General features: G+C 63.7%; 56 protein-coding genes (1 of these 56 cut by a window edge). 26 read left to right on the forward strand and 30 right to left on the reverse strand.

Annotated features, from left to right (window positions below; genetic code table 11):
- Together Q1V43_RS12750 and Q1V43_RS12755 are read right to left on the reverse strand one after the other, a co-directional pair.
- Positions 1 to 561: response regulator transcription factor (locus Q1V43_RS12750; protein ID WP_300518562.1), on the reverse strand; the 561-nt coding region annotated here is incomplete at its 3' end.
- Between the two features lie 98 nt (positions 562 to 659).
- Positions 660 to 938: a DUF1153 domain-containing protein gene (locus Q1V43_RS12755; RefSeq protein ID WP_300518565.1), complete on the reverse strand. Its 279-nt coding sequence runs from the start codon at positions 936 to 938 to the stop codon at positions 660 to 662.
- Between the two features lie 125 nt (positions 939 to 1063).
- Here Q1V43_RS12755 and mnmA point away from each other — a divergent pair, with 125 nt between their 5' ends.
- Positions 1064 to 2203, forward strand: coding sequence for a tRNA 2-thiouridine(34) synthase MnmA (mnmA, locus tag Q1V43_RS12760; protein ID WP_300518710.1), 1140 nt, complete (start codon positions 1064 to 1066; stop codon positions 2201 to 2203).
- A gap of 45 nt (positions 2204 to 2248) precedes the next feature.
- Here mnmA and lpxB read toward each other — a convergent pair whose 3' ends face one another.
- The 13 genes from lpxB to pyrH all read right to left on the reverse strand — a co-directional run bounded on the left by lpxB (position 2249) and on the right by pyrH (position 14673).
- On the reverse strand, positions 2249 to 3385 hold the full coding sequence (lpxB, locus tag Q1V43_RS12765; protein ID WP_300518568.1) for a lipid-A-disaccharide synthase: 1137 nt from the start codon (positions 3383 to 3385) through the stop codon (positions 2249 to 2251).
- A complete protein-coding gene (gene lpxI, locus Q1V43_RS12770) occupies positions 3385 to 4191 on the reverse strand; it encodes a UDP-2,3-diacylglucosamine diphosphatase LpxI (protein WP_300518571.1) in 807 nt (268 codons plus the stop codon). The genes lpxB and lpxI overlap by 1 nt, the downstream gene beginning before the upstream one ends.
- Complete coding sequence (lpxA, locus tag Q1V43_RS12775; RefSeq protein ID WP_300518574.1) at positions 4191 to 4988, reverse strand: acyl-ACP--UDP-N-acetylglucosamine O-acyltransferase; 798 nt, start codon at positions 4986 to 4988, stop codon at positions 4191 to 4193. The genes lpxI and lpxA overlap by 1 nt, the downstream gene beginning before the upstream one ends.
- A 3-nt stretch (positions 4989 to 4991) precedes the next feature.
- Positions 4992 to 5450, reverse strand: coding sequence for a 3-hydroxyacyl-ACP dehydratase FabZ (gene fabZ, locus Q1V43_RS12780; RefSeq protein ID WP_300518577.1), 459 nt, complete (start codon positions 5448 to 5450; stop codon positions 4992 to 4994).
- Positions 5451 to 5514: 64 nt separating this feature from the next.
- A complete protein-coding gene (locus tag Q1V43_RS12785; protein WP_300518580.1) occupies positions 5515 to 6171 on the reverse strand; it encodes an OmpH family outer membrane protein in 657 nt (218 codons plus the stop codon).
- A gap of 40 nt (positions 6172 to 6211) precedes the next feature.
- The gene (gene bamA / locus Q1V43_RS12790) at positions 6212 to 8581 is read right to left on the reverse strand and encodes an outer membrane protein assembly factor BamA (protein ID WP_300518583.1); all 2370 of its coding nucleotides are present in this window, start codon (positions 8579 to 8581) and stop codon (positions 6212 to 6214) included.
- 274 nt (positions 8582 to 8855) lie between these two features.
- Positions 8856 to 8987: a hypothetical protein gene (locus Q1V43_RS12795; RefSeq protein ID WP_300518586.1), complete on the reverse strand. Its 132-nt coding sequence runs from the start codon at positions 8985 to 8987 to the stop codon at positions 8856 to 8858.
- 142 nt (positions 8988 to 9129) lie between these two features.
- Positions 9130 to 10467, reverse strand: a complete 1338-nt coding sequence (rseP, locus tag Q1V43_RS12800) for an RIP metalloprotease RseP (protein ID WP_300518589.1) — start codon at positions 10465 to 10467, stop codon at positions 9130 to 9132.
- Between the two features lie 37 nt (positions 10468 to 10504).
- Complete coding sequence (dxr, locus tag Q1V43_RS12805) at positions 10505 to 11674, reverse strand: 1-deoxy-D-xylulose-5-phosphate reductoisomerase (protein WP_300518591.1); 1170 nt, start codon at positions 11672 to 11674, stop codon at positions 10505 to 10507.
- A gap of 18 nt (positions 11675 to 11692) precedes the next feature.
- Entirely contained in the window at positions 11693 to 12490 is a 798-nt protein-coding gene (locus tag Q1V43_RS12810) for a phosphatidate cytidylyltransferase (RefSeq protein WP_300518594.1), read from the reverse strand.
- Positions 12487 to 13221, reverse strand: a complete 735-nt coding sequence (locus tag Q1V43_RS12815; protein WP_300518596.1) for an isoprenyl transferase — start codon at positions 13219 to 13221, stop codon at positions 12487 to 12489. Before Q1V43_RS12815 ends, Q1V43_RS12810 begins: the two co-directional genes overlap by 4 nt.
- Positions 13222 to 13265: 44 nt before the next feature.
- Positions 13266 to 13835 (reverse strand): ribosome recycling factor, encoded by a 570-nt coding sequence (gene frr / locus Q1V43_RS12820; RefSeq protein ID WP_300518598.1) that lies wholly within the window; start codon positions 13833 to 13835, stop codon positions 13266 to 13268.
- 97 nt (positions 13836 to 13932) lie between these two features.
- Positions 13933 to 14673: a UMP kinase gene (pyrH, locus tag Q1V43_RS12825; RefSeq protein WP_300518601.1), complete on the reverse strand. Its 741-nt coding sequence runs from the start codon at positions 14671 to 14673 to the stop codon at positions 13933 to 13935.
- A gap of 105 nt (positions 14674 to 14778) precedes the next feature.
- Here pyrH and miaA point away from each other — a divergent pair, with 105 nt between their 5' ends.
- From miaA to Q1V43_RS12855, 6 genes are all read left to right on the forward strand, one after another.
- On the forward strand, positions 14779 to 15669 hold the full coding sequence (gene miaA / locus Q1V43_RS12830) for a tRNA (adenosine(37)-N6)-dimethylallyltransferase MiaA (protein ID WP_300518604.1): 891 nt from the start codon (positions 14779 to 14781) through the stop codon (positions 15667 to 15669).
- Positions 15670 to 15960: 291 nt separating this feature from the next.
- Entirely contained in the window at positions 15961 to 16782 is an 822-nt protein-coding gene (locus Q1V43_RS12835; protein ID WP_300518606.1) for an AraC family transcriptional regulator, read from the forward strand.
- A gap of 276 nt (positions 16783 to 17058) precedes the next feature.
- Positions 17059 to 18723 carry an ABC transporter substrate-binding protein gene (locus Q1V43_RS12840; protein ID WP_300518609.1) on the forward strand — a complete coding sequence of 555 codons (1665 nt, stop codon included), beginning with the start codon at positions 17059 to 17061 and terminating at the stop codon, positions 18721 to 18723.
- Positions 18724 to 18862: 139 nt separating this feature from the next.
- Positions 18863 to 19948 carry an ABC transporter permease gene (locus Q1V43_RS12845; RefSeq protein WP_300518612.1) on the forward strand — a complete coding sequence of 362 codons (1086 nt, stop codon included), beginning with the start codon at positions 18863 to 18865 and terminating at the stop codon, positions 19946 to 19948.
- 13 nt (positions 19949 to 19961) lie between these two features.
- Positions 19962 to 21404: an ABC transporter permease gene (locus Q1V43_RS12850; protein WP_300518615.1), complete on the forward strand. Its 1443-nt coding sequence runs from the start codon at positions 19962 to 19964 to the stop codon at positions 21402 to 21404.
- Between the two features lie 10 nt (positions 21405 to 21414).
- Complete coding sequence (locus Q1V43_RS12855; protein ID WP_300518618.1) at positions 21415 to 23502, forward strand: ABC transporter ATP-binding protein; 2088 nt, start codon at positions 21415 to 21417, stop codon at positions 23500 to 23502.
- A 68-nt stretch (positions 23503 to 23570) separates the two neighbouring features.
- Here Q1V43_RS12855 and Q1V43_RS12860 read toward each other — a convergent pair whose 3' ends face one another.
- Positions 23571 to 23801 (reverse strand): hypothetical protein, encoded by a 231-nt coding sequence (locus tag Q1V43_RS12860; RefSeq protein ID WP_300518621.1) that lies wholly within the window; start codon positions 23799 to 23801, stop codon positions 23571 to 23573.
- A gap of 168 nt (positions 23802 to 23969) precedes the next feature.
- Between Q1V43_RS12860 and Q1V43_RS12865 the strand changes: the two genes are divergently transcribed.
- A complete protein-coding gene (locus Q1V43_RS12865) occupies positions 23970 to 24512 on the forward strand; it encodes a VOC family protein (RefSeq protein ID WP_300518623.1) in 543 nt (180 codons plus the stop codon).
- 202 nt (positions 24513 to 24714) lie between these two features.
- Here the strand turns inward: Q1V43_RS12865 and Q1V43_RS12870 are convergent, their stop codons facing one another.
- Positions 24715 to 25302 carry a lytic transglycosylase domain-containing protein gene (locus Q1V43_RS12870; protein WP_300518626.1) on the reverse strand — a complete coding sequence of 196 codons (588 nt, stop codon included), beginning with the start codon at positions 25300 to 25302 and terminating at the stop codon, positions 24715 to 24717.
- Between the two features lie 151 nt (positions 25303 to 25453).
- On the opposite strand from Q1V43_RS12870, the gene ssb reads away from it, so the two are divergent.
- Together ssb and Q1V43_RS12880 are read left to right on the forward strand one after the other, a co-directional pair.
- Complete coding sequence (gene ssb, locus Q1V43_RS12875) at positions 25454 to 25975, forward strand: single-stranded DNA-binding protein (RefSeq protein WP_300518629.1); 522 nt, start codon at positions 25454 to 25456, stop codon at positions 25973 to 25975.
- Positions 25976 to 26002: 27 nt separating this feature from the next.
- A complete protein-coding gene (locus Q1V43_RS12880; protein WP_300518632.1) occupies positions 26003 to 27073 on the forward strand; it encodes a site-2 protease family protein in 1071 nt (356 codons plus the stop codon).
- On the opposite strand, the gene aroB is transcribed toward Q1V43_RS12880, so the two are convergent.
- Both aroB and Q1V43_RS12890 read right to left on the reverse strand, forming a co-directional pair.
- Complete coding sequence (aroB, locus tag Q1V43_RS12885; protein WP_300518635.1) at positions 27070 to 28179, reverse strand: 3-dehydroquinate synthase; 1110 nt, start codon at positions 28177 to 28179, stop codon at positions 27070 to 27072. The genes Q1V43_RS12880 and aroB overlap by 4 nt on opposite strands.
- 3 nt (positions 28180 to 28182) lie before the next feature.
- Positions 28183 to 28755 (reverse strand): shikimate kinase, encoded by a 573-nt coding sequence (locus tag Q1V43_RS12890; protein WP_300518638.1) that lies wholly within the window; start codon positions 28753 to 28755, stop codon positions 28183 to 28185.
- Between the two features lie 85 nt (positions 28756 to 28840).
- On the opposite strand from Q1V43_RS12890, the gene Q1V43_RS12895 reads away from it, so the two are divergent.
- From Q1V43_RS12895 to Q1V43_RS12905, 3 genes are read left to right on the forward strand one after another with little or no spacing between them, the layout of a single operon-like run.
- Positions 28841 to 28978, forward strand: coding sequence for a hypothetical protein (locus Q1V43_RS12895; RefSeq protein WP_300518641.1), 138 nt, complete (start codon positions 28841 to 28843; stop codon positions 28976 to 28978).
- Positions 28968 to 30533: a hypothetical protein gene (locus Q1V43_RS12900; protein WP_300518644.1), complete on the forward strand. Its 1566-nt coding sequence runs from the start codon at positions 28968 to 28970 to the stop codon at positions 30531 to 30533. The genes Q1V43_RS12895 and Q1V43_RS12900 overlap by 11 nt, the downstream gene beginning before the upstream one ends.
- On the forward strand, positions 30530 to 31483 hold the full coding sequence (locus tag Q1V43_RS12905; protein ID WP_300518648.1) for a site-specific tyrosine recombinase XerD: 954 nt from the start codon (positions 30530 to 30532) through the stop codon (positions 31481 to 31483). Before Q1V43_RS12900 ends, Q1V43_RS12905 begins: the two co-directional genes overlap by 4 nt.
- A 30-nt stretch (positions 31484 to 31513) precedes the next feature.
- Here the strand turns inward: Q1V43_RS12905 and Q1V43_RS12910 are convergent, their stop codons facing one another.
- Positions 31514 to 31957, reverse strand: coding sequence for a type II toxin-antitoxin system RatA family toxin (locus tag Q1V43_RS12910; RefSeq protein ID WP_300518651.1), 444 nt, complete (start codon positions 31955 to 31957; stop codon positions 31514 to 31516).
- Positions 31958 to 32030: 73 nt separating this feature from the next.
- On the opposite strand from Q1V43_RS12910, the gene hpt reads away from it, so the two are divergent.
- Entirely contained in the window at positions 32031 to 32576 is a 546-nt protein-coding gene (gene hpt / locus Q1V43_RS12915; protein ID WP_300518654.1) for a hypoxanthine phosphoribosyltransferase, read from the forward strand.
- Between the two features lie 3 nt (positions 32577 to 32579).
- Positions 32580 to 32762, forward strand: a complete 183-nt coding sequence (locus Q1V43_RS12920) for a hypothetical protein (protein ID WP_300518657.1) — start codon at positions 32580 to 32582, stop codon at positions 32760 to 32762.
- Positions 32763 to 32781: 19 nt separating this feature from the next.
- On the opposite strand, the gene lipA is transcribed toward Q1V43_RS12920, so the two are convergent.
- Positions 32782 to 33732, reverse strand: a complete 951-nt coding sequence (gene lipA, locus Q1V43_RS12925) for a lipoyl synthase (RefSeq protein ID WP_300518661.1) — start codon at positions 33730 to 33732, stop codon at positions 32782 to 32784.
- Positions 33733 to 33980: 248 nt separating this feature from the next.
- On the opposite strand from lipA, the gene Q1V43_RS12930 reads away from it, so the two are divergent.
- A complete protein-coding gene (locus tag Q1V43_RS12930; RefSeq protein WP_300518664.1) occupies positions 33981 to 34526 on the forward strand; it encodes a peroxiredoxin in 546 nt (181 codons plus the stop codon).
- 312 nt (positions 34527 to 34838) lie between these two features.
- On the opposite strand, the gene Q1V43_RS12935 is transcribed toward Q1V43_RS12930, so the two are convergent.
- The 3 genes from Q1V43_RS12935 to Q1V43_RS12945 are packed head-to-tail and all read right to left on the reverse strand — an operon-like array spanning position 34839 to position 36919.
- Positions 34839 to 35360: a gamma carbonic anhydrase family protein gene (locus Q1V43_RS12935; RefSeq protein WP_300518667.1), complete on the reverse strand. Its 522-nt coding sequence runs from the start codon at positions 35358 to 35360 to the stop codon at positions 34839 to 34841.
- Positions 35357 to 36001 carry a guanylate kinase gene (gene gmk / locus Q1V43_RS12940; protein WP_300518713.1) on the reverse strand — a complete coding sequence of 215 codons (645 nt, stop codon included), beginning with the start codon at positions 35999 to 36001 and terminating at the stop codon, positions 35357 to 35359. Before gmk ends, Q1V43_RS12935 begins: the two co-directional genes overlap by 4 nt.
- A 27-nt stretch (positions 36002 to 36028) precedes the next feature.
- Complete coding sequence (locus Q1V43_RS12945; protein ID WP_300518669.1) at positions 36029 to 36919, reverse strand: YicC/YloC family endoribonuclease; 891 nt, start codon at positions 36917 to 36919, stop codon at positions 36029 to 36031.
- A 189-nt stretch (positions 36920 to 37108) separates the two neighbouring features.
- On the opposite strand from Q1V43_RS12945, the gene Q1V43_RS12950 reads away from it, so the two are divergent.
- Positions 37109 to 37807: a PAS domain-containing protein gene (locus Q1V43_RS12950; RefSeq protein WP_300518671.1), complete on the forward strand. Its 699-nt coding sequence runs from the start codon at positions 37109 to 37111 to the stop codon at positions 37805 to 37807.
- Positions 37808 to 37976: 169 nt separating this feature from the next.
- On the opposite strand, the gene Q1V43_RS12955 is transcribed toward Q1V43_RS12950, so the two are convergent.
- Entirely contained in the window at positions 37977 to 39350 is a 1374-nt protein-coding gene (locus Q1V43_RS12955; protein ID WP_300518674.1) for a class II 3-deoxy-7-phosphoheptulonate synthase, read from the reverse strand.
- 179 nt (positions 39351 to 39529) lie between these two features.
- On the opposite strand from Q1V43_RS12955, the gene Q1V43_RS12960 reads away from it, so the two are divergent.
- The gene (locus Q1V43_RS12960) at positions 39530 to 40528 is read left to right on the forward strand and encodes a GlxA family transcriptional regulator (protein ID WP_300518677.1); all 999 of its coding nucleotides are present in this window, start codon (positions 39530 to 39532) and stop codon (positions 40526 to 40528) included.
- Positions 40525 to 40938 carry a hypothetical protein gene (locus tag Q1V43_RS12965; RefSeq protein WP_300518680.1) on the forward strand — a complete coding sequence of 138 codons (414 nt, stop codon included), beginning with the start codon at positions 40525 to 40527 and terminating at the stop codon, positions 40936 to 40938. The genes Q1V43_RS12960 and Q1V43_RS12965 overlap by 4 nt, the downstream gene beginning before the upstream one ends.
- 22 nt (positions 40939 to 40960) lie before the next feature.
- Here the strand turns inward: Q1V43_RS12965 and Q1V43_RS12970 are convergent, their stop codons facing one another.
- Positions 40961 to 42052, reverse strand: coding sequence for a PQQ-dependent sugar dehydrogenase (locus Q1V43_RS12970; protein ID WP_300518682.1), 1092 nt, complete (start codon positions 42050 to 42052; stop codon positions 40961 to 40963).
- Between the two features lie 221 nt (positions 42053 to 42273).
- On the opposite strand from Q1V43_RS12970, the gene Q1V43_RS12975 reads away from it, so the two are divergent.
- From Q1V43_RS12975 to Q1V43_RS13005, 7 genes are all read left to right on the forward strand, one after another.
- Complete coding sequence (locus tag Q1V43_RS12975; RefSeq protein WP_300518685.1) at positions 42274 to 43455, forward strand: ABC transporter substrate-binding protein; 1182 nt, start codon at positions 42274 to 42276, stop codon at positions 43453 to 43455.
- A gap of 145 nt (positions 43456 to 43600) precedes the next feature.
- Positions 43601 to 44386 (forward strand): ABC transporter ATP-binding protein, encoded by a 786-nt coding sequence (locus Q1V43_RS12980; protein WP_300518716.1) that lies wholly within the window; start codon positions 43601 to 43603, stop codon positions 44384 to 44386.
- Positions 44387 to 44438: 52 nt separating this feature from the next.
- Entirely contained in the window at positions 44439 to 45263 is an 825-nt protein-coding gene (locus tag Q1V43_RS12985; protein WP_300518687.1) for an ABC transporter ATP-binding protein, read from the forward strand.
- A 3-nt stretch (positions 45264 to 45266) separates the two neighbouring features.
- Positions 45267 to 45530 (forward strand): hypothetical protein, encoded by a 264-nt coding sequence (locus Q1V43_RS12990; protein ID WP_300518689.1) that lies wholly within the window; start codon positions 45267 to 45269, stop codon positions 45528 to 45530.
- Complete coding sequence (locus Q1V43_RS12995; protein WP_300518719.1) at positions 45530 to 46540, forward strand: branched-chain amino acid ABC transporter permease; 1011 nt, start codon at positions 45530 to 45532, stop codon at positions 46538 to 46540. The genes Q1V43_RS12990 and Q1V43_RS12995 overlap by 1 nt, the downstream gene beginning before the upstream one ends.
- The gene (locus Q1V43_RS13000) at positions 46537 to 47889 is read left to right on the forward strand and encodes a branched-chain amino acid ABC transporter permease (protein ID WP_300518692.1); all 1353 of its coding nucleotides are present in this window, start codon (positions 46537 to 46539) and stop codon (positions 47887 to 47889) included. Before Q1V43_RS12995 ends, Q1V43_RS13000 begins: the two co-directional genes overlap by 4 nt.
- Complete coding sequence (locus Q1V43_RS13005; RefSeq protein WP_300518694.1) at positions 47889 to 48506, forward strand: nucleotidyltransferase family protein; 618 nt, start codon at positions 47889 to 47891, stop codon at positions 48504 to 48506. Before Q1V43_RS13000 ends, Q1V43_RS13005 begins: the two co-directional genes overlap by 1 nt.
- Here the strand turns inward: Q1V43_RS13005 and Q1V43_RS13010 are convergent.
- The 4 genes from Q1V43_RS13010 to Q1V43_RS13025 all read right to left on the reverse strand — a co-directional run.
- Positions 48473 to 49141, reverse strand: coding sequence for a Hint domain-containing protein (locus tag Q1V43_RS13010; protein ID WP_300518696.1), 669 nt, complete (start codon positions 49139 to 49141; stop codon positions 48473 to 48475). The two genes, Q1V43_RS13005 and Q1V43_RS13010, sit on opposite strands and share 34 nt — an antisense overlap.
- Positions 49142 to 49501: 360 nt before the next feature.
- Positions 49502 to 52741, reverse strand: a complete 3240-nt coding sequence (locus tag Q1V43_RS13015) for a Hint domain-containing protein (RefSeq protein ID WP_300518698.1) — start codon at positions 52739 to 52741, stop codon at positions 49502 to 49504.
- Positions 52742 to 53792: 1051 nt separating this feature from the next.
- Positions 53793 to 54947 carry an acetylornithine deacetylase gene (gene argE, locus Q1V43_RS13020; protein ID WP_300518701.1) on the reverse strand — a complete coding sequence of 385 codons (1155 nt, stop codon included), beginning with the start codon at positions 54945 to 54947 and terminating at the stop codon, positions 53793 to 53795.
- A 2-nt stretch (positions 54948 to 54949) separates the two neighbouring features.
- Positions 54950 to 55729, reverse strand: partial view of a M24 family metallopeptidase gene (locus Q1V43_RS13025; protein WP_300518704.1) — the 3' portion only. Its footprint extends 405 nt past the window's final position; the window shows 780 of its 1185 coding nt (coding positions 406–1185); the start codon falls outside the window, past its right edge; the stop codon is at positions 54950 to 54952.

Below are 55729 nucleotides of genomic sequence, written 5' to 3' on the forward strand. Positions count from 1 at the left end.
CAGCTCGGGCTCGTCCATACCGCCATAGAGGTGGTTCAGGAACATTTCCTTGGTCAGCGTGGTGCCCTTGCGCAGGGACAGAAGCTCAAGCATCTGGTATTCCTTGCCGGTCAGATGCACGGTCCGCCCGTCAGTCTCCACGGTTTTCGCGTCAAGGTTGACTGATATCTTACCTGTGCGAATGACCGATTGAGAATGCCCCTTCGAACGCCGAATGATCGCGTGGATACGCGCCACCAGTTCCTCGCGGTGGAAGGGCTTGGTCATGTAGTCGTCGGCGCCGAAGCCAAATCCCTTGATCTTGTTTTCCGTATCATCTGCACCGGTGAGGATCAGGATCGGCGTGTCGATCCGCGACATGCGCAGTTGGCGCAGAACATCGTGCCCATTCATGTCAGGCAGGTTCAAATCCAGCAAAATCAGGTCGTAATCGTAAAGCTTGGCCAGATCGATGCCTTCCTCGCCCAGGTCCGTGGAATAGACGTTGAGATTGGCGTGGGTCAGCATGAGTTCGATGCTGCGGCTTGTCGTGGGATCGTCTTCCACCAGCAGGATGCGCATTTTGTAGTCTCCGCTAAATCTTCCGTTCCTTTTGCAAACAGTTAGGCTGGAAATGGTTAATGCCCCGTTACCCACAGAGAACTTTTAGCGAATACACCCTAGGGTTGTCTATACTTTTGAAGAGCCGTTGCTTTCAACGCCGCCTCCCCATGGTTTTCGACCGCGCCAGCCCATTCGGAATATTCTTCTTCCGACAGGCCATAGAGCGTGAGCGCGTCGGCCAGGGTGATGAGCCCGTGTGTCACCCCCTTCACCACCGCAGCCTTGCGGCTGGCGACCCATCTGCGCGTATCCTGCGGTGGCAGGTCGGCGCGCGTCATGATCGACCCGTCCGGCAAGGTCACGGCACGTGGTCCATCGACTTTCTTGAGATACATCTGTGGCTCCCGATACGTCACTCGGGGCCAATCTGACCGGACAGGTTTAAGAAGCGGTGAAGCCCCCCCTTGTTGTTGTGTCGAATTTTCCTATATTTCGGGTCTCTTTCCCTGGGGGATGCATGATGGACATCGAAACGAAGCTGAACTCGCTGGGCTTTGCCAAGCCGCCGGCCCAGACCCGCGTGGTCGTGGCGATGTCCGGCGGCGTGGACAGTTCCGTCGTGGCCGCGATGCTGGCCGAGGAAGGCTATGACGTGGTCGGCGTGACCCTGCAGCTCTATGACCATGGTGCGGCGCTGGCCAAGAAGGGCGCCTGCTGTGCGGGGATCGACATCCACGATGCGCGCCGGGTGGCCGATACGATGGGTTTCCCCCACTACGTGCTGGACTATGAGAACATCTTCCAGGACGCGGTGATCGACGAGTTCGCCGACAGTTACCTCGCCGGCGCCACGCCCGTGCCCTGCATTCGCTGCAACGAGCGGGTAAAGTTCAAGGACATGATGGAGACCGCACGCGACCTGGGCGCCGATTGCATGGCGACCGGCCACTATATCCAGCGCGACATGGGGGCCAGGGGGGCCGAACTGCATCGCGCCGCCGATCCGGCTCGTGACCAGAGCTATTTCCTGTTCTCGACCACACCGGAGCAGCTGAATTACCTGCGCTTCCCGCTGGGCCATCTCAAGACCAAGGACGAAACCCGGGCGCTGGCGCGCAAATACGGGCTGGAGGTGGCGGACAAGCCCGACAGCCAGGACATCTGTTTCGTGCCAAATGGCGATTATGCCTCGGTGATCGAAAAGCTGCGCCCTGGTGCGGCCGAGCCGGGAGAGATCGTGCATGCGGACGGCCGGGTTCTGGGCACCCACAAGGGGGTGATCCATTACACGATCGGTCAGCGGCGCGGGCTGGGGATCGGCGGGCTGTCGGACCCCCTTTACGTGGTCAAGCTGGACGTGGACAACAAGCAGGTGATCGTCGGCCCGAAGGAGATGCTGTCGACCCGGATCATCCCGGTGCGCGAGATCAACTGGCTGGGGGATGAGCCCTTCACTTCGCGCGACCAGTGGGAGCTGGCTGTCAAGGTGCGTTCGACCCGCCCGCCGCGCGATGCGATCGTGCGGCCGATTTCGGAAACCGAGGCCGAGGTCGAACTGCTTTCGCCCGAGGAAGGGGTGAGCCCGGGACAGGCCTGTGTCTTCTACGCCCCCGAGGGGCCGCGTGTTTTTGGCGGCGGCTGGATCTGGCGCGGGAAGTAAACCCCCGGCTCCCGGCACGCCGCAACCGGCGGTCCGAACGGGGCGTCAGCGCACGACGGACAGGACAGATCGCGCGGCCCTCAGGCCGGGCGCTTCGCCGCCACGGCCGAGACGCTCCATCGTGACCTGCATGGCCGCGCGCTGATCCCCCGGCGCATCGAGCACCGACAAGAGCGCCGGGGCGATCTTTTCGGGCAGGCAATCCGCGCCCAGGAACTCCGGCACCGCGCGGGTTTCCGACACCAGGTTGACCAATGTCGCCGTGTCGATCTTGATCATGCGTTTCACGATCTGGCGGGTCAGCCAGTTCATGTCATAGGCGATCACCATCGGCGTGTCCGCGGCTGCGAGTTCCAGCGACACGGTCCCCGAAGCTGCCAGCGCCACATCGGCCGCGGCAAAGGCCGCGCGTTTCGCCTGCGCATCGGCGGGCGGAATCCGCACCACCTGCCCCGGCCAGCCCGAAGTGACCCGGGCCACGTCCTCCTCGACCCCCTGAGCGACCGGCACCACCACGCGGATGTCGGGACGTTCGGCCACCGCCCGGCGCAGCACCTCGCCAAAGATGTCGCCCAGCCGTCCGACCTCGCCCCTGCGCGAGCCCGGCAGGGCCAGCAGCAGCGGTGCATCGCCGATACCGCGTTCGGTTCGGAAGGCCGCCACGTCGTCGCCCGTCGCGACGGGCTCAGCCACCACCGGGTGGCCCACGAAATCACAGCCCATGCCAGCGGCCTGCATCAGCGGCGGCTCGAACGGCAAAAGCGCCAGCACGTGGTCGATCACCTTCGCCATCTTCGCCGCGCGCCCCTCGCGCCAGGCCCAGACGGAAGGCGCCACGTAATGCACGGTGGGAATGTCGCTGACCGCTTTCACCAGCGTGGCCACGCGCAGGCAGAAATCCGGGCTGTCGATGGTGACGATCACATCCGGTTCGAAGGCCAGCGCGGCCTCGGCCACCTCGCGTATGCGCCGTTTCAGGTGGAAATATTTCGGCGCGACCTCGACAATACCCATGATCGACAGTTCCGACATGTCGAACTGGCTGTTCAGCCCCTGCCCCTGCATCGCCGCGCCGCCGACACCGGCAAATTCGACACCCGGAGTGAGCTGTTTGAGCCCCTCCATCAGCGCCCCGCCCAGCCGGTCGCCCGAGGGTTCACCCGCGATGATGAACACCCGCATCAGCGCGCCAACAGGAAAAGGTCGTGTTCACGCACCAGGCGTTCGACCTCTTCCTGCTCCAACACGATGACGCCGCCGGCGGCAATGAACAGACCGGCCAGCCCGGCCCCGGCCACGCCGCGGATCGTTTCGGGACCGATGGTGGGCATGTCGACGCGCAGATCCTGACCCTCCTTGGCCGCTTTGACCAGCACGCCCTTCTCGCCGCGTTTCAGGTGCTCGGGCGTGGTTGCCACATAGCGCAGAAGCGCGTCGGTGCCCTGGATCGTCTCGATGCCCAGGCATTGCCCGCCGGCAACGACACAGCCCTGCCCGACATCCATGGGAGAAAGCGCGATCAGGATATCGGCGGCGCGCACCGCATCGTCACGTTCCTGTTTCGTCGGCTGCCGGCCAAAAAGCGTATGGGCATGCACCTTCAGCGCGGGGGCGACCTCATGGGCGCCGGAGACGATGAACCCCTCGGCCTCGAAAATCTCGATGATCACGCGCAGAAGCCCGTCGTCGCCACCCGCCATCGCCTTCATGACCCGCGGCATCAGCCGCGCGGTTTTCATGTCGAACCTGAGCGGGTTCAGGTGGGGGCGGGTCATCGAGCCGGCAAAGACCACCTCGTTCACCGAATGCGCGCGCAGATCCTTGAACAGGGCACCCAGCTTTTCGAAACTGGCCCGCAGATGCAGCTGCCCTTCCGGCACGTCGACGTCCACCCCGTCGAAGGTGACGAACAGCGCCGTGTCATCCGCCGCCGCGATCTCGCGCGGCAACTGGCCGTGACCGGCAAGGATGGCCAGGCGCGGTTCCATCAGCTGGGCGTCAGAAAGCCGCGATCGCTGTCGCCCAGGATAAAGGCCACCATCTCGCGCACATAGTCGCTGTCGGCCTCTTCCTCGAGCCGCCGGGCACGTTCCTGAAAGTTGCCCTCGCCCTGTTTGAGCATCAGGAAGGCAGCACGAAGCGCGGTGATGTCGGCGCGGTCCACACCGCGACGCTTCAGCCCGACCAGGTTCAGCCCGTCGAGCTCCCCGCGCGGGCCCTGGACCAGCGCGTGGGGCAACACGTCCGAAGTCACCATGGACAGCGCACCGATGATGGCGCCACGACCGATGCGCACGAACTGATGGATGCCCGAGAGGCCGCCGACGATCACCTGATCGTCGATGTGACAGTGCCCCGCGACGGCGACGTTGTTCACCAGGATGACGTGATTGCCGATCTGGCAGTCATGGGCCACGTGGCAGCCGGCCATGAACAGCCCGTCATCGCCGATCCTGGTCAGCCCGCCTCCGCCGGCGGTGCCCGGATTCATCGTGACATGTTCACGAATCCGGTTGCGTGCGCCGATGTCCAGCCGGGTTTCCTCGCCGCCGAATTTCAGGTCCTGCGGAACTTCACCGATCACGGCGAAGGGAAAGACAACGGTTTCCTCCCCGATCGAGGTATCGCCCGTCACCACAACGTGGCTTTTCAGATGCACCCCCCGGCCCAGCCGGACCTTGGCGCCGACGATGGTGAAGGGGCCGACAATGCAGTCCGGCCCGACCACGGCGCCGTCTTCGACGATGGCGCTGGAATGGACCTCTGCGCTGGGATCAATTCCCATGGCTCACGCCCCCTGAAGGTCCAGCATCGCGGTGAAATCTGCCTCGCAGGCGACCTCGTCACCGACCTTGGCAACCCCGGAGAATTTCCAGATCTTCGAGCCCGAGCGGTTCACGGTCACGAAGAGCTCCAGCATGTCGCCCGGCACCACCTTGCGGCGGAACTTGGCCTTGTCGATGCCCATGAAATAGACCAGCGCATCCTTTTCCACGATGTCCAGGCTGATCGAGGCCATCACGGCGGCAGCCTGGGCCATCGCTTCGATGATGGTCACACCGGGCATGATCGGGGCGCCGGGAAAGTGGCCCTGGAAATGCGGTTCGTTCATCGTGACCATTTTGATGCCGCGACAGGATTGACCGGGTACGATGTCCTCGACCCGGTCCACCAAAAGGAATGGGTAACGGTGCGGAATGCACTTCTGGATCAGGTGGATATCGGCACTGGTCGGCATGTCGGTCATCGGGGTATCCCTTGTTCTTCTGTCGTCCCTGACTAACAAGCCGGGCGCCGTGAAACAATGGCGATCAGTCGTGCCGGCCCGGATCGTCGGCAGGCTCCTCTTTCGGCGCCGCTCCGTCGGACGAGGGCGTTTCCGGCTGTGGGGAAACGCCGGGATCGTCGGCGGGCTGCTCTTCCGGCTGGGTGCCGTCCCCAAGGGTGGCATCGATCCGGGCAATCGCCAGGTCGGTGATGTCGATGTTGCGCGCGGACAGCAGGATGGCGGTGCGATCCAGGATGGCAACCGCCCCCAGATCCGCGACCAGCTCGCGCAGGACACTCACGACACGTTCTTCGAACATCCGCTGCTCGGATGCGCGCAACGCCGTGAACCGCGCGCTTGCAAGCTCTGCCTCGGCGCGCAGGGCCACGACCTTTTCGTCGAAAGCATCGGCCTTGGCGCGAAACTCAGCGGGGGTCAGGGTCTTGCGCGCCTCGGTCAGAGCCAGTTCTTCGGCTTCCAGAGCGGCTTCAAGCTCCTGGGTTTCCTCGGCAAGTTGCAGGCCCTGGTTGGCCAGCTGTTCGATCACCCGTCGACCAAACTGTGTCCCCTGGAACAACCTGTCCCTGTCCAGCGTGACGAATTGCGTCGGCGCAGGGGATCCCTCCTGCGCGCGGAGGCCTTCCGGCACGCCCAGAACACCGGCAACAGTTGTGACGAAGACAAGCGCAAGGGCGCGCATCACGCCAGGTCCGGGCCGTCTCTTCGCAGCTCCGCGTCGATCAGAACTCGGTCTGGATGGTGAACTCGAAGCTGGTTTCCTTGTCATAGTCTTCCTTCGCCAACGCGTGGGTGAAGTTGAAACGCAAGGGCCCGATGGCCGTCGTCCAGAAGACCGACGCGCCGACAACGGCCCGAATATGCGCGGCGTCATCAATCAATCCGCCCAGATTGTCATCCAGCCCCCACAGGGTGCCCGCATCAACAAACAGACCACCGGTTATGCCGTATTCCTCGGGCAGACCCAGCGGGAACTCCGCTTCAAGCCGCGTGACGGCGTAGAAATTACCCCCAAGCGCGTCATCCTTGGGATCGCCCCCGGAATCGAGCGTCAAATCGCGCGGGCCGATTCCGTTTGGCTCGAAACCGCGCATCTTGCTTGTCCCAAGCGAAAAACGGTCAACGATCCGGCTGCCCGTATCCCCAAGCCCGATCAACGCCCCGCCTTCCACGGTCCCGCGCAGGGTTATCTGGTCATTCAGAACCAGCGTACGACCGGTCAGTGAGGCCGTCGCCTCGGCATATTCGTAATCAGCGCCGAACCCGCCGAGGTCCAGAGCCACGTTTGCCCTTACGCCTGCCTCCGGGTTCAGTCCGGTGCGCCGTGTGTCCCAGGTATAGGACACGCCGACCCCCGCCCCGGTCTGTCGCCCAAGGGCAATGTCGTCGATGATCAGCGTGGACACGTCGGCAGGATCCAGACCCGCGCCGGTCATTTCGATGCTTTCAACGAAGGTGCTGAGCTTCAGACGCCCGTTTTCGCTGACCGGGAATTCAAGAGAGGGGCGGAAACGCACGACCGCGGTGTCGTAATCCTCGTCATCCGCATTGTCGGAGTCCGCGTAGGAAGCCCTGATGCCGAAGGCCAGATCCCGACCCAGCGTGTTCGGTTCGACAAAGCCGAAGTTGAACGACCGTGTGTCCGAGCCGCTGTTGAAGCTGAGCGACAGGTATTGGCCCCGCCCCAGGAAATTGCGTTCCGTGAAGGCCAGGTTCAACCCAAGTCCGGATTCCGAGGAATAGGACCCGCCAAAGGACAGGCTGCCGGTGGGCTGTTCTTCCACATCGACATCAATCACAACCGTGCCCGGGCCGGATCCCTCGCGGGCCTGCACGTCGGCGGTGGAGAAGAAGCCAAGCGCCCGGATCCGTTCCGCCGCCTCGCGGATTTCGCGCGGGTTGAACGGGTCGCCCTCGACCACTCGGAACTGGTTGCGCACAACGCGGTCAAGCGTGGTCGCGTTGCCCTCGATGTCGATCCGTTCGACAATGATGCGCGGGCCGCGGGTCACGACCAGTTCGATATCAAGGGTCTGGCTGCGGTCGTTGCGCGTCACGCGCGGCTCGACCCGGATGAAGTTCAGCCCCTTCTGGATTGCCAGCCGCTCCATGCGTGCGATCGTGTTTTCCAGCGCGGCAGGGTTGTAGGTCTGACCGGGGCGAATACGCGACACCGCGTGGAACTCGTCCGGGTCCACCTCGGCCAGGTCTGACGTCGTGGTGATTTCGCCAAACTCGAAGCTCTGCCCCTCGCGGACCTGGAAGGTCACGAAGAAGGCGTCGCGTTCGCGCGCCATTTCGCTGGCCACGGCCGTGACCTGGAAGTCGATATAGCCGCGCGACTGGTAGAAATCGCGCAGCACCTGTTTGTCGAATTCGATCCGGTCCGGCACATAAGTGTCGGCACGGATGAACTGACGCAGGATGCCGGCCTGCTTGGTTTCCAGAACGCGACGCAGTCGACGGTCCGAGAAGTCACGGTTGCCGGTAAAGGTCAGGCGTTCGACCTCGACCGTGCGGCCTTCGGAGACTTCGAACACCAGGTCGACGCGGTTGTTCGAACGACGAATGATCACCGGATCGACCGTGGCGGCAATCCGGCCCTGCGATTGATAGGCTTCGATGATGGTGCGGGCGTCGGCTTCGGCGGCCGACGGGGAATAGACCTGGCGCGGAGCCGATTGCAGCAGACTGTCGAACACTTCATCCTTCAGTCGCCTGTTGCCCTCGATGGAAACCCGGTTGATGGTCGGAAATTCCTGCACCCGGACGACCAGAAGGTTGCCCTGCGGGACAAGCGCGACCCTTTCGAACAGGCCCGAGCCCTGCAACCGTCGGTAGCCGTCGTTCAACTCGGCGGCCGACAGGGTCTCGCCGCGCTCCACGCCCAGATAACTCAGGATGGTGGCGGCCTCGATCCGGCGGTTGCCTTCGATCTCGACCCGGGTGAAGGCATAGGTCTGGGCGGCGGCGGGCTGCGGTGGCAAGGAGGTAACGGCGGTGGTCGCCAGGAACAGCGCCAGGGCGCTGCGCGTTGCAAATCTCAGTGTCCCACCAGCAATCCCGGCATTAATTCCCGAGTTTTTCAGCATCTTGCAATCTTTCGCTCAGACATCCCAATCCCCGGACCCCGCCCCGGTCCGTGGCAGTGGACCGCATTCTGGGACGTTTCCCGGCACTAATCGTGTCAAATTGCGTGCCGAGTCACGGCGCACCAAACACTCCGTTCGGATTAATGGCTTGTGACGGGCTTGTCAAAGCGCGAAACCGCCCCTGTCGCTGGCGGGCGGACAGAGGCGGCTTTGTGGCGGGTATCAGGTTCGATATGTGCGGGTTTGTTGCCGATTTTCCGACAGGCCGTTGATTTCAGCCCAGGAAAGCCCCCAGGGCGGCTCCGGCGCCAAGGGCCGCAGCGATTGTTCCGACGTAGAACAGGCGGTCCCAATTCAGGTCGACCAGAAGCGACAGGCCGCGTGTGCCTTGCTGAATATGTTCCATGACGAGCCTCTTTCGCTTGTATTCCCCTCCCGTGTGACAGGGGAATGTGACCCCGGCAGCCCGGGAATAAGGCGAAATTGTGGCATTTGCAGGTTCGTACCGCGGTTTCGGCGCAAATCCAGGAGATTCCCCCTGCAGTCGGTCAGCAGAATAGATCGTTGCTCAACCCGAATATCATCAGGCTGAGCACAAGGATCAGCCCGCCGGTCATCAGGATGTTCAGCGCACGGTCGCTGGGCGGACGGCCGGTGATCGCCTCGAAGGCGTGAAACACCAGGTGGCCGCCATCGAGAACCGGAATCGGGAAGAGGTTCAGCAGCCCGATGGCCGTGGAGATCACGGCAACCATCCAGATGAAATCCGAAATCCCCCGTTCAGCCGCCCCGCCGGCCACCTTGGCAATGCCGATCGGACCGGAGATGTTGCAGGTCCCGATCTGGCCCGAGATCATGGCCCAGAGACCCGAGAGCGAGGTGCTGATGATCTCGCCGGTCTGGGTTACGCCAAAGGCCAGGCTTTCCCCGATCCCCGCCGGGCGCGGGCCGGGTGCAAACAACAGGTCGCCGCCCACACCGATGCGCCAGACCGTGCGGAATCCGCCGTCGGGATCAGGCTCGTCACGTGCCTCGGGGGTCAGGGTCAGGGCCACGGTTTCGTCCCCCCGGCGCAGCTCCAGCGCGACCGGCGCCCCCGCGCCGTTCACCACGACATCCTGCAGGCTGCCGAAGGTCGCCATCGGGTTGCCATTGGCGACAGTGATCAGATCGCCGACCTGGATCCCGGCCCGCTCGGCGGCGCCCGCCTGGCTGAGGAACCCCACCAGCGCCGGGCGCGGGTGATAGGCGGTCAGTTCGATCACCTGACCGTCGCGCCGCACCAGATAGGGCAGCATGGACTGTTCCGGCAGGCTTTCCAGGTATTCCCCGAATGCCTCGTCCTCGGGAATGGGAACGCCCGCGATTTCAAGGATTTGATCACCCGGTTGCAAGGTGGTCTCCACCCCCGGAAGCTCTGCCACCTCGGCGACAAGACCGTAGTTCGTCGGCACGCCCTGCACCAACAGGAACCCGGCAAAGACGATCGCAGAAAGGATAAAGTTGAAAACGGGTCCGGCCAGGACCGTCGCCGCGCGCGCCCAAAGGGGGGCGCCGTGCAAGGTGGTGCGCAGCTCCTGTGCGCTCATCTCCGCCAGTTCCTCTTCGTCGCCCTTGCCCGAGGCGGCGTTGCTGTCGCCGTGGAACTTCACGTACCCTCCCAGAGGGATGGCCGCGACCTGCCAGACCGTGCCGCGTTTGTCGGTCCGGCGGATCAGCACCGGCCCGAAGCCCAGCGAGAACACATCCGCCCGGATCCCGGACCAGCGCCCGACGATATAATGGCCGTATTCATGCACGGTCACGATGATCGACAGCGCGACGACAAAGGCCACCGCGATGAAACCGGCATTGCCGAAGGAGGATAGAAATCCGTTCAGGTCCACATGCGCCTCCCTTGGGCAGTATTCTGTGCGGCGCCGGTCACGGCCGGGCGTCGATGATCTGTTGTGCGGTCACACGTCCCATCTGGTCCGCCGCGCGCACGTTATCAAGAGTGAATGCGGCATGAACAAGTCCCGAGTCCGAAGACAGGCGGGTCAGCGCCTCCTCGACCACGGCAGCCATGTCCATGAAGCCGATGGAGCCTGAGATGAACCCGTCCAGCGCCACTTCCTTGGCCGCGTTGAAGATCGCGCCGGACATGCCCCCCGCCGCCATGACCTCGCGTGCAAGCCGCAGCGCCGGGTAGCGGGTGTCGCAGGGCGCGCGGAATTCGAGCTGGCCGATGGCGGCCAGATCCAGCCGCTCGACCGGCAGGGCGCGCCGTTCCGGCCAATGCAGCGCATAGCCGATCGCGTGTCGCATGTCGGGTGGACCGACATGGGCCATCATGCCCCCATCGTTGAAGCCGACAATGGCATGCACCAGGCTCTGCGGATGGACCAGCACCTCGATCTTGGCGGGGTCGATACCGAAGAACTCTTTGGTTTCAATAAGTTCCAGCGCTTTGTTGAACATGGAGGCCGAGTCGATCGTGATGCGCTGCCCCATGTCCCAGTTCGGGTGGGAGCTTGCCTGATCGAGCGTGGCCTCGGCCAGTTTGTCGATCGGCCAGTCGCGGAACGCCCCGCCACTTGCCGTGATGATGATCCGTTCGACCGCGTCGATATCCTCGCCCACCAGGCCCTGGAAAACGGCGCTATGTTCGCTGTCCACGGGCAGTACGCGCGCCTTGTGCGCCTGGGCCGTGGCCATCAGAAGCGGTCCGGCGCAGACTAGGCTTTCCTTGTTGGCAAGCGCCAGGGTGCCGTGATGTTCCAGCACGCGCAGGCCGGGTTCCAGCCCCGCCGCGCCAACGATGGCGGACATGGCCCAGTCGACCGGGCGGCAGGCGGCCTCGTCCAGCGCAGCCTGCCCGGCGGCGGCCTCGATGCCGGTGCCCGACAGGGCCGCGCGCAGTTCCGCAAGGCGGCTGTCGTGGGCGGTGACGGCAATCTGTGCGTCGAACCGGCGCGCCTGTTCGGCCAGGCGGGCGATATTGTGCCCGCCGGTCAGCGCCACGACCTCATAGGCGTCGGAGTCACGCCCGATCAGGTCCAGCGTGCTCGCCCCGATGGAGCCGGTGGCCCCGAAAATGGAAATCCTGCGCATCTCGCCACTCATGCGGTGTCAGCCCCCGAAGAAGCCCAGCTGGTGGGCGACGAAAAGGGTGAATGCCGCACCCAGAAGGGCATCGAATCGGTCAAACAGGCCGCCATGTCCCGGAATCAGGTTCGAACTGTCCTTGACCCCGGTGCGCCGTTTCAAGGCGCTTTCGGCGGCATCCCCCATTTGGCTGGCAAAGCTCAGCGCCACCGAAAGGAGCATGGCCAAGACGAGAGTCATTCCCGGCAGATGTGCGGCGAAGGCCAGGCCCACCAGGGCCGCGGCAATCCAGCCCGCAACCGTGCCCGACCAGGTTTTCTTGGGGCTCACCGCCGGCCAGAACTTCGGCCCGCCAATGATGCGCCCAGCGAAATAGCCTGCCACGTCGGTGGCCACGACCAGCGCCACCAGCCAGAGGATCGCGACCAGCCCCGCCTCCTCCCGTGCACCGGTCAGCGTGTAGCCCGCGATCATGATGTAGAACCCGTAGACCAGAAAGCGGATGCGGTCCGGTTCCGGTCCCAATCCACCCGCGCCCAGCATGGTGATGAAGAACATGGTCAGCAATGCCATCGGCAGCGGCATGAAGCCCGCCAGCAACACGCCTGCCCCCATGGCGATGCCGATTCCGACCGCAACCACATCGCGGCCCGGCGCCATCATCCGCGCAAGCTCCCAGCCGATCAGGCCGATCGACAGGGCGACCAACGCCCCGAAGACCAGCCCGCCCAGCCAGATTCCCAGCAACCCGACCGCCACCATGACCACGGCAGAAGCGATACGCGGGCCCAGATCAGCCCATTGCGACCCCGCACTGGTCATGCGGGCACCGCGCCGAAGCGGCGCTCACGTTCGGCGAACCCATTGACGATCTCGGCGAAGACCTGTTGGGAGAAATCGGGCCAGAGCGTGTCGATGAACTCATATTCCGAATAGGCCGATTGCCACAGCAGGAAATTCGAAATCCGCGCCTCGCCCGAGGTGCGAATTACCAGGTCCGGATCTGGCAAAACGCAAGTATCCAAGTACCTTGGAAGCGTTTCTTCATCCACGCTCTCCGGGTCCAGTCGTCCGGCAGCCACATCCTGGGCCAGGCGCTTGGTGGCGCGCGCGACCTCGTCGCGCCCGCCGTAGTTCAGCGCGATGGTCAGATGCACGCGGTCGTTGCCCTCGGTCAGCGCTTCCAACTCGTCCATCAGCTTGACCAGCTTCTTGTCGAGCCGCACCCGATCGCCGATGAACCGCACCCGCACGCCTTCCTCCAGCAATGCGCGGGCTTCCTTGCTGATGTAGCGGCGAAACAGGCTCATCAGCCCCGCCACCTCGGTCTGGGTGCGCTTCCAATTCTCGGTCGAGAAGGCGAAGATCGTCAGGTATTTCACGCCCAGATCCGGACAGGCCTCGACAATCTCATGCACACGTTTGGCGCCGGCGTGATGACCGAACAGGCGCGGCTTGCCCTGGGCCTGAGCCCAGCGGCCATTGCCATCCATGATGATGGCCACGTGACGCGGCGCGCCCTTGCCCTTGACTGGGCTGTTCGATGGGGCCAAAACGCCGCCCTCCACTGATCCCGATGAGGTCCGAGCCCTGCGGCTCAGACCTGCATGATTTCTTCCTGCTTGGTCTCCAGAGCCTTGTCGACCAGAGCAACGTGCTTGTCGGTCAGCTCCTGGATTTCGTCATGCCAGATCTTCTGATCGTCCTCGGACATGCCACCGGCGTTCTTCGCCTTTTTCAACTGGTCCATGCCGTGGTGACGCACGTTGCGGATCGCCACGCGGGCGCTTTCGGCATATTGCGCGGCAACGCGGGTCAGTTCGCGGCGGCGTTCCTCGTTCAGTTCGGGGATCGGCAGCATGATGATGGTGCCGTTGAGCTGGGGGTTGATGCCCAGGCCCGACTCGCGAATGGCCTTTTCAGCGGCGTTTACCAGCGATTTGTCCCAGATGTTCACCGTGACCATGCGCGGTTCCGGCACGTTCACGGTGCCCACCTGGTTCAGCGGTGTTTTCGAGCCGTAGGCTTCCACCATGATCGGGTCCAGCATCGAGGCCGAGGCGCGGCCCGTACGCAGCGAGGCAAATTCCGTGCGCAGAGCCCCCATGGCCCCGTCCATGCGGCGTTCCAGATCGTCCAGGTCGATTTCGAATTCTTCGTCAGACATGTTTCTGCCCGTTCCTTAGGTTGTCCGTTGCCCCGATTTATAGACCGTCCACCGCGCAGAAGTATAGGGGCTCGCAGCCTTCCGCGCGCGGTCGGGCTCAGCCCTCGACGCGGGTGTAGGTCCCCTCGCCCGCCAGGATGCCGCGGAACCCGCCCGGTTCGTCCAGCGGGAAAACGATCAGCGGCAGGTTGTTGTCGCGGGCAAGCGCGATGGCCGAGGCATCCATGACCTTCAACCGTTTGGCCAGAACCTCGTCATAGGTGATCCGGTCATAGCGCGTGGCATCCGCATGTTCCTTGGGGTCCTTGTCATAGACCCCGTCGACCCCGTTCTTGCCCATGAAGATCGCCTGACAGGCCATTTCATTGGCGCGCAGGGTCGCCGCCGTGTCGGTGGTGAAATAGGGGTTGCCGGTGCCGGCGGCAAAGATGCAGACACGTTTCTTTTCCAGGTGACGCACGGCACGGCGGCGGATGTAGGGCTCTGCCACCTCATCCATGCGGATCGCGGAAATGACGCGGGTATAGACGCCGAGCCCTTCCAGCGCCGACTGCATCGCCAGCGCGTTCATCACCGTGGCCAGCATGCCCATGTAATCGGCGGTGGTGCGTTCCATCCCCTGCGCCGAGCCCGACAGGCCCCGGAAGATGTTGCCGCCGCCGATGACCATGCAGATCTCGACCCCCATGTCGTGCACCGTCTTCACCTCGTGGGCGATGCGTTCCACGGTGGGCGGGTGCAGGCCGAAACCCTGGTCGCCCATCAGCGCCTCCCCCGAGATTTTCAGCATGACCCGGTCAAAGGTCGTTCGCGGGGTCTCGGGCGCTTGATCGCTCATGGTTGCCACTCACTCGATGTCATGATTGTCTGGCGCGCAAAATGGCCGAAACCGGCGTCGGGTTCAATGCGGGAAAGCGTGACCCTGCCGAAAAAATGGATGCCCATGGACGAAGAACTGAAACGGCGGCTGGCGGAACTGCCTGCCGATCGGCCGGTGCTGATCGCCGGCCCGACCGCCAGCGGCAAATCCGCCCTGGCTCTGTCGATTGCGCGGCACGGCGGCGGCGTGGTGGTCAATGCGGATGCGCTGCAGGTGTTCTCGAACTGGCGCGTGCTGACCGCGCGCCCCTCGGAGGCGGAACAGGAGATCGCCTCGCACAGGCTCTATGGCCACGTGGCCGGGGATCAGGACTATTCCGTCGGACACTGGCTGCGCGATCTCGCGCCGATCCTGTCGGGGCCGGACCGGCCGATCATCGTTGGCGGAACCGGACTGTATTTCACCGCCCTGACCGAGGGGCTGGCCGACATTCCGCCAACCCCGCCCGAGGTGCGCGCCGAGGGTGAGGCGCTGCTGGCGCAGAAGGGGCGCGAAGCCATGCTGGCAACGCTTGACGATGATACGCTGTCCCGCATCGACCCGCTGAACCCGGCCCGGGTCGCCCGCGCCTGGGAGGTCTGGCGCAGCACCGGGCGGGGCCTTGCCTCCTGGCAGGACGATACGCCGCCGCCGCTCTTGCCGCTCTCCGACACCCTGCCCCTGGTGCTGGAGGCCGGGCGCGACTGGCTGCGCGACCGTATCGCCCGGAGGTTCGACGCGATGCTGGCCGATGGTGCGCTGGAAGAGGCCCGAAGGAACCTCGACGACTGGAATCCCAAGGCCCCCAGCGCCAAGGCCATCGGCGCGCCGGAGCTGATCGGGCATCTGCGCGGAGACATGAGCCTGGACGAGGCCCGCCAGGCGGCCATCATCAGCTCGCAGCAATATGCCAAGCGGCAGCGCACCTGGTTCCGGGCCCGGATGAAGGCCTGGACGAGGGTGGTTGTGGGCTGAGCGGCGCGGCGCCCGCCACGATAAAAAAACGGGGAATCAATCCCTGGTGATTCTCGCCCCAAACCGCGACAGGTCCTTTCGATGCGTCGTTCAGCCCGCGTCTTCGTTGCTCTGCTTCCACGCCTTCCCGCCCTCCTTTGTGGCCCGATACGCGCGACCCCCAAAATCTTGCGGCACCCCCTATGGCTTTGGAAACAAACTGGTCTTCTGATATTCCGGGGCGACATTTTCCTGCAAATCCGCTAGGAAATGAGGGAATATGACAAGCCTCTTGCAAAAGAACGACATCACATGATCCGCGCTGCTGCCACCCCGACGACCGCCTTGAAATCCCCGTTCCGTGTGCTGCCCCTGGCGCGCCTGGCCAAGGGTGGACGATGGCGGACCGAGGCGATGCGCAGCTACGGGGCGCCGGTCCTGATCTGGTTCACCCGCGGTCAGGGACGTATCACCGTCAGCGGCAAAACCGCCGGTTACGGACCCCACAACGCGATTTTCCTGCCCGCCGGCACGATGCACGGGTTCGAGATGTCGAACCAGACCTTCGGCACCATCGTGGTGTTCCCCGCCGGGGTCGAAACCCGGCTGTCCCTGCCGGAAGACCCGGTCCACCTGCGCCTGCGCGAAGCGGACAAGCAGGGGGAACTGTCGCGCATGATCGACAACCTCCAGCGCGAGATGGAAAACGGATCGCCGCTCGCCCATCAGGCGATGATGTGCCACGCGGGGCTGCTGGCGGTCTGGATCGAACGCGAGTTGCTCAAGAAGGATCCGGAAGACAGCCGCCCGGACGCCACCGGACGCCTGGCCGCCGCCTATGCGGCGCTGGTCGAACAGGAATTCCATTCGCCCAAGACCGTGCGCGACTATGCCGCCGAACTGGGGGTGACGCCGACACATCTGAGCCGGGTTTGCAAGAAAGCCTGCGGCCGCCCGGCCTCGGCGATCCTGAGCGACCGGGTGCATTACGAAGCGCGCCGGTTGCTGTCCGAGACGCATCTGCCGATCAAGGATATCGCTGCCCGGCTGGGCTTTGCCAGCCCCGCCTATTTCACCCGCGCGTTCCAGCATCACACCGGCCAGACGCCGTCCGGTTTCCGCAAGGTACAGTAACGCGACCAGGGCGCATTGCAGGCCCCCGTTTGAAAAACTGTCAAGTTGCCAGACACATATCCGAAGCGCGCGATTGCGTGTGCAATTTGGCGGTCATGTCGCTTTTTGCCGTTCACGATGTCGCAATCAGACCTCGAAATGACGAATCCGACCGTTGACGTCGCATTTAAAAAGGTGCCCCATGGTTTCGGAGGGACCGCGCAGATTGCCGACACACGGCAACGGTGTGCGCAATCGCCCCGACCAATAACAAGACGTGTCACAGGGAGACCACGTATGACCGACAAGACCATCAACGGCAAACCCATGCATCCGGCCGCGCAGATGTACGCGCAGGAGTGCCGCGACGGCAAAATGGATCGCCGCGAATTCCTGACCCGTGCCACCGCGCTGGGGCTGACCGCCTCCGCCGCCTACGGGCTGATCGGGGCTGCGCAGCCGGCCTACGCCGCGGCGGACATGCAACAAGGTGGCACCCTGCGCGTCCAGATGAGCGTTCGCGAACTCAAGGACACCCGCACCTACGACTGGTCCGAGATCGGCAACGAGACCCGCGGCACGCTGGAATACCTCGTCGAGTACAACAACGACGGGACCTTCCGCGGCATGCTCCTGGAAAGCTGGGAGATCAACGAGAATGCGACCGAATACACCCTGAACGTGCGCAAGGGCGTCAAGTGGCAGAACGGTGACGACTTCACCGCCGAGGACGTGGCGAACAACATCACCCGCTGGTGCGAGAAGGACGTAGAGGGCAACTCGATGGCGGGCCGCATGGCGACCCTGATCGATGCCAACACCAACATGGCGATTGAAGGCGCGATCCAGGTGGTCGACAGCCACACCGTGAAACTGATGCTGCCGGCACCGGACATCTCGATCATCCCGGGCATGGCGGACTACCCGGCCGCGATCGTTCACAAGGACTACGACCCCGAAGACACGATCAACGCCGTGGGCACCGGACCCTACCGCATCGCCAACCTCGAGGTGGGCGTGACCTGTACGCTGGAGCGCGTCGCCGATCACGCCTGGTGGGGCACCGAGGTCTATGGCGGCCCCTACCTGGATACGATCGAGTATATCGACTACGGCACCGACCCGTCGGCCTGGATGGCCGCGATCGAGGCGGAAGAGGTCGACGTGCTGCACGAATCGGTCGGCGAATTCATCGACGTTCTTGACGGGTTGGGCCTGACCAAATCCGAAGTTGTCACCATGGCCACCCTGGTCATTCGCCCGAACCAGCTGGCCGAAGTGGACGGCAAGAAACCCTATGCGGACACGCGTGTGCGCAAGGCGATCCAGATGGCGGTCGACAACGCGATCTGCCTTGAGCTGGGCTACGGTGGCCGCGGCGCTGTCGCCGAGAACCACCATGTCGGGCCGGTGCACCCGGAATATGCCGAACTGCCGCCGCTGATGCACGACCCGGCCGCCGCCGCCGCGCTGATGGAAGAAGCCGGCATGATGGATTACGAGCACGAGCTGATGTCGATCGATGACGACTGGCGCCGTAACACCACCGATGCCGTGGCCGCGCAGATGCGTGACGCGGGCTTCAAGGTGAAACGCACCGTGCTGCCGGGCAACACCTTCTGGAACGACTGGGTCAACTACCCGTTCAGCTCGACCAACTGGAACCACCGTCCGCTGGGCGTGCAGATCCACGCGCTGGCCTATCGCTCGGGCGAGGCCTGGAACGAATTCGGCTGGTCCAATGCCGAGTTCGACGCGATGCTGGCCGAGGCCCTGTCGATCGCCGATGCGGACAAGCGCCGCGAAGTGATGTCCAAGATGGAGGCGCTGATCCAGGAGGAAGGCGTGACGATCCAGCCCTACTGGCGCTCGCTTTACCGCCACATGCGCGAGGGCATCATGGGCGTAGACATGCACATCTCGTTCGAACACCACCACTACAAGTGGGGCCTGAGCGCCTGACGGCGACCATCCCTCGAATGAACCGGGGACGCGCCTACGGGCGCGCCCCTGACCTCCACCTCGATGCAACGACTCCGAGGTGTGACAACCAAGAACAGACACGCCAAACACGTCTGCTCAGCCACCACAGGGGCACCCCATGGGACTGTTCATCTTACGCCGGGTAGCGGTCATGCTGCTGACGGCTCTCTGCCTGACGTTCATCGTCTTCACCTTGACCAACCTCGAACCCAACCTCGAAAAACTGGCCAAGACCCAAGGCAACATGCGCATGACCGACGAACAGGTGGAAACCTGGTTGTCGAACCGCGGCTACCGGGACAACCTGCTGTCGAAATACGGCCAATGGCTAGGAGTAGTGCCCGGTTACGTGATCACCGGCACTGACGGTGAGCTTCGCGGCAAGTGCATTCGTCCGGGCATGGAGGCCTCCGGGGCGCCGCGGTTCTGTGGCGTGGTGCAGGGCGACTGGGGCTGGTCGACGCGCTTTCGCGAGGAGGTCGGCTCGATCATCGCCAAGCGCCTGGGCGCCACCGGATGGCTGATGCTGGCGGTGATGTGCGTCATGGTGCCCGGCGCGCTGATCATCGGCGTTCTGGCCGGAATGCGCGAGGGGTCACGTCTGGATCGCGGTCTGTCCACCGTGTCGATCCTGACCACGGCGACACCGGAATATGTGTCGGGCGTCATTTTCATCGCGCTGCTGGCTTCAACCAAATACGGGCTGTCTCCGCTGCTGGCGGAATGGGGAATGATCGAGGGCAAGTCGCTGTTCAAGGGCACCGCCACTTCGGCGATGAAGGATATCACCTTCGCGAACTTCACCCTGCCGGTGCTGACCATCGCGCTTTACGGCATGGGCTATATCGCGCGCATGACCCGCGCCTCGATGACCGAGGTGATGACCGCGCAATACATCCGCACCGCGCGGCTGAAGGGGGTGAGCTTTCAGAACATCGTGATGAAACACGCCCTGCGCAACGCGCTGATCGCGCCCTTTACCGTGATCATGCTGCAGTTCCCCTGGCTTCTGAACGGCGTGGTGATCGTCGAGACCCTGTTCAACTACAAGGGCTTCGGCTGGACCCTGGTGGAAGCCGCCGGCAACAACGACATCGAGATGCTGCTGGGCGTGTCGGTCGTGTCGGTCTTTGTCGTCCTGGTAACGCAGCTGATTTCCGATATCGGCTATGTCTACCTGAACCCGCGCATTCGCATCAGCTGAGGGAGGGTTGATCATGGAACCGCTTACCTGGACCGGAAATCTGTCCTTTCTGAACCTGCCGCTGCAAACCGCCGCGATCCTGTTCTTCATCCTGGCCCTGCTGCAGATCCTTGCGGGTTTCGTACCGCAGCGTGGCTCGACCATCTATCACGACAGCACCGTGGCCGGTGGCCCCGGCCTGCACGGCTGGAGCGCGCGGCTGACCCTGTGGAGCTTCTACCTTGTGTTGCTGATCTGCGCAGCCTTCCTGGTGCTGGGTATGCTGATGGGCACGTCAGGTGGCATCATCGGCGCGGTGTCACGCCAATTCGTGCCTGTGTGGGTCGCGCTGGCGATCACCTTTTTCCTGTCGCTGCGCTACAGGCGCAGGCTGGGGCTCTATGGCAAGCTCTTCGACTCGACCATCGGCATGGTGGGCTTCGGCCTGGTCATGTTCTGGGTCTTTACCGCGATCTTCGCCGGCGTGTTCGACATGATCTACACCCACGCCCCGCTGGAGCAGGCCTCGGGCATGAAAAACAAGCTGCCCGGCACGCCGATGAACGGGGCCGAGGCGGAAGACTTCCAATGGTATCTGTTCGGCGGCGACAACCTGGCGCGCGACGTGTTCTCGCGCATGGTCGTGGGCTCGGTCACGGTGATCCTGATTGCGCCGCTGGCGACGATCTTCGCCTTCATGGTCGGCATTACCCTGGGTCTGCCGGCCGGGTACTACGGGGGGCGCCTGGACACGGTGCTGAGCTTCTCGGCCAACCTGATCCTGGCCTTTCCGGTGATCCTGCTGTTCTATCTGCTGGTGACGCCGGAAATCCGCGAAAGCGGGCTGCCCAACTACATGGCGGTGGTCCTGTTCGTCTTTCCGCTGATCTTCCTGGGCGTGTTGATCAACTCGCGCTTCCACACCCAGCCGCAAAAGAACACGCTGTTTCTGGTGCTGGCGCTGGGCATCGGTGGCTGGCTCTACCTGACGCTGGTGTCGGACCAGAGCTCGGTCATCCGCCTGCTGCCTTCGAGCCTGGATTTCTTCAACATCCCCGGCGGCATCCTGGTGGTCTTCGTCTCAGTCGTCTTCGTCAACTCGCCCACGGTGTTCCGCATCGTGCGCGGCCTTGCGATGGACATCAAGACGCGCGACTACGTGGCCGCCGCCCAGACCCGCGGCGAAGGCCCCTGGTACATCATGCTGTGGGAGATCCTGCCCAACGCACGTGGGCCGCTGATCGTCGATTTCTGCCTGCGCATCGGCTACACCACGATCCTTCTGGGGACCCTGGGCTTCTTCGGCCTCGGCCTGCCCCCGGAAAGCCCCGACTGGGGCACCACGATCAACGACGGGCGCAAGCTGTTGTCGATCTTCCCGCACCCCGCGCTGGCCCCGGCCCTTGCGCTGCTGTCCCTGGTGCTGGGCCTGAACCTGCTGGCCGACGGCCTGCGTGAAGAATCGCTGAAGGACTGAGGAACGGATCATGACCAAAATCACCGATTATGATGGCCCCGTTCTGGAGATCGACAAGCTCTCAATCAGTTTCTTCACCCGGCTGCGCGAAATTCCGGCGGTCATGGATTTCTCGGTTGCGGTGCAACCCGGCGAGGCGGTTGGTCTGGTGGGCGAAAGCGGCTGTGGCAAGTCCACCGTGGCGCTGGGCGTCATGCAGGACCTGGGCGTGAACGGGCGTATCGTCGGCGGCTCGATCAAGTTCAAGGGCCGCGACATGTCCGAGATGACGCAGGAGGAATTGCGCGACATTCGCGGCAACGAGATCGCGATGATCTATCAGGAACCGATGGCCTCGCTGAACCCGGCGATGAAGATCGGCAAACAGCTGATGGAAGTGCCGATGATCCACGAGGGTGTGAGCAAGGAAGAAGCCCACGCCCGCGCGCTGGAGGTGGTCACGGATGTGAAACTGCCCGACCCGAAACGCATGCTGGACAGCTATCCGCACCAGCTTTCGGGCGGTCAGCAGCAAAGGATCGTCATCGCGCTGGCCCTCATGACCAAACCCTCGCTGCTGATCCTCGACGAGCCCACAACGGCGCTCGACGTGACGGTCGAGGCGGCGGTGGTCGAACTGGTCAAGGACCTGGGCAAGAAATACGGCACCTCGATGTTGTTCATCTCGCACAACCTCGGGCTGGTGCTGGAGACCTGCGACCGGCTCTGCGTGATGTATTCCGGCGAGGCGGTCGAACGCGGGTCGATCGAGGACGTGTTCGACGACATGCGCCACCCGTATACACAGGCGCTGTTCAGGTCGATCCCCCTGCCCGGCGCCGACAAGAATGCGCGCCCGCTGGTGGCCATTCCCGGAAACTTCCCCCTGCCCCACGAACGCCCGGACGGTTGCAACTTCGGCCCGCGCTGCAACTACTACATGGAGGGGCGCTGCGACCAGGGCTACATCCCGATGGACGAAGTCGAAGGCAACGAGCGTCACGTCAGCCGCTGCCTGCGGATGACCGAGATTGACTGGGACGCCCCGCCCGAGGTAGCGGCCAAGGCCGAGAAACCGGCGGTCGGCGAAGTCGTTCTGAAGATGGACCACCTCAAGAAATACTACGAGGTGGCGGCGAATGCGCTTTTCGGGGGCGGTGAGAAACGGGTGGTGAAAGCCAATGAGACACTCAGTTTCGAAGCGCGAGAGTCGGAAACCCTGGCCATTGTCGGTGAGTCGGGCTGCGGCAAGTCCACCTTTGCCAAGGTGCTGATGGGGCTGGAGACTGCGACCGACGGCAAGATCATGATGGGCGACGAGGAAATCCAGGACGTGGCGATTCAGGATCGCTCGACCGAGACGATTTCCTCGGTGCAGATGGTGTTCCAGAACCCGTTCGACACGCTGAACCCGTCCATGACGGTCGGGCGCCAGATCATCCGCGCGCTGGAGGTCTTCGGTGTGGGTGAAAGCGATGCCGACCGGCGCCAGCGCATGTTGAAACTGCTGGACCTCGTGAAACTGCCGCGTGCCTTTGCCGACCGCATGCCGCGTCAGTTGTCGGGCGGTCAGAAACAGCGTGTGGGCATTGCCCGCGCCTTTGCCGGCGACGCTCGTATCGTGGTGGCGGATGAACCGGTCTCGGCGCTGGACGTGTCGGTTCAGGCGGCGGTGACGGACCTGTTGATGGAAATCCAGCGCGAGAACAAGACTACGCTTCTGTTCATCTCGCACGACCTCAGTATCGTGCGCTACCTGTCCGATCGTGTGATGGTGATGTACCTGGGTCATGTGGTCGAGCTGGGCACGACCGACCAGGTCTTTGCCCCGCCCTATCACCCCTATACCGAAGCGCTGCTGTCCGCCGTTCCGATCGCCGACACCTCGGTCGAGAAGGAGCACATCGTGCTTGAGGGGGACATCCCCTCGGCAATGAACCCGCCCCCCGGCTGCCCGTTCCAGACGCGCTGCCGCTGGAAGGACAAGGTTGCGGGCGGCCTGTGTGAGCAGAAGGTGCCGCCGGTGCGCACGTTGGAAGACAAGCATCAGATCAAGTGCCACCTGTCTGAAGAGGTGCTGGCCTCGATGACCCCGGTGATCAAGATCGCCGCTGAATAGGGCCTCAGAAAACCGGAAAGGCGCCGGACCTCGAAACGGGCACCGGCGCCTTGCCTAATCTGTATGTTTCAGCGCCCCAGAAGGCGCGCCAACTGCTGCCTGATCGTATCCCAGCTGTTTGCGCCGGTCGGTTCGATCTCGGTGAACTTCTTCTGCATGGCATCGTCTAGCTTGGGTTCCGTGCCCGTCGCCCCCTGACCATTCTTCCACGAGCCCGATCCACCGCCCTGGCTGGCCCCTTTGGGCTGCATGCTGGCGTTGATGCGGTTCAACCTGGCTTCGTACTTGTCCTGGCTCATGGTTTCGGCGTCCTTGTCTCATCCCCACTTTCGTTCTGCATCAGCAAAAAGGCGGAAATCTGACCGCCTTTGGGTATCAGCGTGAAATCGCCGAAATTCGTCCCGGCTTTTCGTTGCATTCACAACGATCACATGTTAATCAATTCCCGACTCGAGGAGGAGACCCACATGAAAATCGAACAGATCCACCACGTCGCTTATCGCTGCAAGGACGCGAAAGAGACGGTCGAATGGTACCAGAAGATGCTGAACATGGACTTTGTTCTGGCCATCGCCGAAAACCATGTACCCTCGACCCACGAACCGGATCCCTACATGCACATCTTCATGGATGCTGGGAACGGCAATGTTCTGGCCTTCTTCGAACTGCCGACCAAGCCGGAAATGGGCCGTGACCCGAACACGCCGAAATGGGTGCAGCACATCGCGTTCAAAGTAAAGGACCGGGCGGAACTTATTGAATTCAAGGAACATCTTGAAGAAAACGGCGTCGAAGTTCTGGGTGTGACCGACCACTCGATTTTCCATTCGATCTATTTCTTTGACCCCAACGGGCACCGTGTCGAACTGGCCTGCCCGGACCCGGAGGAAGAAGAAATGCTCAAGCGCATGGATGCGGTAAAGTGGGACATGCTGAACGAATGGTCCGAGACCAAGCGCGCGCCGAAACACGCTGATTGGCTGCACAAGAAGGAACTGTCCGGCCTGTAAGCCGCCCGGGCCGGTCCCGGCCACTTTGCACGACATCTGAAACCAGAATTCCGGATTTCTGGAATTCTGGATTTCAGTTGTTAAGGTAAGCGCCTGAATTCGCTAGTTTACCTGTTTGGATTTGTCAGGAAATCAACACGGGGTTAACGCCCCGGCCACAGCAGGAAAACACCAGTGCCAACAGTCACTTGGCGCCTTGTTTTCAACTTCCCAGAATGGCTTTTACATAGCCCTGCGTTTCACGATACGGCGGGATGCCATCGTATTTCACCACCGCCTCGGGCCCCGCGTTATAGGCCGCCAGCGCCAGGCGCCAGGAGCCGAACCGGTCATATTGCCGCTTGAGGTAGCGTGCCCCTCCGTCCAGGTTCTGGCGCGGGTCCAGCGGATCGACGCCCAGGCGGCGTGCCGTTTCCGGCATCAGCTGCGCCAGCCCCAGCGCACCGGCCCTGCTTTGCGCCGTGGCTTTCCAGCCGCTCTCCTGCTGCACAAGACGCAGGAAAAGATCCTCGGGGACATTGTGCCTGTGCGCCGCATCGCGGGCCATCTGCAGGTATTGACCGCGATAGCTGCCGCCGTAGGCCGGAATACCCTCCTGCCCCGGCATCGAAATCGCGCGCGGGGTCAGGCGCACGGAATTGGCATATTGCGAGGCCGCCCGGCGATCCAGCACCCGGGTCTGGGCCTCGAAGGTCGACCGCCCGTTGGAGGCCGCGAAGAGTTCACCTGCCTGGGCAGGCAGCGCCGCCATCACGGCGGTGCCGAGAACCATGGTCAGAATTGTTTTCATCACAAACCCCTCGATCTTGCGGCGCAATATAGGGGCAAACCGGCAGTCCGAAAAGAGGGGCGGCGGTTTGTCGCTTGCCACATGCCTATTCCATTCCCGGGCCGTTCCTGTTGTAACGTTATGCAACGTTTTTCAGATTCGGAGGGTCCCCATGGCGGGTTCGGTCAACAAGGTCATACTCATCGGCAACCTGGGCCGCGATCCCGAGGTGCGGTCGTTCCAGAACGGCGGCAAGGTCTGCAACCTGCGCATCGCCACCTCGGAAACCTGGAAGGACCGCAACACCGGCGAGCGCCGCGAGAAGACCGAATGGCATTCGGTGGCGATTTTCCAGGAAGGTCTGGTGCGCGTGGCCGAGCAATACCTGCGCAAGGGCTCGAAAGTCTATATCGAAGGCCAGCTGCAGACCCGCAAATGGCAAGACCAGAACGGCCAGGACCGATATTCGACCGAGGTCGTGTTGCAGGGATTCGGCGGCACGCTGGTCATGCTGGACGGCCGCTCCGGCGGCGGTGATGGCGGCGGCTACGGCGGAGGCGGCGACCAGGGCGGCTATGGTGGCAGCTCGGGCGGTGGCTTCGGCGGCGGCCAGGGTGGCGGCTTCGGTGGCGGCGGCGGAGGGTCCGCGCCCGCAGGTGGCGGCGGCGGGTTCGACGACGAGATCCCGTTCTAAGAAACACGAACAGACAGGAGGCGCGCGATGTCATGGTCCTTTCCGATCGGGCGCCTCTTTGGCTCGCAGCTGCGCGTCCATGTGACCTTCTTTCTGCTGCTGGCCTTCATCGCCGCTTCGGCCTGGGCCGAGAGCGGGCCCCGGGCGGCGCTCTGGACCACGATCTTCATCCTTCTGCTGTTCGCCTGCGTGGTCGCCCATGAGTTCGGCCACGCGCTGATGGCGCGACGGTTCGGCATCCGCACACCGGATGTCACGCTTCTGCCGATTGGCGGGCTGGCGCGGCTGGAGAAAATGCCCGAGAAGCCGGGCCAGGAGATTCTGGTGGCCCTGGCTGGCCCTGCGGTGAATGTGGTGATCTGGGCGGTGCTGACGCTGCTTTTCGGCGCGCCGACCGAGACCGATCAACTGACCGGCCTCTCCGTCGCCCCATCGACCCTGCCCTCGCAACTGGCAACTCTGAACCTGGTGCTGGCCATCTTCAACATGATCCCGGCTTTCCCGATGGATGGAGGTCGGGTGCTGCGCGCCGTCGTGGCGCTGTTCACCGATCGGGTCACTGCCACCCGCATTGCCGCGGGCGCTGGTCAGGTCGTGGCCTTTCTGATGGCGCTGACCGGGCTTATGTCCGGTAACTTGATTCTGGTGCTGATAGCGGGTTTCATCTTCATCGCCGCGGGGGGGGAAAGCGCCGATGTCGCCATGCGCGACGTGGCGCGCAAGCTGCTGGCACGCGATGCGATGATTACCGAATACGAGGCGCTGCGCCCCGAGGATGCCATCGGCCTTGCCGCCACCACGCTGATCCGCACCACCCAGCACGAGTTTCCCGTACTGGATGCCGACGGCCACCTGGCCGGGTTCCTGACCCGCGAAGCGCTGTTTCACGCCATGGCCGCGGACCAGGTCAAGACCCGCGTGGGCGACGTGATGCAAACCGTGCCGGCGGTGGCCCTGACCGACGGGCTTGAAACCGTGCTGGAGCGGCTGGGCACGAACCCGGCGGTGGCCGTTCTGGACCGCGAAGGCCACCTTCTGGGCTATATCACCCGCGAGAACGTGGGAGAACTGATGGTGATCGCCAACGCGCGCCGTTAGCGTTCCGCCAAAGCCTCCTGCAGGATGCCACGCACCACCGACATATCCACGTCGCTTGCCACGAAGGCCTCCCCGATGGCGCGCGCCAGGATGAAGCGCAGCTTGCCGTCCAGAACCTTCTTGTCCTGGCCCATCAGCTCGATCAACCCGTCCGCATCGGGCAGGTCGCCCGGAATGTCGGCCATGTCCTTCATCATGCCCATGGCAGCCAGGTGTTCGCGGAAACGCGAGGGGCTTTCCTGGCTCATCAGACCCAGCCGCGCCGAGGTCTCGAACGCCAGGGCGCAGCCGATGGCAACGCCTTCCCCGTGCAGCAGACGGTCGGAGTAGCCGGTGGCGGCCTCCAGCGCGTGGCCGAACGTGTGACCCAGGTTCAGAAGCGCGCGGTCGCCCTGTTCGGTCTCGTCGCGCACGACGATATCCGCTTTCATCTGCACCGAATGGCGCACGGCTTCGGTCCGCAGGGCCACGTCACCGGCGGCCAGGGCGGGGCCGTTCCGTTCGAGCCACTCGAAAAACGTCGCATCGCCCAGCCCGCCGTATTTCACCACCTCGCCGTAACCGGCCAGAAAATCGCGCGGGGTCAGGGTTCCCAGCACGCCAATATCGGCCAGAACCAGCGAAGGCTGATGGAACGCGCCGACCAGGTTCTTGCCGGCAGGAGAGTTGATCCCCGTCTTGCCCCCCACGGAACTGTCCACCTGGGCCAGCAATGAGGTCGGGATCTGCACGAACCGCACCCCTCGGCGCAGCACGGCGGCGGCAAAGCCGACCAGATCACCGATCACGCCGCCACCAAAGGCCACGACCACATCCTTGCGTTCGACCTTCTGTTCCAGCAGCCATTCGACCGCGCGGGTGAACTGAGGCCAGCTTTTGGTCGCCTCGCCGGCCGGCAGCGACAGCGAGACCATCTCGACCCCCTCGGCGGCCAGCCCGGCACGCAGCGTATCAAGGTGCAGCCCCGCCACGGTCTCGTCGGTGATCACCGCCACGCGGGGACGGTTCAGAAGCGGCGCGATCTCCGCCCCGGCACGGTCGATCAGCCCGGTGCCAATGCGCACATCATATGCGCGCCCCTCCAGGGGAACATGAACGGTTTCCATGACTTATACCTCTTCCAGCACGTCTGGCCTGGTCTTGAGCGCGTCGATTACCGCCGCGCACATGTCTTCGATGGAATAGTCACGCCGCGCGTCCACGGCGAGGTCCGCCAGCGCATAGACCGGCACCCGGGCATTGTAGATCTCGGTCAGGGTCGCCCTTGGATCAGCGGTGCGCAGGAGCGGCCGCGTGTCCTTGTGTTTGACCCGGTTCCACAGAAGCTCAAGATCGGCGCGCAGCCAGACCGACACACCCCTGTCGCTGATCATGGCGCGGTTGCGTTCGGCCAGAAAGGCGCCGCCACCGGTCGACAGCACGGCGCGTTCAGTCTCCAGCAGGCGCCCGATTACTTCGCTTTCCCGGTCCCGGAAGAACGTTTCCCCGTCCCGCGCGAAAATCTCGGCAATCGACATGTTCGCCGCTTTCACGATCTCTTCGTCACTGTCCAGGAAATCAACGCCCAACCGGCGGGCCAACGCCTGCCCTACTGCGGTTTTCCCCGCGCCCATCATGCCCACCATGACGATAGATTTCTTCACCCGAAAAGCCACTTTGGCGGCGCCTCGCCCATTTTTCACATTTCTCCCCTGAATGGCGTGATATTGTCAAAAAGGCCATATATAAAAAGCAGACAGAGCAGAGCGGGACAAGGAAACATAAAAAATGCTGGGGCGACTTCTGAAATTCGTTGGATTGCTGGTAATCCTTGGGGGCATTGGGCTCTCGGGCTATGCCTTTCTGGGCGATCTGTCGCCGCGTGTCTCCCCGAAGAGCGTGACGGTGACGCTGGATGCGAAGTAGCACACTGGCCCTTCTTGCCGCGCTGAGTCTGGCCGGATGGCCCGCGCTGGCAGAGGATGATCCGGTGGCGGAAGCCGCAGCCGGGGACGTGCCGATGTCCGCTATCGACTGGCTGTCCGACAGCCTGGCCACCCCGCGCGCGCCCTCCCGACCCGCCGAGCCCGACGTCACCAGCGGCGCCACGGTCGAAGATGTGACCGTGCAGCCCCTTGGCCTGCCCATGCCGGATGCGGTGGGTTTGCTACCGGTTTCGGTCACGGGCCTGCCACGCGGCCTCTGGGGCGCCTCGCGCCCTGACGACCTTGCCATGCGCTTCCGTCAGAGCCAGCCCGACATGCTACCCGCGATCCAGGCGCTGCTCTACACGCTGCTGCTAGCCGAGCTGGACGCCCCTGCGGGCTCCGACCCGGGATCGGACACGGTGTTTCTGGCACGGGTCGACCGGCTGTTGTCATTGGGCGCGCTGGATCAGGCCGAGGCGCTCCTATCGCGCACGGGGGCCTCCAACCCCGAAATATTCCGCCGCTGGTTCGACACCGCGCTTCTGCTGGGGACGGAAAATGAGCTTTGCGAAGTTCTGCGCGCCACGCCGGAACTGTCGCCGACTTTCCCCGCGCGCATCTTCTGTCTGGCCCGGGGTGGCGATTGGAACGCGGCGGTGCTGACCCTGGAGACGGGCCGGGCGCTCGGGTTCATCAGCGCGCAGGACGACGCGCTCCTGGCCCGGTTCCTCGACCCGCTCCTGTTTGAAGGCGAACCACCTCTCACCCGCCCTGCGCGCCCGACGCCGCTGACCTTCCGCATGTTCGAAGCGATCGGTGAGCCGATCCCGACCGCCACCCTGCCCCTCGCCTTCGCGCAATCCGACCTGCGCGCCAATATCGGCTGGAAGGCCCGTGCAGAGGCTGGCGAACGCCTGGCGCGCACCGGGGCGGTCGGTGGCAACCAGATCTGGGGTCTCTATTCCGAACGCCGCCCGGCCGCCTCGGGCGGGGTCTGGGACCGGATCTCTGCCTTGCAGGCGTTGGATGCGGCCATCGCGGCGCGCAATGCCGACCGTGTGGCCGAAGTGTTGCCGGCGGCCTGGGCCGCGCTGCGGGAGGCCGAACTGGAAGTGCCCTTCTCGCAGATACACGGCAAGACCCTGGCCGGGATGGGGCTGAAGGAGGAGGCCGGCGCGCTGGCCCTGCGCATGGGGCTTCTGTCCAGGGAGGCCGAGGAAATCGCCGGGGGCGCCACGCCGACTTCGCCGATGGACCGCCTCCTGACGGGTCTGGCACAGGGCACGGTCGAGGGGCTTTCCGCCCCCACGCCCGAGGCCCAGGCGGTCATTGACGGGTTCCGCGCCGAAACGGTGCCGGTGCGCCTGGCCCCGCTGGTGGAAGCCGACCGGTTGGGCGAAGCCATCCTGAGGGCCCTGGCACTGTTTACCTCCGGCAGCCGGGGCGACCTGGACGAGGTCTCGGATGCTCTGGCTCTGCTGCGTCATGTCGGGCTGGAGGCCACCGCGCGTCGGGCCGCGATCGAATATCTGGTACTGGAACGGCACGGATGACTGAACCTTCGACAATCGGGCTCACCCAGGACCAGGCGCGCTGGATCTCGACCTTTCTCGAGGCACAGGCGGCGGAGCTGGACGCCTCGCAGAACACGCTTCTGGCCTATGGGCGCGACCTGAAGGCCTTTGCCGATTTCCTGGGGACCGATGGGTTCGACACCGTGTCGCGCGACCGGATCGAGGGTTTCCTGATCGACTGCGAGGCCGAAGGATTGGCCGCGTCCACCCGGGCGCGGCGACTTTCGGCCATCAAGCAGCTGTTTCGCTTCGCCCACGAAGAAGGCTGGCGCGAGTCCAACCCGAGTCTCAAGATCAAGGGCCCCGGCCGGGCCAAGACCCTGCCCAGGACGCTGAGCGTCGAACAGGTCGAGGCACTCCTGACCGCCGCCCGCACCCAGGGACGCCGGGAGGAGGACCGCCTGCGCAACAGTTGCCTGATGGAACTGCTTTACGCCACCGGGATGCGGGTCAGCGAGCTTGTCTCCCTGCCCGTCTCGGCTGCCCGGGGCGATCCGCGCATGCTGCTGGTGCGGGGCAAGGGCGGCAAGGAACGCATGGTGCCGCTGTCTCCCCCGGCCCGCGCGACATTGGCTGGTTGGCTCAAACTGCGCGATGAGGCCGAGGATGCGGCCAGGGCCAAGGGCAAACCGCCCTCACGCTTTCTTTTTCCCACCGGTTCGGGCCAAGGCCATCTGACCCGGCACCGGTTCTATGCGCTGATCAAGGAAATCGCGGTTTCGGCCGGGGTATCCCCGGGCGATGTTACCCCCCACCGGTTGCGCCACGCCTTCGCCACGCACCTTCTGGCCAATGGCGCCGACCTGCGCGCAATCCAGACGCTTTTGGGTCACGCCGATATCTCGACCACCGAGATCTATACCCATGTGATGGATGAACGCCTGAAGGAACTGGTGCTGGAACATCACCCGCTGGCCTCGAAGGACTAACCGGAGGTTTCGAAATCATCGGCTACGCTTTCAGCCGTAAAGCTCTTTCGCCCGCGCTTCGAAGGCCTTCACGATCCGGTTCATCGCCTCGTAAAAGACAACCCCGATCAACTTCTGCAGAACCGCGTTTCTGAACTCGAAATCGACGAAGAACTCGATCTCACAGCCCTCGGGATGGGCGCGGAACTCCCAATGGGACTTCATGTATTTGAACGGACCGTCCAGATATTCCATGTCCAGCCGTTTCTTCGGTACCAGCACGGCGCGGCTGCCGAAACGCTCCCGGAACACCTTGAAGCTGATTACCATGTCGGCTTCCAGCGCGATCGACCCGTCCGGCAATTCCTTTTGCGAGCGCACCCGTGCGGCCGAATTCCAGGGCAGGAATTCCGGGTAGCGCCGGACATCCGCCACCAGGTCGTACATCTGCTCGGGCGTATAGGGCAGGATCCGCGTTTCCCCATGTGTCGGCATCTTGGCTCACTTTCCGGTCGGCTTTCCGGGCCGACATGTGTAAGGATCGAGCCGGAAAATCAAGAGGCTCCCCATGACGACGCGTCCATATGTCATCGATCAGCTCATCTCGGCCAAGTCGATTGCCGCCCGAGTCGAGGCCCTGGCCCAGGAGATTCACGATGAATTCGAAGGGACCGACAAGCTCGTCGTGGTCGGGCTGCTGCGCGGATCTTTCGTGTTCATTGCCGACCTGGTGCGCGAGTTGGACCTTCCGGTGGAAGTCGATTTCCTTGAAGCCTCATCCTATGGAAATTCCACGGAAAGCAGCCGGGAAGTCCGTATTCTCAAGGATTTGCGCGGGGAAATTCATAACCGCGACGTTCTGGTGGTCGAAGATATCGTCGACACCGGCCATACGCTGACGCAGGTGGTCAAACTGCTCGCCGCCAAGGGGCCGGCGCGGCTCAAGACCATTGCGCTTTTGGACAAGCCATCGCGGCGCGAGGTCGACATTCGCGCCGATTGGACCGGGTTCGAGATCCCGGACGAGTTTGTCGTGGGTTACGGCATCGATTTCGCCCAACGCAATCGCAACCTCGATCATATCGGCAAGGTGCGATTCACCGATGAAGGATAGGTGATGAACCCCCGCCACCTCCTGCGCATGGCCAAATGGGCCCGCAACCCGCCCGGCGAGAAACGGGTCAAGCTGGTGATCGGGGTGATCGTGATCTGCCTTGTGATCTTCGCGGTGGAATGGCTGGTCGACTTTCCCGACTGGCTGGTGCCTGAACGCATCCGGCCCGGCAAGCTGCCGGGCTGACGCCTGCGCCGGGGCAGGATCAGCTCTGACCGAGCTTCTCCATCCGTGCCGCGCGCAGTTTCTCGAAATCATTGCCCGCGTGATACGAGCTGCGCGTCAGTGGCGTGGCCGAGACCATGCCGAACCCCTTGCCATAGGCCGCCTTCTCGTAATCCTTGAATTCGTCAGGGGTGACAAAGCGGTGCACCGCGTGGTGTTTCGGCGTCGGCTGCAGATATTGGCCGATGGTCAGGAAATCGATGTCCGCAGCGCGCATGTCATCCATGACCTGGCGCACGCCCTGGGCGTCCTCGCCGAGCCCGACCATGATGCCCGACTTGGTGAACATCGACGGGTCCAGCTCCTTCACCCGCTGAAGCAGGCGCAGCGAGTGGAAATAGCGTGCGCCCGGGCGCACGGTCGGATAGAGGCCCGGGACGGTCTCCAGGTTGTGGTTGAACACGTCCGGTTTCGCGGCAACCACGACTTCCAGCGCCTCGGGGCCGCATTTCAGGAAGTCCGGCGTCAGGATCTCGATGGTCGTCGAAGGCGAACGGTGGCGGATCGCGCGAATGGTCTGTGCGAAATGCTCGGCCCCGCCGTCGTCGACATCATCCCGGTCGACCGAGGTGATCACCACGTGGTTCAGCTTCAGCTTGGCCACCGCATCGGCGACCCGGCCCGGCTCGAACGTGTCCAGCGCATCGGGCTTGCCGGTGGCGACGTTGCAGAAGGTGCAGCCGCGGGTACAGATCTCGCCCATGATCATCATGGTGGCGTGACCGGCGCTCCAGCATTCACCGGCGTTCGGACAGGCGGCTTCTTCGCAGACCGTGGCCAGCTTGTGTTCGCGCATGATCTTGTGTGTCTCGGCATAGGCCTTCCCACCCGGCGCCCGCACGCGAATCCAGCTCGGTTTTTTCGGCTGGGCATTGTCGGGACGATGCGCCTTTTCGGGATGGCGCTGGTCGGGAAGTTTCAGATCACGCATGGGGTAGCCTTCGGTTGCCTTGGCGTCAGATAAGCGATGTTGACCCTTTTTGTAACCTGCATTTCGTGCAAAGGCGATATGCGTCTGGACTCGGAGCTCTTCGCGCCAGTCGTCATACCGGGACATTTTGCCGCGCTACAGGCGTTGATCTGTGTTTGGAACTGTTCTAAACAACATCCCGACCCCAGCGCGATTCCCGCGCAAGGTGACTGACACGACAATCCAACCTTTTGAAAAGGAAGCACAACATGCATGCAGGCGTGCGCGTCCCCGACGTAACCTTCAAGACCCGTGTCCGCGATGACAGCATCGAGGGCCCGAACCCGTTCCGCTGGCAGGACGTGACCACCGCCGACTATTTCGCCGGCAAGCGCGTTGTGCTGTTTTCCCTGCCCGGCGCCTTTACCCCGACCTGTTCGACCTACCAGCTGCCCGGCTATGAGAACGGTCATGCCGATTTCACCGCCGAAGGCATCGACGAAATCTACTGCATGTCGGTGAACGACAGCTTCGTGATGAACAAGTGGGCCCAGGCGCAGGACCTGGAAAACGTGAAGGTGATCCCGGATGGCTCCGGCGAGTTCACCCGCAAGATCGGCATGCTGGTCGCCAAGGACAACCTGGGCTTCGGTGCCCGCTCCTGGCGCTATGCCGCCGTCATCAAGGACGGTGTGGTCGAAGCCTGGTTCGAAGAGCCCGGCCGTGACGACAACTTCGGCTCGGACCCCTATGGCGAAAGCGCCCCGGAAACGGTTCTGGCCTGGCTGAAGGAACAGAAGGAAGCCGTGGCGTAAGCCACCACTCCTTCCAAGTGAGAAACGCGCGAACATGAAGGGCCGTCCCGGTTGGGGCGGCCCTTTCCTGTTGAATTGCCCGGTAGCGGCGGGGCGGCGCCCGACCTTGGGTGGGCGCTTGGGAACATCGATGCGAAGCAGGGCACCTGCCCATCCCAAACGGCAGTTCGGGTTGAAACGTTGCAGAAGCGCCATCCTGCGGGGAGGGCCCCTCTCGGCGGAATTCGCTGGCGAATTCGCCTGCCGGGTCAACGCAGACGCCGCCCCGCTGCGCGGTGCGATTGGTTCCGTTCATTAACTCCCGGCGGAACATCAGCCGAGGGGGGTCAGCCCCCTGGCAAAACGCCGGGCATTGGCCTGGTAATGTTCGGCCGAACGATACAGCCCGGCAATCGCTGCCTCGTCCAGCTGCCGCACCACCTTGCCCGGAGCGCCCAGCACCATCGCGCCGTCGGGGATCTCCTTCCCCTCCGTCACCAGGGCGCCGGCCCCGATCAGGCAGTTGCGACCGATTTTCGCTCCGTTCATCACGGTGGCGTTCATGCCGATCAGGCTGCCTTCGCCCACGGTGCAGCCGTGCAGCAGCACCTTGTGGCCCACCGTCACGTTGGTGCCGAGCGTCAGCGGGCAGCCCGGGTCGGTGTGAAAGACACAGTTCTCCTGCACATTCGTACCCTCGCCGATCACGATCGGTTCGTTGTCGCCGCGTATGGTGCAGCCGAACCAGACGCTCGCCCCGGCACCCAGTGTCACATTGCCGATCAGGTTCGCGTCCGGGGCGACCCAGGCGGTCTTGTCGATCCGTGGCGCAATGCCGTCGAGTTCATAAATCATTGATCCCCTTCCTCGAATTCCGCCTGCAATTTGCGCACATGGGTCAAGAGCCCCGGCTGCTGGTTGCGGCGCTGGCGCGTGGCCTCGACAATGGTAATCAGCCTTTGGGCGGTCTTGTCCAGATCGTCATTGACCAGCACGTAATCATAGCTGCCCCAGTGGCTGATTTCGTCCCAGCTTTTGTGCATGCGGCGCTGGATCACCTCGTCACTGTCCTGGCCCCTGCCGACAAGCCGCGCGCGCAATTCCTCGATCGAGGGCGGCAGGATGAAGATCGACAGCGAAAGCGATGCCATGGCCGAGTTGCGGATCTGCACCTCGCCCTGCCAGTCCACGTCAAAGAGCACGTCACGCCCGCCCTCGATTGCCTCACGCACCGGCCCGGCGGGCGAACCATAGAAATTGCCGAAGACATGGGCATGTTCCAGCATCTCGCCATGGGCGACCATTTCCTTGAACTTCGCCTCGGAAACAAAGTGGTAATCCTTGCCGTCCACTTCGCCCTGACGCGGTGCGCGCGTGGTGGCCGAGACCGAGAAGCTCAGCGTCGGATCCCAGTCCATCAGCCGCTTGGCCAGGGTGGATTTCCCCGCGCCGGAGGGCGAGGAGAGGATGATCAGGAGGCCGCGGCGCTGATCCATCGGGTTGCTCTGGTCGGTCATGCGGGCTTACTCCACGTTTTGCACTTGCTCGCGCATCTGGTCGATCACCGCCTTGAGGTCAAGACCGATGCGGGTCAGTTCGGCGAATTGCGCCTTGGAACACAGGGTGTTGGCCTCGCGGTTGAACTCCTGCATCAGGAAATCGAGCTTGCGGCCACGCGGCGCATCGCCGGACAGCAACGCGCGGGCGGCGGCGACATGGGCGACCAGACGGTCGAGCTCCTCGCGCACATCGGTTTTCACCGCGATCAGGGCCAGTTCCTGGGCCACGCGATCCTTGTCCGCCCCGTCGGTGTTTTCCATCACCCGGGCCAGCGACGCGCGCAGGGTCTCGGCCTGGGCCGCGCTGCGCGCTTCCATCAGGGTGGCAGCCTCAGCCGTCAGAACCTCGATCCGGTCCACCTGTGCGGCCAGAACCCCGGCCAGAGCGGCCCCTTCGCGTGCGCGCATTTCGTTGAACGAGGCCAAGAGCTCCGGCAGCTGTGCGGTCAGGGCTTTCAGAAGCGGCCCGGTGTCCTCCTCGCCGGCGGCCGCATCCAGAACACCGCGCATGCCGGCAAGGTCGGCAGCGGTCATCGGCGCCAGCGCCAGCCCCTTTGCCTCGGCGGCATGGGAGATTTCGGCCAGCAGGGTCAGCGTCCTGTCCAATACCGTGCCGTTCAATGCCAACACCCCGTCCCCGGTGGCCCGCGCGATACGCAGAGAGACCGATACATTGCCCCTCGCCGCTGCCGCGCCGACGGATTTGCGCAGGGCCCCCTCCAGCCCCTCGATCCAGTCCGGCACGCGCAGGCGGATATCCAGCCCCTTGGCATTTACCGCGCGGATGTCCCAACTCCAGGCATAGTCACCGTACGCCCCCTTGAGCGCCGCGAAACCTGTCATCGAATAGACCATTCCATCCCCCTGGCCCACGGGGAACCGGCCTGGAGCGGGCGCCCTGCGGGGTTAACCATTTGTTTAGTTTTTGCACCACGTCGCCGTGGTTTCATGCCAAGTTAAGACATTGGTAACGAATACCGCGAGAAGGGTTAGCAGACGGTAAACGGCGAAACAACAGCCGCCGGGAGCCGCAAGGGGTCGGACATGAGGATCGAATATCTAAAGGGGTCGAACGTGATTTCCATAGCACCGGCCCGCACGCAGCATCGTTTTCCGGCAATCTCGCAGGTCGAGGCCTATTGGCAGGGGTTGCGAAATGGCCGCCTGATGCCGAGCCGGTCCGATGTCGATCCGCGCGGCATCTCGGATATTCTGGAGTATACTTTCGTGCTGGAGAAAATCGCGCCCGGCATGGCGCGCATCCGTCTTTCCGGCATGCATCTGAACGACCTTCTGGGGATGGAAGTACGGGGCATGCCGATCACCGCCCTGTTCCTGCCCGAGGCCCGCCGCCAGATCCAGCGCACACTGGAGCTGGTGTTCGAACGCCCTTCGACCGCGCGCCTGTCGTTGTCGGGCGACCGGGGGCTGACCCGTCCGGCGCTGGAGGCTCAGCTGTACCTTGCGCCGCTCAAGGGCGCGGATGGCCAGCCCAACCGTATCCTCGGCGCACTGCAGGCCAATGGCAGGATCGGCCGCGCCCCGCGCCGGTTCACGGTGCGCGAGAGCGTGATCGACAGTTTGGTGGAGGACCCGCCCCTGACCCCGCGCGAGGCGGCCGAACGCAGGATACCCGGCCTGGCCGAACACGCCCGTGGCTTCGACCCTGCACCGGTTGCCCCGAAGGGCAAAGCCACACCCCGGCGCGGATTGCACCTGTGGCTGGTGGCCGACAACGACTGACCCGCCGCATGTCGATCTGCCGGGTATGCCGGATCCGCGAGGCCCGGGGATTTGAACTCTCGCAAATCCGGGCGCCATCCGCGGACCATACCTGTGCGCGCCGCGACCCGGAAAACGAAACGCCCGCCGAAACCGGCGGGCGTTTTGCTGTTCAAACTGACAGGTAGGCTCAGCCAGCCTTGGCCTGCTGCGCCGGGCCGGCGCGCAGGGCCGACAGTTCCTCGGCGACCAGGAAGGCCAGCTCAAGCGACTGCGAGGCGTTCAGGCGCGGGTCGCAGGCGGTGTGGTACCGGTCCGACAGGTCTTCGTCCGTCACGGCCCGCACGCCACCGGTGCATTCGGTCACGTCCTGGCCTGTCATCTCGAAATGTACGCCGCCGGGGATCGACCCCTCGGCCTTGTGCACGGCGAAGAACTCCTGCACCTCGCGCAGCACGGAATCGAAGGGCCGGGTCTTGTAACCCGAGGCCGACTTGATCGTATTGCCGTGCATCGGGTCGCAGGACCAGACCACGTTGGCGCCCTCTTCCTGCACGGTCTTGACCAGACGCGGCAGGTGGTCGGCCACCTTGCCGGCGCCAAAGCGCGCGATCAGCGTCAGACGTCCGGCTTCGTTTTCCGGGTTCAGCTTGGCCATCAGCACCTTGAGGTCTTCCTCGGTGGTGGTGGGGCCGCACTTCAACCCGACCGGGTTGATCACGCCCCGGCAGAATTCCACATGAGCGCCGTCGGGCTGACGGGTACGGTCGCCGATCCAGATCATGTGGCCCGACCCGGCGACGGTCTTGCCGGTGGTCGCGTCGAGACGGGTCAGCGCCTCTTCGTATTCCAGCAGCAGCGCCTCGTGCGAGGTGTAGAAATCCACCGCCTGCAGCGTGTGCAGCTTGTCGGCGGTAATCCCCGCGGCCTTCATGAAGTCGAGCGTATCGGACAGGCGGTTCGCCATGTCGCGGTATTTCTCGGCCTCGTCACGTTCGGTGAACCCGAGCGTCCACTGGTGCACCTGGTGCACATCCGCCAGACCGCCGGTCGAGAAGGCGCGCAACAGGTTCAGCGTGGCGGCCGACTGGGTGTAGGCCTTCAGCATCTTGCGCGGGTCGGGGATGCGGGCGTCCGGGGTGAAGTCCAGCTCGTTGATGATATCGCCACGGTAGCTGGGCAGTTCCACACCGTCCACGGTCTCGGTCGGGGCCGAACGTGGCTTGGCGAATTGCCCCGCCATGCGGCCCACTTTCACCACCGGCACCTTGGCGCCGTAGGTCAGCACCATGGCCATCTGCAACATGACCTTGAACGTGTCTCGAATATTGTCGCCGGAGAATTCCGAGAAGCTTTCGGCACAGTCCCCGCCCTGCAACAGGAAAGCCTCGCCACGTGCGGCCTTTGCAAGCGCGCCGCGCAGCCGCATCGCTTCGCCCGCAAAGACGAGCGGCGGATATTTGGCGAGCTGTTCCTCGACCTCCGCCAGGGCGGAGGGATCGGTATAATCCGGCATCTGCACCCGCGGCTTGTTGCGCCATGCAGTTTTATCCCAGTCCGTCATCTTCTTTGCTCCGATTGGTCAGTTTCATGATACCGTTAACGGCATCAGGAGCCCCGTATAGCCGAACTTGCCGCGCCTGCAAACACGGTTGTGTAGCAAAAAAACCGACAGAACCTGTCTTGTATGGGCTATGCAAACCTGATGGAGTACCCTAATTCCGCGCCCGAAAAGGGAGAGACATGAGTCGCGCAAACACCATAGCTTTCGAGGCACCGGAGAAACCCCGGCGCTTCGTCTTCGTTCTGTTGAACGATTTCACGCTGCTCAGCTTCGCGGGCGCGCTGGATGCGCTGCGCATTGCCAACCGGAATTTCGGGGCGGACGCTTATGAATGGGTGCTCTGTGGCGAGGGGGGCGAGAGCGTGATCAGCTCCGCCGGGCCGGAGTTCAGGCTGGACATGGACCTGGAAGAGCTCAAGCGCGACGATACGGTGCTGATCTGTTCGGGCGTCAATGTGCAGGCCAACACCTCCAAGCGCATGCTGAACTGGCTCAGGCGCGAGGCGCGCCGGGGCGTGGCGATCGGGGGTCTGTGCACCGCCGCCCACGTGATGGCAAAGGCCGGGCTGCTGGACGGCAAACGCGCCACGATCCACTGGGAAAACCACGACAGTTTCGCCGAGGAATTCGACGAGGTCGAACTGACCAAATCGGTCTTTGTGGTCGATGGCAACCGCATGACCACCGCGGGTGGGACCAGCGCGATCGACCTGATGCTGAAACTGATTGCCGACGATCACGGCGAAGAAGTGGCCAATGTGGTGGCCGATCAGCAGATCTATACCACCATCCGCACCGACCAGGACACGCAACGCCTGTCCGTGCCGACCCGCATCGGCGTACGCCATCCGAAACTGTCCGCTGTCATCCAGATGATGGAAGCCAATATCGAGGAACCCGTGTCGCCTTCGATTCTGGCCAAGGACGTGGGCATGTCGACGCGCCAGCTGGAACGCCTGTTCCGCCGCTACCTGAACCGGTCGCCGAAACGCTATTACATGGAACTACGCCTGCAGAAGGCGCGCAACCTCCTGATGCAGACCGACATGAGCGTGATCAACGTGGCGCTGGCCTGCGGTTTCGCCAGCCCGTCGCATTTCTCGAAATGCTACCGGGCACATTACAACACCACGCCATATCGCGAACGCGGCAGCCAGGCGACGCGGTTGTCCGTTTGAAACGCTTCCTGATCCTGGCCCTGTTCGCCGCAGTCACCAGTGGCTGTTCGGTGCTTGCCTATACGCCGGTCGTCGGGGCCGCGATGCTTGGTAAGGATCGGGTTCCCGTCTCCAGCGAAAGTGCCGAAGCCGGGGTGATCGGAAAACGGCTGCAAGTGCCGGCGGGCAGCACGATGAGCCTGCGCGCCTTCGAGGGCGGGCGCATGTTCCTGTCCGACAATAACGACCCCGGCGGCCAGACACGGCTCGTTTGCCCGCTGGCCGGCCGGACGCTGGTCGTGACCCGCCTGTATGAAGATCAGATCAACGGGGGCACCCATTACGACGCGCAGGTCATCTGTGGGGGTGAAAGCTTCGAGGCCAAACGCAGCCTATGGTCCGCCGACCTGCTGGCCTGGCCCGAGGTCTGATCTTTCCCCCGTCGACATCGCCTCAGCCCGGCGTGAGCCTGAGAAGCGTGCCGTTGCCCACCGACAGGATCCAGATCGCCCCGTCCGGCCCCTCGCGCACGTCACGCACCCTGAGCGTATCGTCGGAGGCCAGCCGTTCCTCGGCCCAGCCCGCCGGGTTCAGCCGGGACAGGTAGTCGAATTTCAGCGAGCCGACAAAGACATGCCCGCGCCACGCAGGCCAGAGCTTGCCGGAATAGATCATCATGCCCGAGGGTGCGATCGAGGGGTCCCAGTAGTGGGCGGGTTGCGCCATCCCCTCTTTTCGCGTGCCCTCGCCGATCTTTGCGCCGGAATAATGGCGCCCATAGGCAATGACCGGCCAGCCGTAGTTGGCCCCGCGCCGCACCAGGTTCACCTCGTCGCCGCCCTGTGCCCCATGTTCGACGACCCAGAGCTGCCCGTCCGGCCCCAGTGTCGCGCCCTGCGGGTTGCGGTGGCCGTAGCTCCAGATCTCGGGCGCGGCGCCCTCGACCCCGGCAAAAGGATTGTCGCCGGGCACCGAGCCGTCGCGATTGATGCGGATGACGCTGCCTTCGTGGCGCGCCAGATCCTGCGCCGCCGGACGGTCGCCCCGTTCGCCCACGGTCAGAAACAGCCGCCCATCCGGTGCCTCGACGATACGCGACCCGAAATGCCGCCCGCCGGAGCTGCCCGGTTTCATCTCGAAGATCACCCGGAAATCCACAAGCGAGGCGCCCTCCAGCCGGCCAACCCCCAGCGCCGTGCCGGCACCGGCGCGCAAGGCGCCACCCTGACGTTTCGAGAAACTCAGGAACACCTCGCGGCTCGTGGCGAAATCGCGCGGCACCATCACGTCCAGAAGACCGCCCTGCCCGCGCGCCACGACCTCCGGCACGCCGGAGACCCGCGCGGCCTTGCCGTCCTTGAGCAACACCAGCGCCCCGTCCCGTTCGGTCACGAGAACCCCGCCCTCCGGCAGGAAGGCAAAGCCCCAGGGAACCGCCAGCCCCTCGGCCATGACCTCGACCCGGATCGGCCCCTGGGAACTGTCGATGCTCTGCGCCCGAAGCGGCGTGGCAAATAGCAGAACAAGAAGGATCAGACGGAACATGCGGACACCTCGCGAATATTGCCCCAGCCTGCCGCCAAGCTTACCTTACGTCCACATTTTATACGCAAATGTGAATGTAAATCCGGCGCGCGCCACCCAATGATATTTCGCGTGCCAATTGTCCGAACCTGCTCCGATTTCTTCGGTTTCTGCTCTTTTCAATCAAACAAACCGCATCTAGGGTGAAGGCCGGAAATTTGTTCCAATTGGGAGAGAACACAATGAAAAAGCTGCTTCTGGCTACGGCCGCGACAGCTCTGGTTGCGGGCGCTGCCCAGGCCGAGGAAGTGAAACTGGGCGTGATCCTGGGCTTTACCGGCCCGATTGAATCGCTGACCCCGCACATGGCCGCGGGCGCCGAGCTGGCAATGGAAGAAGTCACCGCTTCGGGCAAGTTCATGGGCGGCTCGTCCGTGACCGCCGTGCGCGCCGATTCGACCTGTGTCGATGCCGCCGCCGCGACAGCCGCTGCCGAACGCCTGATCACCGCCGAAGGTGTCAAGGGCATCATGGGCGCCGACTGCTCGGGCGTGACCGGCGCCGTGCTGGCCAATGTCGCTGTGCCCAACGGCATGGTCATGATTTCGCCCTCTGCCACTTCGCCGGGCCTGACCTCGGCCGAAGACAACGGTTTGTTTTTCCGCACCGCGCCGTCGGACGCCCGCCAGTCGGCCGTCATGTCGCAGATCCTGATGGAAGGCGGCGTGAAATCGGTTGCCGTGACCTACACCAACAATGACTACGGAAAGGGCATGGCCGACGCCTTCAAGGCGGAATTCGAAGCCGCCGGTGGTGAAGTGACCATCGTTGCCGCCCACGAAGACGGCAAGGCGGACTACACCGCCGAAGTCGGCGCACTGGCCTCTGCCGGTGGCGAAGTGCTGGTCGTCGCGGGCTACGTGGACCAGGGTGGTGCCGGCATCGTGCGCAGCGCGCTGGACACCGGCGCGTTTGACATGTTCCACTTCCCGGACGGCATGATCGGTTCGAACCTGACCGCCAACTTCGGCGCCGACATCAACGGCTCGACCGGCCAGGTGCCGGGCACCGATAGCCCGGGTGCCGCCACTTTTGCCGAGATGGTGGGCGACAAATTCGACGTCACCTCGCCCTACACCGGCGAAAGCTATGACGCCGCCGCGCTCCTGATGCTGGCCATGCAGGCCGCCGGCTCCACCGAGCCGGGCGACTACGCCGGCAAGATCGAAATGGTCGCCAACGCCCCGGGTGAAAAGATCTATCCGGGCGAGCTGGCCAAGGGTCTGGAAATCCTTGCGGGCGGCGGAGACATCGACTATGTGGGCGCGACCGCGGTCGAGCTGATCAACGGTGGCGAGGCATCTGGCTCCTACCGTCAGATCAAGATCGAGAACGGCGAACAGGTCACAGTCGGCTACCGCTGATCCGCGATCGAAACCGATTTCGAGGCAGCCCGGGAATTCCCGGGCTGTTTCCATAAACACGACGCCCCAACTTGAAGTTGTGGCGACATAACGAACCAGCCGAAGGTTGGTCAAACGGGCCAACCACGGGTTGGAAGGGGACAACATGATCGTCATCGAGGACGTTCACAAGCATTTCGGCGGTTTCCACGCGGTGGATGGCGCGACCATGACCATCCATGACGGCTCGATCACCGGGTTGATCGGCCCCAATGGAGCGGGAAAAACCACTCTTTTCAACGTGATTGCTGGTGTTCTTGAACCGACCAGCGGACGCGTGACCATGGGTGGAGAGGACATCACCGGCCTGCCGCCGCACGAGTTGTTTCACAAGGGACTGTTGCGCACTTTCCAGATTGCGCACGAGTTCGGGTCGATGACCTGCCGCGAGAACCTGATGATGGTGCCCGGCGCCCAATCCGGTGAAAGCCTGTGGAACACATGGTTCGGCCGCAAACGCATTGCCGAGGAAGAACGCGCATTGCGAGCCAAGGCCGATGAAGTGCTTGATTTCCTGACCATTTCCCACCTCGCCGATCACCCGGCCGGGGCGATTTCGGGCGGACAGAAAAAGCTCCTGGAACTCGGCCGCACCATGATGGTCGATGCCAGGATCGTTTTCCTCGACGAAGTTGGCGCGGGCGTGAACCGCACTCTTCTGAACACGATCGGCGACGCGATCATCCGTCTGAACAAGGAACGCGGCTACACTTTTGTCGTGATCGAGCACGACATGGACTTCATCGAACGGCTCTGCGACCCGGTGATCTGCATGGCCGAGGGCAAAGTGCTTGCCGAGGGCACCCTGGCCGAGATCAAGGCCAACGAACAGGTGATCGAGGCCTACCTGGGCACCGGCCTGAAGAACAAGGACAAGCTGGAAAACGCCTGACCCGCGACCGGGGTCGGTTTCCGGCGGCTGAACAGCCGATAGGACGACGACGATGAGCACGAATCCCTATGGCGATCACGGCAACAAGGACGCCTCGATCACCAACCCGCACGGCAAGGGCACCATGAGCCCGATCGAAGACACCGGCCCGGCGGTCCCCGCCCCAGGCGGTCCCTTCCTGATCGGTGACACGATGACCGGCGGCTATGGCAAGGGGCCGAACATCCTGCATGAATGCACCATCGCCGTGGAAAAGGGCGAGATCGCAGTGATCGTCGGCCCGAACGGCGCTGGCAAGTCGACCGCGATGAAGGCGGTTTTCGGCATGCTGAACGTGCGCGAGGGTGCGGTGAAGCTGAATGGCGAGGACATTACCCGCCTCTCGCCCCAGGCGCGGGTGCACAAGGGCATGGGTTTCGTGCCACAGACCCACAATATCTTTACCTCGATGACGGTGGAAGAGAACCTGGAAATGGGCGCCTTCATCCGCAACGATGACATCAAGCATACGATGGAGCAGGTCTATGAGCTGTTTCCGATCCTGCGCGACAAGCGCAATCAGGCGGCGGGCGAACTGTCGGGCGGCCAGCGTCAGCAGGTCGCCGTGGGCCGCGCGCTGATGACCAAGCCCACCCTCCTGATGCTGGACGAACCCACTGCCGGTGTCTCTCCGATCGTGATGGATGAGTTGTTTGACCGGATCATCGAGGTCGCGCGCACCGGGATTTCCATTCTGATGGTGGAACAGAATGCCCGACAAGCCCTTGAGATCGCGGACAAAGGTTATGTTCTGGTACAGGGCCGCAATGCCCATACCGGCACCGGCAAGGAGCTTCTGGCCGACCCGGAAGTCCGCGCGAGCTTCCTGGGAGGCTGAGGGATGCTGCGCGCCGCCCTCCTGTCCCCGATCGCCAGTCCGGCCATGGCGTTGCCCGCTTTCGCCCGTCCGGGTGCGATGGACCTGGGCGCCCCCGCAATGGCAACCACTGAAACACCTGCCGAGGGCGATCTGACGCGGATCGAATTCTCGGACCCGCACATCGCACGGTTCCTGACCGTGCAAGACGATGGGCGCGCGATGATGCGGCGGTTGGATCCGCCCCTGCGCACCCTGCTGCTTGGCACTTGCAAAGAGGTTGAATGATGGACCTTCTGAACGCCATTGTCGCGCTGTCGAACTTCGTGCTGATCCCCGCGATCAGCTACGGGTCGCAGCTCGCCCTGGGCGCCCTGGGCGTCACCCTGATTTATGGCATCCTGCGCTTTTCGAACTTCGCCCATGGCGACAGCATGGCCTTCGGCGCCATGGTGACGATCCTGTTTACCTGGTGGTTCCAGGGCATGGGGCTCAGCCTGGGGCCGCTGCCCACGGCGCTGCTGGCCCTGCCCTTCGGCATCGCCGGCACCGCGCTGATGATGCTGGCCACCGACCGGGTGGTCTACAGGTTCTATCGCCGGGTAAAGGCAAAACCCATTGTCTATGTCATGGCGTCCTTGGGGGTCATGTTCATCATGAACGGTCTGGTGCGCTTCATCATCGGCCCGGGCGAACAGCGTTTTGGCGATGGCGCGCGTTTCATCATCCGCGCGCGGGACTTCAAGACCTGGTCGGGCCTGAACGAGGGGCTTGCCTTCAAGACCTCGCAGGGCATCACCATCGTCACCGCCGTTCTGGTCGTGGCCGCGCTGTTCTGGTTCCTGAACAAGACCCGCACCGGCAAGTCGATGCGCGCCTTTTCGGACAACGAGGATCTGGCGCTTCTGTCGGGCATCAACCCGGAACGCGTGGTCATGGTGACATGGATCATCGTCGCGGGGCTTGTGACCATCGCGGGGGTGCTCTACGGGCTGGACAAGAGCTTCAAGCCGTTTACCTATTTCCAACTGCTGCTGCCGATCTTCGCCTCTGCCATCGTGGGCGGGCTGGGCAATCCGCTGGGCGCCATCGCGGGCGGCTTCGTGATTGCCTTTTCCGAAGTCACCGTCACCTATGCCTGGAAGAAGGTCGCCACCTACCTGATGCCCGAGGCGCTTGAGCCCAACGGGTTGGTGCAGCTTCTGTCCACCGACTACAAATTCGCGGTCAGCTTCGTCATTCTGATCGTGGTTCTGCTGTTCAAGCCCACCGGGCTTTTCAAGGGGCAATCGGTATGAGCCAGACCCTTCGCACTCCGCTTCTTTTTGCCGCCGTCGCGGCGCTTTTCATCCTCGAAGGCACCACCTCTGCCTGGGTCTTTTCGGGCAGCTGGAACAGCTCGCTGACCATCCTCAACATGGCGCTGATCTCGGCGATCATGGCACTGGGGGTAAACCTGCAATGGGGCTACGCGGGCCTGTTCAACGTGGGGATCATGGGGTTCGTGGCCCTCGGCGGTCTTGCCACCGTGATCATTTCCATGCCTTCCACGCCTGGTGCCTGGAGCGCCGGGGGCTTTCGCATTTTCGCGGGCCTTCTGCTGGGCGCAGCCTCCATCGTCGCCGCCATCATGGTTCAGAGGAACATGGCCAGGGGCCGGAAGCGCGCGCTGGCCACGCTGGCGGTGCTGATCGGTGGCTTCTTCCTCTATCGATTTGTCTTTGATGGCGGAGTGATCGCGGTCGAGGCGATCAACCCGGCGCTGACCGGCTACCTCGGGGGCCTGAACCCGGGCGGGGCCGAGAACTATCGCGCCCATGGCTACATGGCCGTGCTGGCCTGGCCCGTGGGGGCGTTGCTGGCCGCCGGGGCGGCCTGGGTCGTCGGAAAGACCGCTCTGGGGCTGCGCTCGGACTACTTGGCGATTGCCACGCTGGGCATTTCCGAGATCATTATCGCGGTCCTGAAGAACGAGGACTGGCTGTCGCGCGGCGTGAAGAACGTGATCGGCCTGCCCCGTCCCGTGCCCTACGAGGTCGACCTGCAGAACTCGGCCAGTTTCGCCGAACGCGCCGCCGGCTGGGGCGTGGATGTCACGACCGCCTCGACCATCGCGGTCAAGCTGAACTATGGCCTGCTGTTCACCGTGGTTCTCGTGATCCTGCTGATCATGAGCCAGGCCGCGCTGAACTCGCCCTGGGGCCGCATGATGCGCGCCATTCGCGACAACGAGGTCGCCGCCGAGGCGATGGGCAAGGACGTGACCAGGCGCCATTTGCAGGTCTTCATCCTGGGCTCGGCGGTCGCCGGCATGGCGGGGGCGATGATGACGACGCTGGACGGGCAGCTGACACCGGGCACCTACAACCCGCTGCGCTTTACCTTCCTGATCTGGGTCATGGTGATCGTTGGCGGTTCCGGCAACAACTTCGGCGCCATTCTGGGCGGCTTCCTGATCTGGTTCCTGTGGATCCAGGTGGAGCCGATCGGCAACTGGCTTATGGGCTTGATCACCTCGGGCATGGTGGATGGCGACCTGAAAACCCACCTCATCAATTCGGCTGCCCACATGCGCCTGTTTACCATGGGCATCGTGCTGCTGCTTGTGCTCAGGTTCAGCCCACGCGGCCTGGTCCCCGAGAAGTAATGCCGCCGCCTGTCCCGAGCCTGATCCCCATACTTGTTCTGGCTGCCGGGGCTTCCCGGCGGATGGGGGGACGGGACAAACTGATGGAACCTGTGCGCGGGCAACAGCCCCTGATCCGGGACCGCGCAGAGGCCGCCCTGAACACCGGTGCGCCAGTCTACGTGACCCTGCCCCGCGCGGATACCATCCGCCGGGTGGCGCTGGAGGGTCTGGACGTCACCTTGGTCGAGGTGGACCCGGGCCCCTTGGGCACGTCCCTTGGTGCCGGGATTTCCGCCCTGCCCGCAGGGATCCCGGGCGTGCTGATCCTGTTGGCCGATCTTCCCGACCTGACCTCGGACGACCTGCGCACCGTGCTGAACGGTTTTGACGGCACGGTACGACGCGGGGCCAGCGCCGCAGGGGTGGCCGGCCATCCCGTGCTGCTGCCCCGCCGCCTGTTCGACACGCTCAAACAGGTGTCGGGCGACGAGGGCGCGCGGCAGGTATTGAAAGGCGAGGATGTCATCCTGGTGCCCCTGCCCGGCGACCATGCGGTCACGGACCTGGACACGCCGGAAGCCTGGGCGCGCTGGCGCGCGGCTCAGAGTGACAGGAGCAGTGACAGTTCCTTGTGATCTATCACCACCCGGGGCACCTGATAGGCCGCACGACCCTGCGCATAGCGCAGCCGCGGCACGGTGGTGCAGATTTCCTCGGCCAGGTCCGGGTGGGAACATTCCATCTGCCGCATGTCCGGGGCGAGGCTTTCCACCCAGACCCCGGCCGCACGGACAAGCTCGTGCCCGGGCAGCAGGAGATGCACCCAGGCGGGCGCGGACCGATGAGCAGGGCTGACACCCGGCAGATCCGTCAGGTCACTGGCATGGACCAGAACTTCGCTGACACCGAATAGCAGCTCCGCTTTGGCATGATCCAACAGGGCCAGGTGCCCCGGCGCGAGAACCATCGAGCCTTCCCCCTGCCCCCGCGCCTTGAAGCGCACCGGCGCAGGACCGGTTTTCGGATCGCGCGACCGGCCGGCCCAGAGCACCGGCTGCATCCCGTTGTCGCGGGTCATGACAAGATCGCCCGCCACCAGGTCACGCGCCGGACGTTCGCCCTGGTCGGTCAGGATCATCGCATCGGGCGACAGGCCCGAGAGGGCAAAGGCACCGCCCCGGCATTTCGGTACCGCACGGGGAAAGGACTGTTCACCCGAAAAATCCAGCTCGGCGTCAAGTTCCGCCCAGTTGTCCCTGAAGCTCAACATACACAACCTCAATATCTTTCACGGCCCCGTTTATCGGGACTCGCAGCCATGCTACGGGCGAATTCTGCCCAAACTGTGAATTCTTCGTGCTCGAAACGGGAAATTTGCCGGTTCAAAACCGTGATTTTACATCTATTTCATCGTAAATCTTGACCTGAGGTCGGTGATCCGATGCCGCATCTCCTGCCCCAATGAAATGCAAACAATCCCGCAGTTGTCTGCGGGATTGTTCACATTACCGAAACACCGGGATCGTCACGCCGACAGCATCTGACCAATACGGATATTCGGTGGTCCCTCAACGGGGCAACCCTCCCCGCCATGGGATGTGGCCCGCCGCAACCGGGCGGACCCGCTGCATCACGTGATCAGCATCTTCGCTTCATGTGCCTTCAGGGTTCGGCGCGCGGCCGTATAATCCTCGACACCCTGAACCGTATCCAGCTCGGGGAAGAGTTCGAAGATTTCCGTGCGCTGCGCATTGCCGAGCCCCTTGAGCGCGTAGTCGCCGGGCTGGAAGCTTTCGGTCCAGGCCCCGTCCGACAGCACCACCTCGTGGTGATCGAACATGAAGTGGATATAGGTCGTGCCCATCGCATCAACCCGGTGCACACCCTTGTTGTCGACCAGGTGCTTGGCGCTGACCAGAACCTCGCGTTCCTCGAAATACAGAGCGGTGCGGTCATTGGCCACAAGAACACGGTGGTTCGGGCTGACCAGCATGTCACGTTCCGGCAGGCCATTGCCCAGCGACCCGGCCTGGATCAGCACCGGTTTCAGATGCCTGTTGGCCTGCAGCTGGCGCCAGTCCAACGGCTTGTGGCCGACCCAGCGGATTTCCTGGATCCCGTTGTCGCGGGTGATGACCCGATCACCTTCGCGCAGCTCCTCGACCCGGCGCTCGCCCTTCGGCGTGGCGATCAGGGTGCCGGGGGTGAAACAGGGCACGATCTCTTCGATCTCCTCGAATTGCAGCGTGCCGGTCACGTCCCCGTTGCTGTCGAAATAGGTGACATAGCCGTCCGAGCCGTTGCCGTTGCTGTCCGGGCCGGTGATTGTGACCGCCAGGCTGCCGCCCGAGGGGGCCGAGCCGGTCAGGTCCAGCACGTCCCAGTCATCGCCAGCCGCGCCACCGTCCACGGTGTCGCCCGCGTTCACGCCGTGGATCACATCGCGGTCGGCGCCACCGTCGATCTGGTCGTTGCCCAGCCCGCCGGTGATGGTGTCATTTCCGGCCCCGCCGGACACGATGTCATCGTCGCCACCGGCGTCGATCATGTCGTCGCCGTTCCCACCGTCGATCACGTCCTCGCCAAGGCCGCCGGTGATGGTGTCGTTGTCGTCACCGCCATGCAGCTCATCGCGCCCCGTGGTGCCGAGGATGGTGTCATCCCCCGCGCCACCGTCGATGAAGTCGCCGCCGGTTCCGCCATCCAGCAGGTCGTCGCCTTCACCGCCGAAGATCCGGTCCGCGCCGCGGCCACCATCGACCACATCGTTGCCGGTGCCACCTTCGATGATGTCGGCGCCATCGTCACCGAAGATCGTATCGTCGCCCTGCCCGCCCAGAAGGGTATCGGCATTGTCGCCGCCGTGGATTTCATCGTTGTCGATCCCGCCGTCGATGTAATCCATGCCCGCGTCGCCGAAGAGCTGATCGGCATCGTCCTGACCATAGATCGTATCGTTCCCGGCCCCGCCGTGGATCACGTCGATCCCGTTGTTCGGCACCGGATCGGCGATCGGGAAACTGTCACCCGGCTGGTCCACGTCCGGCGCGTTGAAAGGATCGGTGTCCGGGCCCAGGCCACCCCAGATCTCGTCATTGCCAGCACCGCCCTGGATCGTGTCCGAGCCGTGACCACCAATGATGAAATCGTTGCCCTCTCCGCCGTCGATCGTGTCGTCGTCCAGGCCGCCGTCAATGGTATCCTCGCCGGTGCCCCCGGTGATGGTGTCCTGATCATCGCCCGTGGTGATCGTGTCGTTGCCCGCCCCGCCGTGCACGGTGTCACGGTCGTCGAACGGATCCGCATCCGGCGCGATCACCCCCGGCCAGCCATAGTCGGTGCGCGGGTCGCTGCCCGAGGTGTCAATGACATCGTCCCCGTCCCCACCGAACACGGTATCCGAACCGTCGCCCCCGGAAATCGTGTCCGACCCGTCACCACCGTGAATCTCGTCATCGCCGCCCTCACCGTAGATGACGTCATCGCCAGCCCCCCCCAGCAGGGTGTCATTGCCGGCCGGACCGTTGTCCACGGTTCCGACCATCACATCGAAATAGACGTCGGTGATCTGAACATGGCTGGTGTCACCACCATCCTGGTTGTGAACGACCTCGATCCGGGCGACAGGACCGGGGATGACAACCTGAACGGAATAATCCGACGAGCCCGGCTGTCCGCTGCCGCCGTTGGATCCCGCATGGTTTCCGCTTACCGAGACATCGGAGCCGCCGGACAGGTTGACCGTGACCTCGGTCCCGTCCGCGTCATAGGCCCTCACCCAGACTTCGCTGTCATGGTCGACGTCATTGATGTTGAATTCGACGCTCTGAACCTCGTCCGAGAAATCCAGTGCGACCGTGGCGCCTTCGTCATTGCTGTTGCTTTCAAGCGCCAGGTTCGAGCCCGGGTCAACATCCCCGAGGCCGCCGGTATCGATACCGTCGACATTGCCCGGCTTGTCCTCGTATTCGACCTGCGGGCTTTCATTGGTATCGAGGATCGAGAACGTCACCTCGACATTGCCGGTGTTCTGGGTAAATGCGCTGGCGGCGGCCTCGTCGGAGAAACCCGGAGCCTCGTCCCACTCGAATTTCTCGCGCACCACGTCGGTCTGACCGCCCAGGTTGCCGTCACCGTAGATGGTATCGTCGCCCACGCCGCCATCGACGAAATCGTCGCCCGAACCCGCGTAGATCTCGTCGTCGCCCTCGCCCGAGATCACGGTGTCGTCACCGGCGCCCGCCAGCACGATATCGTCCTGTGGCCCCTCTCCGGGCAGGATCGCATCCCCCGCGTCGATCATGTCGCCTTCCGGGTCGCCGGTATAGGCGGCGTCGATCAGGTCGTCACCCGCGGTCCCTTCGACATAGCCGTCGCCTTCCGGGTCGGCATGGATCGGACTGTCATAGGTGATATTGTCGATCGCACCCGAACCGCACAGGCTCACCTGCATATAGCCGACATCGTCCATGTTCAGTTCGGCCAGGGCCTGACCGTTGTTGCCGGTCGTGGGCAGTTCGACCTTGCCCAGGTAGTTTCCGTCCACGTCCCAGAACCTGACGTAGCCTCCCTCTTCGTTGTCGAGCACGGTCAGGTTCTTGACATCGGTCGGTTCGTCGAATGTGAAGTAGACGGAGCCACCGCCCGCATTGTCGTCCGGGTCGGAACTGTCTCCATCCTCGGACACGATCAGAACGTTGCCCAGGTTGCTGGTTGCCAGATCCCAGTCCCCGCCGGTCGGGTTGTCCGTATCGAACACCATCGCCGGGTGGTAGGCCTTGGACGAAATCGTGACCCCCTGCCCCTCATATTGATTGTTTACGATATCGCCAGCGGCGAGGTTTTCAAAATCGAGCGTATAAACAGGCATGACCGTCTCCTATGAACATTCCGAACCGGGCCGGCGCAGGCGCGACCCGGAATGCTCCGTGCACGTGAAGGCGCGGATTACTTGAACCGGTACGGGAGACAACGTCACCGCGCACAAGCGCGCCGCGTCGAGCTTTAACCATCCCTTGTACATTCACTTCCCCTCTCAGGTCGTGTCGCTACCAGTTACCCTGTGACGAACGATGACCGGCCACGGAGAGGGCCGCATCGACGCCACCAAATTTGCCATGTGAGAGAAGAAGGGTCCGAAGACCCGGAATACGAAAAGGAGAGCGCGGCATCCCGTCCCGGCTCCACTTCCATCGCACTCCACGTGCGCCCATTCGCCATTCTGCCAACGGACACACGTCTCCCCCCGGCAAAAACCACCGTGGTTCATCGTGCGGCCGCCCCCGTGGCCTACAGACATCGCCCCCCAGTTGGGCAGGTTCAAATTATCCGCAAACCCGACGCGCAAAAAGACAAATGTGCAGAAATTGAGGCAATCTTGCGTCACAATTGGTTAACAGGCGTCCAGAAATTGCCTTTTTTACCAACATGATGCGCATTCATTGTTTCCGAGACAGCAGAGGACTGCAATCTAAGGTAGTTTCTGCGGACCCTCACATATTTCACCATTTCCATGTATTCCAGCGTATCACCGGGGTTCCGGGGCGGACTTTGCGCCCCGGGTTTCGGCGCACAGTTTCCTGGCCGTAAACAATCCGGCTGCCCCGGTGCATGGCGCAACGTGATAGGCCGACGCATACGCTGCTTCGGTGTTTTGATTGGAAACTGTTTTCGAAGCGTATCCAATCCGGGCCAAAACACTGGATCGGTCACGATTTCCAAACGATCAGGGTTAAGCAGATGCGAATCATTCCAACTCGCTTTTACCTATCCGCCCCCGGCCAGCCGTCCCGGCGGGCAAATCTCGACCCTTCCAGACACATGGCTGGCCTCTTCGACGGGAACAGACCGAGCAAAACCCGACAGACCCGGACAGTCGTCGCCCGGCGTGTCGGCGCCGTGGTCCGGGCCGGTTTCGAAACTTATCCGCTCAATCTCCGGCCAAGGTTTTTCAGAACGCCAAGGCACTGGTCCAACTGGTCGAGCGACAGGTATTCGTCCGCCTTGTGCGCCTGTTCGATAGAGCCCGGACCACAGACAACAACATCGGTCCCGAGTGATTGGAAAATGCCTGCCTCGGTACCAAAGGGCACGACATCCGCGCTGTTGGCGCCCGTCAGCTCGGACAGGATCCGGCGGGCTTCGTTGCGGTCGGTGGGCACCAGACCGGCCACTTCGCCGATCACTTCCGTCTCGATCGTTGCATCGGGGTGAACCGCGCGCATGGAGGGCAGAAGCACCTCGTCACAATAGGCCCTGATCGCGTCCTTGACGAAATCCCCATCCGAGCCCTGAACCGGGCGCATTTCCCAGTCAACCTGTGCCTTGGGCGCGATGACATTGTGCACGCTTCCCCCGTGCAGCGCACCAATATTCAGCGTGGTCCAGGGGGGGACGAAGCGGCTGTCGTCGGGGGCCATCCCGCGCAGCTGGTCACGCAGCTCCAGCAGGCGCGCGACATAACGAACGGCATATTCCACCGCGTTCACGCCCAGGTCGGGAGCAGAGCCATGACCCTCAAGGCCCTGAAACCGCGTCGTATATTCGCAGCATCCCTTGTGACCCTCGATGATGCGCATGTTGGTGGGTTCACCGATGATTGCGATCCCGGGACGAAGCCCCCGGGCCGTGAGCACCTGGGCCAGATGACCGGCCCCAATGCAGCCCACCTCCTCGTCATAGGTAAAGGCAAAATGCAGCGGGCGGGTCTTCACCAGGGTGGCAAACTGCGGGGCCATGGCAAGACAGGCCGCGATGAAGCCCTTCATGTCGCAGCTGCCGCGCCCGTAGAGACGTCCGTCGCGCTCCTCCATCCGGAACGGGTCGCGGGACCAGTCCTGATCCGTGACCGGAACGACATCCGTGTGACCCGAGAGGACGATCCCGCCATCCGTCTCCGGCCCCAGCGTGGCCCAGAGGTTGGCCTTCGTGCCGCTGTCATCCTGCAGAAGCTCGACCCGCGCACCGCAGTCCTCCAGACGCGCGGCCAGATAGGCGATCATGTCCAGGTTGCTGTCGGCCGAGACCGTGGGGAATGCGATCAGGTCGGCCAGGATGCGTTTGGTCTCGTCCAGCATGGTCACTCCTTCACGTAAAGCTTGCGCTCCATGTCACAGAGGCATTCGGCAGCCCCATCCTCGCGGATCAGGATTGTTTCGGTGGTTTCCAGACCCCAGCTATCCATCCAGAGCGCCGGCATGAAATGAAAGACCATGCCCGGCTCCAGAACGGTCTCGTCCTCGCTGCGGATCGAAGCGGTACGCTCGCCCCAGTCGGGCGGGTAGCTGAGCCCGACCGGATAGCCCATGCGTCCGGAACGGTCGATCCCGTGCCTGGCCAGGACGGACATGAAGGCATTGGCGATATCGCAGGTGCGGTTTCCGGCGCGCGCGGCCTCCAGCCCGGCGGCAATTCCCTCCAGCTGCGCCTGTTCCGCACGGCGTACCGCGTCCGAAGGCGTGCCAAGGTACACGGTGCGGCAGAGCGGCGCGTGATAGCGGCGATAACAGCCGGAAAGCTCGAAGAAGGTGGCCTCCCCCGCCTGCATCGGGGTGCCGTTCCAGGTCAGGTGTGCGGCGGTGGCGTCGAGGCCGGAGGGCGTCAGCGGGACGATGGCCGGGTAGTCGCCCCAGTCGTCGCCGACCCCGGTGATGCCCGCATGCATGATGTCCGCCACCAGGTCGTTCTTGCGCACCCCCGGCGCGGCCCGGTCGATGGCGACCTGCATCATCCGCTCCGAAATCGCTGCGGCCGTGCGGATGAAGGCGACCTCGTCCCCGGATTTCACCAGACGCTGCCAGTTGACCAGCGCGGTGGCATCCACCAGCGTGGCCCCGGGCAGCTCGGTCGCCAGCACCGC

It is taken from the genome of Aliiroseovarius sp. (assembly GCF_030148435.1).
Lineage (GTDB): Bacteria > Pseudomonadota > Alphaproteobacteria > Rhodobacterales > Rhodobacteraceae > JASBTN01.

What these genes read in the sequence shown, in the direction of transcription:
- Q1V43_RS12930 (WP_300518664.1), top strand. Translation starts at nt 33,981, where the DNA reads ATGCATGCAGGCGTGCGCGTCCCCGACGTAACCTTCAAGACCCGTGTC.
- Q1V43_RS12810 (WP_300518594.1), bottom strand. Translation starts at nt 12,490, where the DNA reads ATGACCAGTGCGGGGTCGCAATGGGCTGATCTGGGCCCGCGTATCGCT.
- Q1V43_RS12895 (WP_300518641.1), top strand. Translation starts at nt 28,841, where the DNA reads ATGCTGGGGCGACTTCTGAAATTCGTTGGATTGCTGGTAATCCTTGGG.
- Q1V43_RS12955 (WP_300518674.1), bottom strand. Translation starts at nt 39,350, where the DNA reads ATGACGGACTGGGATAAAACTGCATGGCGCAACAAGCCGCGGGTGCAG.
- bamA (WP_300518583.1), bottom strand. Translation starts at nt 8,581, where the DNA reads ATGCTGAAAAACTCGGGAATTAATGCCGGGATTGCTGGTGGGACACTG.
- Q1V43_RS12785 (WP_300518580.1), bottom strand. Translation starts at nt 6,171, where the DNA reads ATGCGCGCCCTTGCGCTTGTCTTCGTCACAACTGTTGCCGGTGTTCTG.
- dxr (WP_300518591.1), bottom strand. Translation starts at nt 11,674, where the DNA reads ATGCGCAGGATTTCCATTTTCGGGGCCACCGGCTCCATCGGGGCGAGC.
- mnmA (WP_300518710.1), top strand. Translation starts at nt 1,064, where the DNA reads ATGGACATCGAAACGAAGCTGAACTCGCTGGGCTTTGCCAAGCCGCCG.
- Q1V43_RS12860 (WP_300518621.1), bottom strand. Translation starts at nt 23,801, where the DNA reads ATGAGCCAGGACAAGTACGAAGCCAGGTTGAACCGCATCAACGCCAGC.
- Q1V43_RS12910 (WP_300518651.1), bottom strand. Translation starts at nt 31,957, where the DNA reads ATGCCGACACATGGGGAAACGCGGATCCTGCCCTATACGCCCGAGCAG.
- Q1V43_RS12905 (WP_300518648.1), top strand. Translation starts at nt 30,530, where the DNA reads ATGACTGAACCTTCGACAATCGGGCTCACCCAGGACCAGGCGCGCTGG.
- Q1V43_RS12970 (WP_300518682.1), bottom strand. Translation starts at nt 42,052, where the DNA reads ATGTTCCGTCTGATCCTTCTTGTTCTGCTATTTGCCACGCCGCTTCGG.
- Q1V43_RS12920 (WP_300518657.1), top strand. Translation starts at nt 32,580, where the DNA reads ATGAACCCCCGCCACCTCCTGCGCATGGCCAAATGGGCCCGCAACCCG.
- hpt (WP_300518654.1), top strand. Translation starts at nt 32,031, where the DNA reads ATGACGACGCGTCCATATGTCATCGATCAGCTCATCTCGGCCAAGTCG.
- lipA (WP_300518661.1), bottom strand. Translation starts at nt 33,732, where the DNA reads ATGCGTGATCTGAAACTTCCCGACCAGCGCCATCCCGAAAAGGCGCAT.
- Q1V43_RS12900 (WP_300518644.1), top strand. Translation starts at nt 28,968, where the DNA reads ATGCGAAGTAGCACACTGGCCCTTCTTGCCGCGCTGAGTCTGGCCGGA.
- Q1V43_RS12990 (WP_300518689.1), top strand. Translation starts at nt 45,267, where the DNA reads ATGCTGCGCGCCGCCCTCCTGTCCCCGATCGCCAGTCCGGCCATGGCG.
- fabZ (WP_300518577.1), bottom strand. Translation starts at nt 5,450, where the DNA reads ATGACCGACATGCCGACCAGTGCCGATATCCACCTGATCCAGAAGTGC.
- Q1V43_RS12945 (WP_300518669.1), bottom strand. Translation starts at nt 36,919, where the DNA reads ATGGTCTATTCGATGACAGGTTTCGCGGCGCTCAAGGGGGCGTACGGT.
- frr (WP_300518598.1), bottom strand. Translation starts at nt 13,835, where the DNA reads ATGTCTGACGAAGAATTCGAAATCGACCTGGACGATCTGGAACGCCGC.
- pyrH (WP_300518601.1), bottom strand. Translation starts at nt 14,673, where the DNA reads ATGAGCGATCAAGCGCCCGAGACCCCGCGAACGACCTTTGACCGGGTC.
- Q1V43_RS12755 (WP_300518565.1), bottom strand. Translation starts at nt 938, where the DNA reads ATGTATCTCAAGAAAGTCGATGGACCACGTGCCGTGACCTTGCCGGAC.
- ssb (WP_300518629.1), top strand. Translation starts at nt 25,454, where the DNA reads ATGGCGGGTTCGGTCAACAAGGTCATACTCATCGGCAACCTGGGCCGC.
- lpxB (WP_300518568.1), bottom strand. Translation starts at nt 3,385, where the DNA reads ATGCGGGTGTTCATCATCGCGGGTGAACCCTCGGGCGACCGGCTGGGC.
- Q1V43_RS12865 (WP_300518623.1), top strand. Translation starts at nt 23,970, where the DNA reads ATGAAAATCGAACAGATCCACCACGTCGCTTATCGCTGCAAGGACGCG.
- lpxA (WP_300518574.1), bottom strand. Translation starts at nt 4,988, where the DNA reads ATGGGAATTGATCCCAGCGCAGAGGTCCATTCCAGCGCCATCGTCGAA.
- Q1V43_RS12840 (WP_300518609.1), top strand. Translation starts at nt 17,059, where the DNA reads ATGACCGACAAGACCATCAACGGCAAACCCATGCATCCGGCCGCGCAG.
- Q1V43_RS12850 (WP_300518615.1), top strand. Translation starts at nt 19,962, where the DNA reads ATGGAACCGCTTACCTGGACCGGAAATCTGTCCTTTCTGAACCTGCCG.
- Q1V43_RS13000 (WP_300518692.1), top strand. Translation starts at nt 46,537, where the DNA reads ATGAGCCAGACCCTTCGCACTCCGCTTCTTTTTGCCGCCGTCGCGGCG.
- Q1V43_RS12995 (WP_300518719.1), top strand. Translation starts at nt 45,530, where the DNA reads ATGGACCTTCTGAACGCCATTGTCGCGCTGTCGAACTTCGTGCTGATC.
- Q1V43_RS12795 (WP_300518586.1), bottom strand. Translation starts at nt 8,987, where the DNA reads ATGGAACATATTCAGCAAGGCACACGCGGCCTGTCGCTTCTGGTCGAC.
- lpxI (WP_300518571.1), bottom strand. Translation starts at nt 4,191, where the DNA reads ATGGAACCGCGCCTGGCCATCCTTGCCGGTCACGGCCAGTTGCCGCGC.
- Q1V43_RS12975 (WP_300518685.1), top strand. Translation starts at nt 42,274, where the DNA reads ATGAAAAAGCTGCTTCTGGCTACGGCCGCGACAGCTCTGGTTGCGGGC.
- Q1V43_RS12870 (WP_300518626.1), bottom strand. Translation starts at nt 25,302, where the DNA reads ATGAAAACAATTCTGACCATGGTTCTCGGCACCGCCGTGATGGCGGCG.
- Q1V43_RS12935 (WP_300518667.1), bottom strand. Translation starts at nt 35,360, where the DNA reads ATGATTTATGAACTCGACGGCATTGCGCCACGGATCGACAAGACCGCC.
- Q1V43_RS12835 (WP_300518606.1), top strand. Translation starts at nt 15,961, where the DNA reads ATGATCCGCGCTGCTGCCACCCCGACGACCGCCTTGAAATCCCCGTTC.
- Q1V43_RS12950 (WP_300518671.1), top strand. Translation starts at nt 37,109, where the DNA reads ATGAGGATCGAATATCTAAAGGGGTCGAACGTGATTTCCATAGCACCG.
- Q1V43_RS13005 (WP_300518694.1), top strand. Translation starts at nt 47,889, where the DNA reads ATGCCGCCGCCTGTCCCGAGCCTGATCCCCATACTTGTTCTGGCTGCC.
- Q1V43_RS13015 (WP_300518698.1), bottom strand. Translation starts at nt 52,741, where the DNA reads ATGCCTGTTTATACGCTCGATTTTGAAAACCTCGCCGCTGGCGATATC.
- Q1V43_RS13010 (WP_300518696.1), bottom strand. Translation starts at nt 49,141, where the DNA reads ATGTTGAGCTTCAGGGACAACTGGGCGGAACTTGACGCCGAGCTGGAT.
- Q1V43_RS12960 (WP_300518677.1), top strand. Translation starts at nt 39,530, where the DNA reads ATGAGTCGCGCAAACACCATAGCTTTCGAGGCACCGGAGAAACCCCGG.
- gmk (WP_300518713.1), bottom strand. Translation starts at nt 36,001, where the DNA reads ATGGATCAGCGCCGCGGCCTCCTGATCATCCTCTCCTCGCCCTCCGGC.
- Q1V43_RS12845 (WP_300518612.1), top strand. Translation starts at nt 18,863, where the DNA reads ATGGGACTGTTCATCTTACGCCGGGTAGCGGTCATGCTGCTGACGGCT.
- argE (WP_300518701.1), bottom strand. Translation starts at nt 54,947, where the DNA reads ATGCTGGACGAGACCAAACGCATCCTGGCCGACCTGATCGCATTCCCC.
- miaA (WP_300518604.1), top strand. Translation starts at nt 14,779, where the DNA reads ATGGACGAAGAACTGAAACGGCGGCTGGCGGAACTGCCTGCCGATCGG.
- Q1V43_RS12880 (WP_300518632.1), top strand. Translation starts at nt 26,003, where the DNA reads ATGTCATGGTCCTTTCCGATCGGGCGCCTCTTTGGCTCGCAGCTGCGC.
- aroB (WP_300518635.1), bottom strand. Translation starts at nt 28,179, where the DNA reads ATGGAAACCGTTCATGTTCCCCTGGAGGGGCGCGCATATGATGTGCGC.
- Q1V43_RS12980 (WP_300518716.1), top strand. Translation starts at nt 43,601, where the DNA reads ATGATCGTCATCGAGGACGTTCACAAGCATTTCGGCGGTTTCCACGCG.
- Q1V43_RS12985 (WP_300518687.1), top strand. Translation starts at nt 44,439, where the DNA reads ATGAGCACGAATCCCTATGGCGATCACGGCAACAAGGACGCCTCGATC.
- Q1V43_RS12855 (WP_300518618.1), top strand. Translation starts at nt 21,415, where the DNA reads ATGACCAAAATCACCGATTATGATGGCCCCGTTCTGGAGATCGACAAG.